The sequence below is a fragment of the Acidimicrobiales bacterium genome (assembly GCA_025455885.1).
GTDB lineage: Bacteria > Actinomycetota > Acidimicrobiia > Acidimicrobiales > Acidimicrobilacustridaceae > Rhabdothermincola_A.
Window position 1 is genome coordinate 115,344 of the sequence record JALOLR010000009.1, and the last position, 53,030, is coordinate 168,373.

Below are 53,030 nucleotides of genomic sequence, written 5' to 3' on the forward strand. Positions count from 1 at the left end.
GCGGTCGGGGCCGCCACGATCGTGGGCGAGCGCGAGCGCGGCACCGGCGAGTTCCTGGCCCACTCCCCCGCCGACGTGCGGGAGATCTACCTGGGCAAGCTCCTGGCCAGCATCATCCCCGGGTACATCACGACGATCGTCGGCTTCGGGATCTACTCGTTGCTCGTCAACGGCCTGGTGGGGCGCAAGGTCGGGGGCTGGTTCTTCCCGACCCCGGCGTGGTGGCTGCTGATCCTCTGGGTCCTGCCCCCGTTCCTCGCCATCGCCCTGTCGTTGGTGCTGCGGCTCTCGGCCCGGGTGAAGTCGACCGCCGCCGCCCAGCAGGCGGCGGGTCTGGTCACCTTCCCCCTGATCCTGATCGCCTACGGCCAGTCGACGGGCGCACTGGTCGGGTCGGGCACCCCGATGCTGGCCTTCGTGATCGGCACGGTGGCGTGGGTGGTCGCCGCCGTCTCGCTGGCCACGGGGTTCCGGTCGCTCACCCGCGCCCGGCTCCTGGGTGTCGCCAACGAGCAGTGATCCCCGGGCTCAGTCGAGGCCGGCGAGGACGTCGACGATCTCCTCGACCGGCCGGAACGTGAGCCCGGCGGTGGCGCGGTGCGCCCACCGGACGATCCCGTCGCCGTCGACGACGATCACCGATCGCCGGTAGAAGCCGACCGGCCCGAGGATGTCGTAGGCCCGCCCGACCTCCTTGTCGACGTCGGACAACAGGGGGAAGGCGAACGGCCCGTGCTCGGCGGCGAACGCCTCGTGCTCGTCGAGCCCCTGCGGGCTGATGGCCAGCACCTGGGCGCCGACGTCGGCGAAGCGACCGATGTCGGCGGAGTAGGTGCTGAGCTGGACGGTGCAGACCGGGGAGTTGTCGGCCGGGTAGAAGACGAGCACGACGGTCGAACCGGCGAAGTCGGACAGAGCGATCTCGCGCCGGCCCGGTCGGGCGTCGTCGGTGCCGGCGATGCCCCAGAGCCGGAAGGCTGGCGCGGGCCGGCCGCGCTCGATGGTCACGAACCGCTCCCTAGGCGTCGATGGTCTGCAGGATCTCGTCGGGGATGTCGAAGTTCGAGAACACGTCCTGCACGTCGTCGTTGTCCTCGAGGGCGTCGATCACCCGCAGGACGGACTTCGCGGCTTCGGCGGAGTCGAGGAGGACGGCGGTGCTCGACACCATCGTCACCTCCGCGCTGTCGAACCCGATGCCGACATCCTCGAGGGCCTGGCGCACGGCGGGCAGGTCGGTGGGGGCGCAGGTGACCCGCCAGGTGTCGCCCTCGTCGACGATGTCCTCGGCACCGGCGTCGAGGGCCGCCAGCATGATGTCGTCCTCGGTGACCGAGCTCGGGACGATCACCACGCCCTTGCGCTCGAACTGCCACGACACCGCGCCGGGCTCGGCGATGGAGCCGCCGGTCTTCTTGAGCAGCGACCGGATGTCCCCCCCGGTGCGGTTGCGGTTGTCGGTCAGCACCTCGATGAGCACGGCCACCCCGTTCGGGGCGTAGCCCTCGTAGGTGATCTGCTCGTACGTGACGCCCTCGAGCTCGCCGGTGCCGCGCTTGATGGCCCGCTCGATGGTGTCGAGGGGCACCGAGGCGTCCCGCGCCTTCTGGTACATGGTGCGCAGCGTCGGGTTCATGTCCGGGTCGCCGCCGCCCTCGCGGGCGGCGACCTCCACCTGACGGATGAGCTTGGCGAAGAGCTTGCCGCGGGCCTTGTCGGCGGCCCCCTTCTTGTGCTTGATCGTCGCCCATTTGGAGTGACCGGACATCACGCCCTCCTCGGCCGGCGGGTGGCGGGACGGGTGACGGCGGGCCGGCTCATGCCGCCATCACCTCCTTGACGAAGAGCTCGTGCAGACGCAGGTCCGGGGAGAGCTCGGGATGGAAGGCGGTGACCACGACGGATCCCTGCCGGCAGGCGACGGGGCCACCGGCCACGGCGGCGAGGACCTCGACATCGGGTCCGACCCGCTCGACCACGGGAGCCCGGATGAAGACGGCGTGCACCGGGGCCTCCTCGAGGCCCACCACGGTGAGGTCGGTCTCGAAGGAGTCGACCTGGCGGCCGAAGGCGTTGCGGCGCACGTCGATGTCGATGGCCCGGAACGACCGTTGGTCGTCACGACCGTCGATGATCGACTCGGCCATGAGGATCATCCCGGCGCACGTGCCGAGGGCGGGCATCCCCTCGCCGAGGCGCACCGCGATCGGGTCGAAGAGCTCGTTGGCGTCGAGCAGCTTCGACATGGTGGTCGACTCGCCGCCCGGCACGACGAGGGCGTCGACGCCGGCGAGCTCGTCAGCGGTGCGGACCTCGCAGGCCCGCACCCCGAGCCGCTCGAAGGCCCGGAGGTGCAACACGAACGCGCCCTGGAGCGCGAGGACGCCCACCTGAGCCGACACCTGGGGGCTCCGACGGAGCGGTGGAGGGCACGAGCGGTGACCCTAGCCCCTCGCCCGGCCGGGGCCGGGACGAGCGGGACTCACCAGCCGCGGTCGGCAAAGGTGGTCTCGAGCCCGCCGATCTCGAGTCCGGGCATCGCCCCACCCAGCCCCCGGCTGACCTTGGCGAGGATCTCGGGGTCACGGAAGTTGGTGGTGGCCTCCACGATGGCCTTGGCCCGGGTCGACGGGTCGTCGCTCTTGAAGATGCCCGACCCCACGAAGACGCTCTCGGCGCCGAGCTGCATGACCAGCGCGGCATCGGCGGGGGTGGCGATCCCCCCGGCACAGAACAGCGGCACCGGCAGCGCCCCGGTCTCGGCGATCTCCTGCACGAGGCCGAGCGGCGCCCGCAGCTCCTTGGCCCAGTCGAACAGCTCGGCGGAGTCGGCCTGGGTGATCCGTCGGACGTCGCCGAGGATGGTGCGCAGGTGCCGGACGGCCTCGACGATGTTGCCGGTGCCGGCCTCCCCCTTCGAGCGGATCAGGCAGGCGCCCTCGGAGATGCGACGAAGGGCCTCGCCGAGGTTGGTGGCCCCGCAGACGAACGGGGCGGTGAAGGCCCACTTGTCGATGTGGTGACGCTCGTCGGCCGGGGTGAGCACCTCGGACTCGTCGATGTAGTCGACGGCGAGCGCCTGGAGGATCTGGGCCTCGACGAAGTGGCCGATGCGGGCCTTGGCCATCACCGGGATGGTGGTGACGGCCTTGATGCCCTCGATCATCTCGGGGTCGCTCATGCGGGCCACGCCGCCGTCGCGACGGATGTCGGACGGCACGCGCTCGAGGGCCATGACGGCGACGGCGCCGGCGTCCTCGGCGATCCGGGCCTGCTCGGGGTCGACGACGTCCATGATGACGCCGCCCTTCAGCATCTCGGCGAGCCCCCGCTTCACGAGCTGGGTGCCGGTGGCCCGTTCGTCGAGTCCCTCGGAGAAGTGATCTGCCATGGGTCGGAGTGTACGGCCCACCCCCGCGAAGGCACGAAGCGGATCGGCACTCCGACCGGAACGTTCAGCGGGCCTCGGCGAGGAGCTCGTCGGCGGTGAGCTGGTCGAGCGGCACGACCCCGGCCCCGGTCTGGGGGAGCGCCACCCAGGTCCGGCCGGGCGTCAGCAGGATCGGGGCGCCGGTCTCGTCGAGCAGCTGGGCGGGCTGCTCGCGCACGGGACGGACCCAGCGACCGCGGACGAGCTGGCCGTCGGTGAGCACCAGCGCCTCGCCTTCACCGACCGTCTCGGCTCGGGGCGAACGGCTGTCGGCGGCACTCACCCCGTAGTCGACGAACATGACCACCACGTTGGCGGGAGCCACCTGCACCCCGTCGGCGTCGCGGGTCTCGGCGTCGGGACGGGGGTGCCGGGCGTCGACCTGGTAGCGCGCCCATCCCCCACGGTCTGCGTCCCAGACGTACTCGACCCGACCCAGGCCGTAGTCGATGCTCACGCCCGCGACGGGCAGCGACGGGTTGGTGACCGCCGCACCCTCGACTCGGTACGCGAACACGGGGGCGGGTGGGCCCTGCCCGGCGGGCGCCCGCTCGGCCACGAGCGGGAGGAGGTTCACGTAGAGGTTGTGCGGGGCCGGACGCTCACGGGAGCGGTAGTAGAACTGCTCGGCGACGTCGAAGGACGCGTTCGTCAGGACCCCTTCCCGGGCGGCGCCGAGGACCTCGGCGGTCACGCCCGGGTTCCCGCCCGACCAGACGAACAGCGGGGTGGACAGCCCGGCGACCAGGTCGATGTCGCTCGACCGCGCCGAACGAACGGGCCCGACGTCGTCGCGGAGCTGGGAGTGCAGCACGAGAGCGAAGCGGGTGATGCCCTCGACCCGCATCTCGTACACGACGTCGGCCTGGTTGATGCCGGCCTGGGGACGGGCCTCGGGGCTGTTGTCCATCTTCACCGACACGGCCGGGTGCTGCTCGCCGGCGGGGTCGGCCGCCGGCAGGCCCGTCAACGGTGAGCGGACCACCGGCGCCGTGGTGGTGGTCGTGGGTGCGACGGTCGTGGTGGTGGCGACCGGAGCCGCTTCGTCGGACGAGCACGCCGCGGCGACCAGCACGATGGCGAGCAGGCCGGCGGTGACCGCGGCGGGGCGACCCCGCCGGGGTGTCGTCACAGCATCTCCAGCGCGTCGATGCGGTCGGAGATGGCCGCCCGGTCGTCGCCCGGGCGGGGACGGGGGTCGACGAACCAGAGCCGGGCGGTGCCGGCCAGGGGCCGGTCGACCACGGTGTCGGACGCCGCCAGCCGCGACAGGGCGGCGATGAGCCCGGGCGGGTACCGGGTCAGGGCGACCGCGCCACGGTCGGCCAGCACATCGTCGTCGGGCCCGACGCCCTGCCCCAGGCGCGCTCGCAGCACACCGACGACCGGTCGGGCCAGCAGGGTGGCGCCGCCGCGGGCCCCGTGGAGCACCCGCACCGCCGTGGTGGTGGCGGGCAGCCCGCCCTGGCGGATCAACGTGACGGCCCGGGCCAGGACGGCCTCGAGCTCGACGCGCCCGAGGAGATCGAGGAGGCCCGAGGTGGCCACGATGTGCACGTTCTGGTCGTCGATCCCGATGACCAGGGCGTTGGCGGAGGGGACGTCGAGGACGTGGAGGGTCGGGGGGTTGACGCCCCCGGTGGCCACGAGGCCCTCCATGACGTTGACCAGCCGCGCCTCGCCGACCGGGTCGGCGGGACGCGCCCCGAGCGCGTCGAGGAGCACCGGGGTGGGATCGACCGCGGCCCACGAGAGCACCCAGCCCCCGACGACGAGCGTGACGGCGAGCCCGACCAGCAGCCCGACCGGACCGAAGGCGACGACCAGGATCGCGGTGAGGACCACGCCGAGGGCGACGGCCGGGACCACGGAGAGGGCGAGCACCCAGTTCCTCGACGGTGACACAGGTCGGGGGGTGTCGCTCACGGGGCCTCGGCGGATCGTTCGATGCGGCGATGGTACCGGTGGGGTGGGTCCTACCCGAGCACCCTCGCGTAGAGCTCGAGGTAGACCTCGGCGAGGTGGTCCATGGAGAACTCGGCGGCACGCTCCTCCCCCGAAGCCACCAGCCGACGGGCGACGTCCCGGTCGGTGAGGACGCGACGCAACGCGGCAGCGAGCGCCGCGGCGTCACCCGGCGGCACCAGGAGACCGTCCCGGTCGCTCCGGGCCACGTTGGCGTAGCCGGGGAGGTCGCTGGCCACGACCGGGGTGTGGGCGGCCATCGCCTCGAGCAGCACGACGCCGAAGGACTCGCCGTGCAACGACGGGGCGCAGAAGACGTCGGCGCCCAGCAGTCGGGCCGCCTTCTCCTCGTCGGACACCCGGCCGAGCCACTCGACCCGGACGTCGCCGGCGGATCGGCGCCGCAGCACCTCGGTCTCGGGCCCGTCGCCGGCCACCCAGAGCCGCACGTCGGTGGGGAGCTCGGCCATGGCCTCGAGCAGGACGGCCAGGCCCTTGCGGGGCTCGTGGCGGCCGAGGAAGAGGATGGTGGGGCCCTCGGTCGGCCACGGGGTCCCCTTCGCGTACGGACCGAGCTCGACGCCGTTGAAGGTCAGCTCGTACTGCCCGCCGAGGCCCTTCACGGCCATGGCGCGGGCCTCGGCGGACACCGCACAGCGCAGGTCGAGCTTGTCGGCCCCCCAGCGCACGAGCGGTCCGAGCCAGCGGTACGACGCGCTCTCGCCGGCGGCGTGGAACGTGCCGAGGAGCGGCTGGGACTTGAAGAGCAGGGCGGTGTGGGTGGGCCCGGGGGCGAGCGGCTCGTGGAGGTGCACGATGTCGAAGCGCTCGTCGCGCAACGCGCGGATGGTGCGGAGCTGTGCCGAGACGTCGGGGGCGACCGGGGCCATCGAGCCGTTCGCGGCGGTCGGGATGCTGTCGCCGAGCGGGGTGACCCCGGCGTCGGGCGGCGGGCCGTCGCAGGGACCGAGGACCCGCACGTCGTGGTCCATCGACCGCAGCGTCCTGGCCAGGCCGAGCACCTGGCCCTGCACGCCCCCCGGCACGGTGAGGCTGTACGGGCAGATCATCCCGATGCGCATCACCGTCCCCCGGGTGCGGACGGGGGGCCGGTGGCGGCGCGGGCGGCGGCCGCCGTCGGGGAGGACGGTCCGGTCGACGGACGCCGGTACGGCTTGCCCATCGCCTCGAGGGCGTCGTAGTCGCTCGGCCAGTTGGGTTGCTGGAGGTGCCACTGGAGCGGGGCGATGCGGATGAACCCCTCGAGCTGGCCGGCGAGTTCCTGGGTGACGCGGACCACGTCGGCGCGGAACCCGCCGTGGCGGTCGGTGTCGAGCGGCGGATGGACGATGGCGCGATGGCCCCGACCCTCGTGGAAGACGGCAGTGGGCAGGAGGGGCGCGCCGGTGCGCAGCGCCAGGGTGGCCGGTCCGGGGGGGATGGTCGTCGTCTCGCCGAAGAAGTCGACCTCGACCCCGTCGCCGACCAGGTCGCGGTCGCAGAGGAGGCACACGATGTGGTTGTCCTTCAACGCCCGCAGCACCGTGGGCGCGGCCTCGGGTCCGAGGGGGACGATCCGGATGCCGAGGTTCTCGCGGAGGTCGGCGAAGAACTCGAAGAGCGACGGGGGCTCGACCGGCTCGACGACGACCGTCACCGGGGTCGGGGCCACGTGGCGCAGCCACACCCCGCACCACTCCCAGCCCCCCAGATGGGGCAGCGCCAGGATCACGCCGCGCCCCTGGTCGAGCGCGCCGGTGATGTGCTCGAACCCGTCGACGGTGATCGCCGCGTCGAGCTCCTCGAACGACGTGCCCGGCAACCGGAAGGACTCGACCCAGTACCGCGCGTAGCTGTCGAACGTGGCGTCGACGGCCCGGTCGAGGTCACGGCCGTCGAGCTCGGGCCCGATGGCCCGGCGCAGGTGGCGGGCGACGAGCATCCGGCGTTCCCGGGAGATCGTGGCCGCGGCCCGCGACAGCACCCGGGCGGTGAGGGAGGCCACCGGCAGCGGGACGTGACGCACGTAGGCGGCGCTGCCCTTGTAGGCAGCGGTGACGGGATCGAGGCCCATCGGCCTCAGCGTCGGGATCGGGAACGCAGACCGCTGCGCCACTGCGGCGACGTGGAACGCGCCGCCCGCCGCCGCGACGCCCGGCGGGCGGTGACGACCGGCGGGCGTTCGCGTGACGCCTGGCGCCAGACCTTCACGAAGCGCTGGCCGGCGGTGACCAGGGTGAGCACGAGCATCACCCAGAGCACGGGGACGAGCAGCGTCTGGAACAGGAGGCCGAGGCCGAGCAGCACGAGACGCTCGGCGCGCTCCATGATGCCGCCCCTGGCGTCGAAGCCGAGCGACTCGGCCTTGGCCCGCTCGTAGCTGATGACGAGCGACGCGGCGAGCACGGCCATGGGCAGCAGCGGAGCCAGCCCGCCGTCGGTGGTGGCCAGGTACCAGGCCACGCCGCCGAGGACCAGCGAGTCGGACACGCGGTCGGCGGTGCTGTCGAAGAACGCACCACGTGGCCCGGCGGTGCCAGACGCCTTGGCGACGGCGCCGTCGAGGGCGTCGGGGATGCCGGTGAGGACCAGCAGCAACAGGCCGAGGTGCAGGTTGCCCGCGCCGATGGCCACGGCCGCGCCGGCCGCCATGACGACCCCGAGCGCGGTGAGGTGGTCGGCGGAGATCCCGGTGCGGCGGATGTTGCGGCCGACGGGGCGGAGCCCCTTCTCGATGTTCGAACGCCAGTGCCCGTCGAGCATGGCTGCTCCCGTCGGTGAGTCGTGGCCCCCGTTCGCGACGGGCGCCGAATGTGCCCGGCAGGCTACCAGCAGGTCCTCGGTGGTCGACGTACGCTCCAGCGAGGAGCCCGTGCGACATCGGTGGTCACCCCGCGGGGCCGCCCGGAAGGAGTCCAGGTGGAGGTCGTGGCGACGGATCGGATCCGCAACGTGGCCCTCGTCGGGCACGGCGGGTCCGGCAAGACCACCCTCGCCGAGGCGCTCCTCGTCGAGGCCGGGGTGCTCGGTCGGGCCGGCCGGGTGGAGGACGGCACGACGGTGTGCGACACCGAGCCCGAGGAGCACCGGCACCGCCTCTCGGTCTCCCTGGCGCTGGCCCCTTTCGAGTGGAAGGGCCACAAGGTCAACCTGATCGACACCCCCGGCTACCCGGACTTCGAGGACGCCGCCGTGACGGCACTCGGGGTCGTCGACCTGGCCGTGTTCGTGGTGAGCGCCGTCGACGGCGTGGAGGCCCAGACCCGCCGGCTCTGGCAGGTGGCCGAGTCCCTCGGACTGCCCCGCATGGTGTTCGTCAACAAGTTGGACCGCGACCGATCGTCGTTCGACGCCACGCTCACCGAGCTGCGCGAGGTCTTCGGCGCGGGCGTGGCCCCTCTCGAGCTGCCGATCGGGACCGAGGGGGCGTTCCACGGGGTCGCCGATCTGCTCACCGACACGGCGTACCTCTACGACGGGGGCACCCACACCGCCGGGCCGGTCCCCGACGAGATGGCGGACGTCGAGCACGAGGTGCACGACAACCTGGTCGAGGGGATCGTGGTCGCCGACGACGAGGTGCTCGAGCGGTATCTGACCGGGGAGACGCCCGCGTTCGAGGAGCTCGAGCGGCTGCTGGCCGTCGGCGTGGACGACGCCACCGTGTTCCCGGTGGTGTGCGGCTCGGCGACGGAGGTGATCGGTGTCGACCGGCTGGCCGACTTCATCTGCGAGATCGGTCCGTCACCGCTCGACCGGCCCCCGATCGAGGTCGAAGCGGGCGACACCCTCGTCGAGGTGGTCCCCGATGCCACCGGCCAGCCGTTGGCCCAGGTGTTCCGCACCATGTCGGACCCGTTCGTCGGGCGGGTGGCGCTGTTCAAGGTGCTGTCGGGCACGGTGGCCCAGGACGACCACCTGGTGAACGGGCGCACGGGGGCCGACGAGCGGCTGCACGGGATCTTCACGTTCCGGGGCCGGGACCGCGACGAGGTGGCGGCGGTGCCCGCCGGCGACATCGCCGCGGTCGCCAAGCTGAACGACGCCGCGGCCGGTGACACCCTCGCCCCGAAGGGCACCCCGGTCGTCGTGCCCGCGCCGTCGCCGTCGGAGCCGGTGGCGTCGGTCGCCGTGGCGGCCGCCTCACCCGCCGACGAGGACAAGCTGGCCACCGCGCTGCACCGGATCCTCGTGGACGATCCGGCGTTGCGCCTCGACCGTGACGACGAGATCGGCCAGACGGTGCTGTCGGGGCTCGGCGAGATGCACCTGGCGGTGACGATCGAGCGGCTGGCGCGGGCGTTCGGCGTGGAGGTGGTCACCGAGGACGTGCGCACCGCGTTCCGCGAGACGATCACCTCCACCGGCCGCGCCGAGGGCCGGCACAAGAAGCAGAGCGGCGGCCACGGCCAGTTCGGGGTGGCGGAGCTGGTCGTCGAGCCCCTCGACCGGGGTGAGGGGTTCGAGTTCGTCGACGAGATCGTCGGCGGGGCCATCCCGAAGGGGTTCGTGCACGCCGTGGAGAAGGGCGTCGTCGAGGCCATGGCCGAGGGCGGCGTCCACGGGTTCCCGGTGGTGGACGTCCGGGTGCGGTGCGTGGACGGCAAGCACCATCCGGTCGACTCGTCGGAGATGAGCTTCAAGATGGCGGGACGCCTGGCCCTGCGGGCGGCGCTCACCGACGCCGGTCCGGTCGTCCTCGAGCCGGTCTCCCGCGTCGAGGTCACGGTGCCCACCGAGATGCAGGGCGACGTGATGGGCGACCTGAACAGCCGGCGGGCGCGGGTGCTGGGCACGGAGCCGGGGGACGCCGGGGACACGACGATCCTGGCGGAGGTCCCCGCCTCGGAGCTGACGCACTACGGCACGGACCTCCGGTCGCGCACCGGTGGCCGCGGCCGGTTCCACGTGACGCCGTCGCGCTACGACGTCCTCCCCGACCACCTCGCCGCCGCGGTGATCGCCGGGCGGCCCGACGAGCGCCACGGGTAGGTGGACCGCTCATGAGCTCCTACGACCTGTCGTCGCTGCCCCCGGCCGACGCCGTCGTGGCACTGCGATCCTTCCCCCGCCGCTACCGCAGCGCGTTGCGCCCGCTCGACGACGACGAGAGCGTCGACGAGCTCGCCCAGCGCCTGGGCCCCGACGGCCAGAGCGCGGTCGAGCTGGTCGTCGACGCCGTCCGGACCTGGGCCCTGCAGCGCGAGGCCCTGCACCAGATCCGGCTGGCCGCCACCCCGCTGCTGCACGCCGCGGTCGTCGATCCCGCCCACCGCACCTGGGACGCGTCGGTGCACGAGAGCCTGGCCGACGCCCTCGACCAGGTCGACGACCACGCCAGCGAGCTCGCCGACGAGGCCGCCCGCTTCTCGGCCAACGACTGGACGCGCCGCGGCACGATCGCCGGCAGTGGGACGGCCGGCGCGCTCGACGTCGTCCGGGCCGCGGTGCGGGTGGGACGCGACAACCTCGTGGCCGCCGAACGCGCCCTCGACGCACAACGTCGTCACTGACGGTTCAGGTCGGACCGGCGGGCCCGGTCACCGGCGCCGGAGGAACTCCATCGGGGTCCGTTCGGTCGTGGCGGTGAGGATCAGATAGCCCATGTCAATGAGCAGCAGCGCCAGGATGACCAGTCGGAGCGTTCCGACGTCGACGCCGGTGTAGGGCAGTGCGCCGGTGGGCGTGACGGCTCCGGCCGGCGCGGGCGCCGACGTGGGCGCCGCCGCCGGGTCAGCCGGATCAGCCGGGGCGGGCGGGACGGTGGTGGGCCCGGGTGCCACGGGCGGCGGGGCGGTGGCGCTGAGCACGCAGGTCTGCACGGCGGTCGCGCCACCGGACAGCGACTCGCCGAGGGTGACGCCGGTGACGTACTTCAGGTCGAACGTGCCGGCCGTGGGCACCAGCGCCTCGACGGGCTGGTCACCGTCGAGCTCGACGGTGAGCGTGACGACGAACGGTGCGACGGGGGGGCGCTGCGGGCTCACCGTCGCCCCCGGGTTGTAGCTACCCACGGCGATCGGGGGCAGGACGAGGGACACCTTCCCGGCGGCGGCGGTCACGGTCGCCCCTGCGCCGATCCCGGTGCCGGTGGCGGTGGGCGTCCCGCTGACCGTGACGCCCTCGGGGAGCGGGAAGTCGATCGTGAAGTCGGTGAGGTCCTGTTCGAGGAACGCGGTGTCACCCAGCCCGGGGACCTGGGCACTCGCACCGGGGGCCACCTCGTTCACCAGGGTGGCGAGGTTGGCGGCCTGGAAGTCGAAGCTGAGCTCCGCCTCGTAGGTGGCGCCGGTGGCGGTGGGCGCCACCGAAGAGGTCCACGGCGACTCCCAGCGGTACTCGGCGGTCTTCACGCCCTCCACGACGGTCGGCGTCACCAGCGGGTTCCCGCCGGGCACCTCCGCGACGTCGCTGGCCGTGCAGGTGGCGAAGATCGTGGACGCCTCGGCCTCGGGGGCGGTGGTCGAGGTCGTGGACGTCGAGGTGGAGGAGGTGGAGGTGGACGAGGTCGAGGTGGACGACGTGCTGGTGCTCGTCGAACTGGTGCTGGACGAGCTCGAGCTGGAGGAGGACGAGCTGGAGCTGCTCGACGAGGAGCCGCTGCCGGCGACGACCTCGGTGGTGGCCAGGACGACGGACCCGTTGGTCGTGCACGTCTGGGTGGCGGTCACCCCGCCGCTCGACGCGAGGGCCACGAGTCCGACGCTGTAGGAGAGGTTGAAGCTCGCCGGACCGGGGTTCAACGGGACGACGGTGCCGCCGGCGACCCCGCCGTCCACCACCGTCGTGAAGTTCAGGGTGGTGGTCACGACCCCGCCCGACACGATCGTGCTGGGCGGAGTCCCGGTGCCGGCCTGGTAGGCGCCGGCGGAGATGGACGGGATGGTGACCCGCACGTCGTCCCCGGCCACCGACGCCGTGGCCCCTCCGCCGCTGGCGGTCGGGGTGCCGCTGATCGTGGTGCCCGCCGGGACGGGGAACGGGATGACGAGGTTCGAGATGGTCTCCTCGAGGTAGGTCGACGGCGCCAGTGCCCCCTGCCCCTGGGCGACGAGCCCGGGGATGACGTCGTTGAACAGCGAGTCGATGACCTTGGCCTGGAGGTCGACCTCGACGACCACCTGGTACGAAACGGTTCCACCCGGCGCGGCGGTGGCGGTGGCGGTGGCGTCGACCGGGACGGACAGGCCGTACGGGGTCGAGCCGAACGTGGGGGCGATGCCGCCGGCGATCGCCGCCCCGAGGGGTCCGCTGGAGATCTGCTGGATGTTGCTGGCCGTACAGGAGTGGGCGACCGTCACCTCGGCGGCGACGGCGCCGGGCGCGGCGACGAGGAACGTCAGGGCCTCGGCGGCCAGGAGCCCTGCGGCCCCCAGGGCCAGCCAGGCCCGCTTGCGGACGTTGCGTCGGCGGATGGTCCCCATGTGTGTCGTCCCCCCGGTTGGTTCAGCTGTCGTGCGGACCCGCAGCACCGACTGGGTCGGGGATGCGGTTGGATCTCGTCATTCCGGTGTGGTCGGCCGGGGGCTCGGTCCCCTCGGCCGGCGGCGTCTGGGCTGCGGCGACGGAGAGCTCGGCGGCCTCGGCGTCGCGGCGTTGGCGGGCGAGGCGCCGTCGGGCGATGTTGCGGACGGCCAGCAGCACGGCCTGCGCCAACGCGAGTGCGACGAGCACCAGGCCCCACGGCCAGGTGGCGGCGGTGGTCTGGAACTCCACGCGGTTCCCGACGACGCCGAGGTCGCCGGCCACCCGGTAGGTGCCGTAGGACAGCGCGTCGAGCTCGAAGGGCACCCGCACCACCGCGGTCTGACCGGCGGCGATCGGCGGCACGGCGGGGGCGTCGATGACCGTCCTCGGGTCATCGCCCTTGCCGTAGGCGATGCTCATGAACGGTTGGTTCACCGCGGTGGTGCCGGTGTTGGTGACGGTGAGGACGAGGGTCCGCGCCGCGGGGGCGCCGAACCAGGACGGCCACCCGCCGTCGTCCTCGACGACGGCGCGGTCGACGCGGAGGGTGGCGCCGATGTCGGGGTTGACGAGCGGGGAGTCGGAGCTCACGGGGGCCGAGGTGGTGCCGGCGATGGCGATCGGGGTGCTGGCCTCGGTGAGGGCCCCGACGGCGAGGATCACGCATGGGCACGGCCGCGGCGGGATGGTGACGACGACGGTCGCCCTGAACTCGGCCCGCTCCGTGTAGAACGACTCGGCGTTGGCCACGTCGCAGTCGGCCGACCCGTTGACACCGTCGTTGCCGCACACCTGCAGCGACACGAACTCACCGGGCGCCCAGCCCGCCCCGGTGACCGTGACGGTCTGGCCGGGCGACAGGAGCCCGGGAACCGGGGAGAGGGTGGGTGACGGGGCCTGGGCGGCGGCGAGCGACGTGCCCACGACGGACAGCACCAGCGCGACCGCAGCCGCGGCGGCGAGGCGGGCCGAGACCGACGCGGCCCGGGTCACGGCGTGCCGACCAGCGTGTCGGCCGGCGACCCCGGGCCGGTGCCGCTGCCGGTGGGGGCGGGTGACGCCGGGGGGCGGCGGGAGCGGCGTCGTCGGATGATCACGGCGGCGACGACGAGGGCGACGACGAGGAGGAGGAACCAGGGCATGGCCAGGGCGATGTCGTCCCCGCTGGCGGCAACGTCGCCGTCCCCCTGCGTCGTGCCGGTGACGTCGACGCTGGCGGTCAGCAACCCGAGGGGCGGGAGGCTGTCGACGGGTTCGGTGATCTCCACCGAGGCACCGGGAAGGAGCTCGGGGAGCGCCCGGGGCTCGAGGGTCTGCGCGCCGAGCCCGAACAGGCCCTCGACCCTGGCGGTGGCGGTGGGGCTCACGCGCACGTTGCCGGTGTTGACGATCCGGTAGCTGACCGAACCGGCGGCGGGGGCCCCGAAGCGGAAGCCGGTGCTCGAGCTCGTGGACAAGCTGACCGAGGAGACGGCCAGGCCCGCTTCGACGGGTCCCTTGACCCGCAGGTAGATGCGGGCCCCGACGCCGTCGCGGCCGGCGACGTTGACGTTGCTGTCGGGGTCGCCGCCCTCGTCGCCGGCCCGGACCGCCTCGTTGAGGGCGACGATGCCGCCGGCGTGGTCGCCGGGGGTGGCGTCGGTGGGGACGTTCAGCGAGAACGGGATGTTGGCCGCCGTCTGGGGCGGCACGGTGATCTTGTCGGTGGGCAGCTCGACCCAGGCGCCGACGTCGGAGGTGGGGTCGTCGGGGTTGCCGAGGGCGAAGGCGCCATCCGGGTTCTCCTGGACGTCGGAGGCGTAGAGGAAGAAGGTGATGGGGGCGTCGGTCGAGTTGGTGACCGTGACCGAGTCCTTGAGGCTGCCACCGGGATCGAGGTTGTAGACGAAGAAGGAGCGCTGGTTGGCACCCTCGCCGGCGGTGGGGAAGACGGAGAACTGCCCGTTGTCGGCGGCGCCGGCCGGGCCGGCGAGGAGTGCCGTGGCGGCCAGGAGCGCGGCGAGGGCGACGGCGATGCGGGGGGGGCGGGCACGGCGGTGAGCGGTCATGGCCTCGTTCGGGGTAGGGGGACGGGAAGCGGGGGCGGCGCCGAGACGCCGCCCCCGATCCGTGCTGCGATTCCGGCTCGGTCAGGCGAGCAGGAAGTTGATGGTGCCGGTGTAGGTGCCGACGTAGATGTCCGGGTTCACGTTGAGCGAGAGCCCGGCGTCGGCGGTGAAGGTACCGCCGGAGGCGCCGACGGCGGCCTGGCAGACCGTCACGACACCGTCGAGGGTGCCTGGGGTACCCGGGGTGGTGTCGCTGAAGTCACCACCGAAGAGGACGTTGCAGCTCTGGCCCTGCAGCGTCATCTGATCGGACTCGATCCGGTTGTTCCCAGTCAAGGCGTCCGTCCCGTTCGGGGGCGTCGAGTTCACCAGGTCATCGGCGAGCTGGGCGGTGAGCGTCCACGGCAGGGGGAGACCCCGGGAATCGACCAGGGTCAGCGTGTTCATCACGCCGGTGGACGGCTGGGGCCGACCGTTGAGGGTGATACCGCTCATCTCGATCGTGCAGTCGCTGGCCGGGTCGCCGGGGCCGCACTCCTCGATGTAGAGCCCAAGGCCGGCCTCGACCTCGAGGAGGACGATCTGGTCGGCGGCGTCGCCAGCCCTCACGTCGAGGGTCACGGTCCCGGTACCCGTCTGACCGAGGGCGTCGGTCACGGTGACCTCGAACGTCTCGACGTCCTCGAAGGTGTTGTTCGGCGGGGTGTAGGTGAGCACGCCGCTCGGGCTGATCGTCGCCGAACCGACTGCTGTGACGGGGGCGACGGCGTAGCCGGTGATCGCCGCAGGGGTCCCGCTGCTCACCCCACCGGCGGCCAGACTGATCTGCGGCACCGCCGGAGTACCCGGCACCGCGACCGTCGAGGTCGCCGCGGCCGAGCTGACCGTGGCCGAGACGGGGGCGACCGTCGGGCTGGTGGCGTTGAGACCGATCACGGCCGAGGGCTGGGCGACGATCCCGAAGGTCGGGCCCTCACCGGGATCGACGGTGCCGTCACCGTTGTTGGTGACCGCGCTCAGGCAGGTGAGCGAGGTGTTCGGCTGTAGATTGATGTCGAGGATGGTGTCCACTACCACCGCACCGGGGGTGAAGGCGATGCTTCCACCGTCGCCACCGTCCGAGGTAACCGTCCCCTGGATGAGGTCAGGCAACAGGAACGTGTTGCCGTTCACCAGGTCGGGAGCGGACTTCTGGATGGCCGGCGCGGGGACGGTATAGGTGAACCCGCCCTGCACGGTGTTCGAGGCGTCGATGTCGACCGACCTGACGCGAACCCCGACGTTGTTCAGGGTCAAGCCCGGAATCGGGAAGTTGGCGATGACGTTCTGACTGTACTCGGGCGGAATGAAGAGGCTGAGCTGACCGCCCCACGCCGCGCTGGCGCCGACCGGGTAGAGATCGGAGTCCGGTGACTGGCCGGCGATCGTCACGATCAGCGGGTTCACGACCGTCGAGCCCGGGGGCGCGGCAGGATCGGGGTTCGCTGCGGTGCAGTCGTTCTGGGCGGTCGAGGTCGAGCCCGCCGCAGGTGGGGTCGGCGTGGACGGTCCGGCGGCGCCGGCGGTCCCTCCGAGGAAGCCGAGGCTGGCGGTCACCAGCCCGGCGGTGGCGGCGAGGGCAACGGCCCGTCGCCCTCTGAATCTGATCTGCATCGTGTCTCCATGGTGTCGATGGATGTGGTCACTGCACGGAGACCCGGACCTCGGCCCGAGAGCGCGGCGGTCCTGACTCCCCCCTTCACCACGATCGGAGCGGCCCGCTCTCCTCCCCCCGGAGGTCCGGAGAGGTTTCCGCTCAAGGATCGAGCCCCCGATGCCGATACCTCTCCGGTCGAGCGTGTCAACCGTCACATGGCGAGGCGAACCTTGTCACGCTTCGCGCGCACACGCAAGCGTCCCTTGCCGTGCCGTCGGACCCTGACGACCGCCCGGGCGAGCGTTGAACCGCGGCGAGGGGAGGGGCCGGGGCCGGGCTCGCGTCACGCAGCGTGACGCTCGTCCGCGCCTCGCCTCGCGGCGACGCGCCCCCGGACCACGACCGGGCCCGACGGCACGGACCGGTTGCCAGCACCGGGCCGAGCGAACATACTCACCGCTTCAGGCCGCGTGCCGGGCGACGCCGAGGTGTCGCCCGGAGCCCGCGGACGACGGAGCCGGGGGGCCCACCATGACGCGATGGGGAGTTGCCGGGCGCCGCCGGCTCGAGGCGGTCGCCATCGTCGGCGTCGCTGTCCTGGGAGTGGGGCTCCTCGGTGCGCCACTGGCGTCGGCCGACGACGTCACCGGACCCGTCGAGGCCGCGCCGTCGGCCGCCGCCGAGCCACAACTGGCGGTCGAGACGACCGACGGAGGTTCGACGCCCGACCCCGCCCCGATCCCGAGCAGCGGATCCACCCAGCCCCTCGACCCCGTTCCGCCCATCGACGCGATCGAACCGCCGGACCCAGCCCCACCGGCCCCGGGCCCGCCCGGCGGGGCTCCCGACGACGGCGCTGCGCCGACGCCAGACCCACCGCCGGCCACCGCCCCCACCGAGGGGACGGCCGGCATCGTGACCTTCGGGCCGCTCGTGAACGGACGCCCGGTCCTCGGCGCGGCGACCGAGCGCGCCGACGGCGCCGACCAGGACGTCGGCATCGTCGTCACCGACGAGGACTCCCCACCGCCGCCTCCCCCGACGACCGTGCCCCCCGGGCCGGCGCCGCCCCCGGTGCCCCCGCCCGCCGGCGTCACCATCACGCCGATCGGCACGACCCCCGGCGCAGGAGCCGGGGGGGCGGTGGCGGGAGCGTTGCCGGTCACCGGCGTCGACGGCTCCACCTTGAAGCTCGCCGGCGTGGGACTCCTGCTCACCGACGTCGGGTATCTCCTCTGGTCGGCCACGCGGCCGAAGCGGACGAGGCGCGGATCCCTCATACCGAGCTGATCGCCCTCGCTGCGCCCCGGCCGTCACTGACGGTTCAGGTCGGACCAGTCCTCGGGGTTGTCCTCCACGAACCACTCCACGACCTCGCCGTCGACGCCGTCGACGAGCACCAGGCCCCGCTTCTCGGGCGGATCGTCGGCGGAGTAGAGCAGGATCCGCCAGGTGGGGCGGCTCATGATCCCCCGCCAGCCCATCTGGGCCGAGGCGTGGCCCACCGGGAAGCCGACCTGGCGGGTGGCCACCACCAGCGCGTCACGCTCGTCGACGTCGAGGTCCCAGCCCGCGAAGAAGCTGTAGAGCCCGATCAGGACGAGCGACACCCCGGCCACCAGGAACCCCCCGTTGACCAGCGGGTTGTCGCCGTCACGGTTGACGAACCACAGGACGAGGCAGACCGCGGCGATGCCCCAGTACAGGTAGGCGGGGATCCGGCGGCGGTTGTTGTTCGGGAACATGTACGGCCCGACGTACCCGGCGGCGTCGAGGTCGTCGGGCAGCGAGTCGCGGATCTCGTCGTCGGAGAGGGGCACCGTGGGACCGGCGCCGTCCCCGCCGCCGGCGTGGTCGGCCGGGTCGTCCGAACGGTCTGCCGAGCGGTCCGCCGCCGGGACCCCACCGGTCCCCGACGCCGGCCCTGCGGGGTCGTCGTCGCGGGGATCATCGGGGGTCGGGTCGTCGGCCATGGCGCGCCGACCGTAGCCCTGCGGTCGCCGGCCGCACCATCCGCGGCCGGCCGGGTCGACCGGGAGGGTCAGGCGTCGCGCACGGTGGCCACCACCATCACCTCGTCGCCGTCGGCGAACGAGAGCGTGATCGGGATGTCCTCGCCGGCCACGAGCGGCTCGGCCAGCTGCAGCAACATGATGTGGAAACCGCCCGGGGCCAGCTCCACCGAGCCGTCGGCGGGCACGGTGACCGACGGGACCTGCTGCATCGACATCATGCCGCCGTCGCCCATCGACGTCTCGTGCACCTCGGCGGCGGCCGCCACCGCGGCCGGCACCGACGCACCGACCAGCTCGGCGTCCTCGGAGGTGGTGTTGGTGAGGGTCATGTAGGCCGCGCCCGCCTCGGCCACCATGGGCGAGCTGCGCGCCCACGCCCCCGTGGCGACGACCCCGACCTCGACCGGGGTGGTCGTGCCGGGAACGGCGGTAGTGCCGCTCGACGAGCTCGAACCGTCGTCGCCGCAGGCGGTGAGGCCGCCGAGCGCCAGCGCAGCGGCGAGGACGACGGGAACGGCGTGACGCAGTGACGGGGGGTGCAGTCGCATCAGGGGAATCCTTCTCATGTGGGGGGTCTCGTGTCAGGGGTCAGGTCGAGGGGTAGGTCGTCGCGAGGAGCGAGCGGACGGCGGTGGCGAGCTCCTCACCGGCGGTGCCGAAGGGCCAGGCCCACACGACCCGCCCGGTGTCGTCCACCACGTAGGTGTCGCCCGTGTGGGCGACGGCGTAGAAGTCGCCGGGCTGGTGGGGCTCGGCCTCCCACTTGGCGCCGAAGCGGTAGGTGACCCCGTTGAGGGCCCCCTCGTCGGCCTCGCGCAGCGCGTGGGCGCCGCCCTCGGGGAAGAAGTGCTCCAGGTAGCCCACCATCCGGGCCGGGTCGTCGCGCGCCGGGTCGACGGTCACGAACGCCACCTCCACCCGGTCGGCGTCCTCGGGATCGAGCTCCTCGAGGCCGCTCACCGTGTCGGCCATCGTGAGCGGGCAGACGTCGGGGCACGACAGGTAGCCGAAGTAGACGAGCAGCAGCTCGCCCTCGGGGGCCCTCATCGGGAACGGCTCCCCCGCCGGATCCGTCGAGTGGTCGGTCAGCACGAGCTCGCCGACCTCCTTGGCCGGCTCCGGACGCCCGCCGGGGAACGTGGCGGCCTCCTCCCCCCCGGGAGCCCCGGCGCCGCCGGAGGACCCACCGCACGCCGACAGCCCGACCAGGGCACCGACGACCACGCCGACGAGGGCGCGAAGGACGGACGAACGGGGCACGGCGGCAGTCTCACCCACCCGCCACCGCCCCGGGCGCCGAAGAGGCCCAGTCGTGACCGGTGGCCCGCCAGGTCGGGACCTTGGTCCCACCGGGCCCGAACGCCGTCGCGGGCCCTCCGAGCGGGTCAGCCGGGCCAGGCCTCGGTGAGGCGGCGCCACGTCTCGTCGAGCGGCTCGGGCAGCACGCGGGCCAGCGCCACCGAGGTCATGAAGTTCGTGTCACCGGCCCACCGGGGCAGGACGTGGGCGTGGAGGTGGTCGGGCACCCCCGCTCCTCCCGCTCGGCCGAGGTTCATGCCCACGTTCACCCCGTCGCAGCGATAGGCCCGCTTCACGGCCACCACCGCGTCACGCGTCGACCGGGCGAGCTCCTCGAGCTCGTCGCCGGTGAGGCCCTCGAGCTCGGCCACCGCGCGGTTCGGCAGCACCAGCACGTGCCCCGAGGTGTACGGGTAGGCGTTGAGCAGCACCGAGCAGGTCGGACCACGGTGCACGACGAAGCCCTCGTCGTCGGGCAGGCGCAGGATCCGCTCGAACAGCGACCCCTCGGCGTCGGGGGCCAGCGACGTGTCGTCGGGCTCGCTCACCGCCATGATGTAGGTGCTGCGCCAGCCGGCCCACAGGTGGGCCAGCGCCGGCGGTGCGGCCGACGGGCCCTGCGACGCGCCGCCGTCGGGATCGCCGGTCACGACCGCATCAGACGTGGGCCAACACGTCGACGGCGAGGCGCTCCTCGAACTCGTCGCAGGTCACGCCCCGCTCCACCTCCCCGCCGCGGGGGTTGACGCCCACCGTGCCGTGCTCCACGTCGTCGTCGCCCACGACGAGCACGTAGGGCAGCTTCTCGAGCTTGGCGCGGCGGATGCGCGACCCGAGCGGCTCGGAGGCGTCGACGTAGTCGGCCCGGTAGCCCTCGGCCCGCAGACGGTCGACGACGCGATGGGCGTAGGTGTCGTGGTCGTCGCGCACCGGCAGCACCCGCACCTGCACCGGGGCCAGCCACACCGGGAAGGCGCCGGCGTAGTGCTCGAGGAGCACCCCGAAGAAGCGCTCGACGGACCCGAACAGCGCCCGGTGCAGCACCACCGGCTCGTGGCGGGCGTTGTCGGCGCCCACGTACTCGAGCCCGAAGCGCTCGGGGAGGTTGAAGTCGGCCTGGATGGTGGACAGCTGCCACTTCCGCCCGATGGCGTCGCGCACCTTCACGTCGATCTTCGGGCCGTAGAACGCCCCGCCCCCCTCGTCGACCTCGTAGGGCAGGCCCTCGCGTTCGAGCGCGGTGCGCAGCGCCTCGGTGGCCAGCTCCCACCGCTCGTCGGTGCCCACCCACTTGTCCTCCGGCCGGGTGGAGAGGTTGGCCTCGAACTCGCTGAACCCGAAGGCCCGCAGCACCGACAACACGAACTCGAGCAGCTCGCCCACCTCGTCCACGACCTGCTCGGGGGTGCAGAAGATGTGGGCGTCGTCCTGGGTGAACCCCCGGATGCGCATGAGGCCGTGCAGGGTGCCCGAGCGCTCGTAGCGGTACACGGTGCCGAGCTCGAACAGCCGCATCGGCAGGTCGCGGTAGCTGCGCTGGCTGCTCTTGAAGATCAGCATGTGGAACGGGCAGTTCATCGGCTTCGGGTAGTAGTCGCCGTTGTCGACCTCCATCGGCGGGTACATGCCGTCGGCGTAGAAGTCGAGGTGCCCGCTGGTCTCCCACAGCGTCGACCGCCCGATGTGGGGCGAGTAGACGGCGTCGTACCCGCCGCGCTCGTGGCGCTCGCGGCTGTAGTCCTCCATGAGCTTGCGGACCGCCGCCCCCTTCGGGTGCCACACCGCCAGCCCGCCGCCGATCTCCTCGGGGAAGCTCAACAGGTCGAGCTCGGCGGCCAGCTTGCGGTGGTCGCGCTTCTCGGCCTCGGCGAGGTTGTGGAGGTGCTGGTCCAGCTCCTTCTTCGAGGGCCACGCGGTGCCGTAGATGCGCTGGAGCATCGGGTTCTTCTCGTCGCCGCGCCAGTACGCGCCGGCCACCCGCATCAACTTGAAGTGACCGAGGCGCCCGGTGTCGGGCACGTGGGGGCCCCGGCACAGGTCGATGAACCGGGGCGGGTTCTCGTAGGTGCGCACCAGCCCGGTCTCCGTGGCCGACATCGGGTCCTCGGCGGCGCCGCGGATGATCTCGCACTTGTACCGATGGTCCTTGAAGAGCTCGAGAGCGGCGTCCTCGGTGATCTCGTCGCGGACGAAGGGCTGGCGCTCGGCGATGATCTCGCGCATCCGCGCCTCGATCCGCTCGAGGTCGTCGGGGTTGAAGGTGGCGCCGTCGGGGAGCTCGAAGTCGTAGTAGAAGCCGTTCTCGATGGGAGGCCCGATCCCGAAGGTCGCCCCCGGGAAGAGGTCGAGCACGGCCTGGGCGAGCACGTGGGCCGTGGAGTGCCGCAACGTGAACAGGCCCCGGTCGCTGGTCTCGGTCACGATGCTCACCGTGTCGCCGTCGGCCAGGGGCCACACGAGGTCGCGCTCGACGCCGTTCACCTCGGCGATGACCGCCGCCTTCGCCAGCCGGGAGCCGATGGCGGCGGCGAGGTCGCCGGCCGTCGAGCCCTCGGGCAGCTCCCGGGACGAGCCGTCGGGCAGGGAGATGGTGAGGACGTCGGGCATGCGGCGAGCGTAACGCCGCGGCCCGGACCCCCCGAGCGGTTTCAGCCCGGCGCACCCGCCAGCACCGGCCCCGCCACCCGGGCGGTCTCGGTGGGGATGTCCTCGCTCTTCTTGGTGGCGTAGGTGTCGACGTAGCGCTGGCCGGAGAGCTCGCTGACCTCGAACATCACCTCGTCGGTGATCTGGCGCAGGATCATGCGGTCGTCGGCCCTGTCGAGATAGCGGGTGACGTCGACCGGGCGGCCGAAGCGGACCCGCAGCGTCTTGAACGCCTTCGGCAGCGAGCAGTCCGGGGGCTGCACCTCGAGGGTGCCCTGGAGGCCGACCGGGAGGATGGGACACCCGGTGCGCAGCGCGAGGCGGGCGACCCCGGTGTGCCCCTTGTGGAGGTCGCCGTCGCGGCTGCGGGTGCCCTCGGGGTAGATGCCGAACAGCTCACCGGAGTCGAGGAGCTGCGCCGCCTTGTCGAGGGCCCGCTCGGCGGCGCTGCCGCCGCCGCGGTCGATCGGGATCATGCCGAGCGCCGGGAAGACGTAGCGGGTCTTCCAGCTGTCCATGTACTCGGCCTTGCCGACGTAGGTGATGCGCCGCGGGAGCGCGGCCGCGACCGCGAAGTGGTCGAACACCGAGAGGTGGTTGGGCGCCACGATGGCCCCGCCCTCGGAAGGGACGTGCTCGAGGCCCTCGATCTCCCACTTCCAGAAGAACGAGAAGAGCGGGTCGAGAAGGGCCCGCGCCGGCTTGTAGAGCTGCCCCACCTCTCGCGCCATCGCACCCGTTCCCTTCGCCGACCGTGTCCGATTCTGCCTCACCGGGACGGCCGGCACCACGGCAGGTGACCGACTTCACGAAACTGCTTATCCGGGTCAACGATCCGGCGTGTGTCAGACCTCGGCTTCGCCGACCAGGTACACCCCGAGCAGCGCGGCCGCCGACGCCACGCCCTCGCCCCGCTCGACGGCGGCGTCGATGGCCGCCACCGCCCCGGGCGTGCTCAGGTCGTCGTCGAGACAGGCCCGCACCCCCGCCAGCGCCGTCACGCTGTCCGTCGCACCCGGAGCGTCCGTGGCCGCCAGCCACCGTTCGAGGCGGGCGTCGGCGGCGGGCATCAGCGACTCGTGCCACTCCCACGAGTCGCGGTAGTGGTGGGCGACGACGGCCAGGCGGATCGCCCGGGGGTCGTGGGTCTTCAACAGGTCGCTCACGAAGACGAGGTTGCCGAGGGACTTCGACATCTTCTCGCCGTCCATCCGGACCATGGCCTGGTGCATCCAGTGGCGGACGAAGGGCTCCCCGGTGGCGGCCTCGCTCTGCGCGGCCTCGCACTCGTGGTGGGGGAAGATCAGGTCCGAGCCGCCGCCGTGCAGGTCGATGGTCGTGTCGAGCTCGCGCAGCGCCAGCGCCGAGCACTCGATGTGCCAGCCCGGGCGCCCCGGGCCCCACAGCGACTCCCAGGCCGGCTCGTCGTCGGCGGAGGGCTGCCAGAGGACGAAGTCGAGGGGGTCACGCTTGTTCGGATCGTCGGGGTTGCCGCCGTGCTGACGGGCCAGCTCGAGCATCTCGTCGCGGGAGAGGTGCGAGACCTGCCCGAACCGCTCGAAGCTCGAGACGGAGAAGTACACCGCACCGCCGCTCTCGTAGGCGTGGCCCCGGTCGAGCACCATCCCGATGAAGCCGCGGATGTCGGGGATGGCCGAGGTCGCCCGGGGTTCGCTCCACGACGTGATCACGTTGAGCGTGAGCATGTCGTTGTCGAATCGGGCCGTCTCGGCGGCGGCGAGGTCGAGGTAGTGCACGCCGAGCTCGCGGGCCTTGCGGAGGATGTCGTCGTCGACGTCGGTGATGTTGCGCACGCAGCGGGTCTCGTGCCCCCGATCGCGCAGGCGGCGCTGGAGAACGTCGTAGGTCACGTAGGTGGCGGCGTGGCCCAGGTGGGTGGCGTCGTACGGCGTGATGCCGCACGTGTACATCGTGACGAGGGGTCCCGGCTCGAAGGGCACCACGGCGCGACGGGCGGTGTCGTAGAGGCGCATCGGCTCGGCGGCGTCGGGGGGGAAGTCGGTCATGCGCGTCCTTTTCGCTCCGGCGAGCACGTTACCGGTCCACCCCGCTCCCCCGGTGCCCTGCGGGGCCCTCGCCGCAGGCGGTCAGGGCAGGTCGAGACCCGTGAACTTCACCGCCACCCGCGTGCGGTAGCGCACGTTGAGCTGCAGGAGCACGGCGGTGAACGCCTCGATCGGGGCGGCCTGGGTGAGATCGCCGGCGTCGAGCGGGCGCAGGTCCGGCAGCCCGGCGATGAGCTCCATGCACAGCTGCTTGGCGTCGGCATGATCGGAGCAGATGAGCACGTCGCTCTCGACGCCGTGATCGAGGTCGCCGAGCTCCTTGGCGGGCACGTGGTGCAGGGCCGCCACCACCTCCGAACCGGGCACCGCCGCCTGCACGCTGGCCGCCACCGACCCCCGGGGGGGCACGAGCGGCTGGAACTCGTGGCCGACCCGCACGAGGGCGTTGGCCATCGAGAGGACGACCTTGCCGTGGAGGCGGTCGCCGACGGACTTCGCGGTGGTCCAGGCCGCGTCCCACGGGGTGGCGACGACGATCAGCTCCGCGTCGGCGGCGCCGGCGTTGTCGGCCGCCGTGATCGCCAGCGAACGCCCGGCCCACCGCTCCCCGAGCCCGTCGGTCACCTCCCGGGCTCGTTCGACCGACCGCGAGCCGATGACGACCTCGTGACCCACCGACGCCAGTCGGGCGGCGAGACCGCTCCCGGCCGGACCCGTCCCACCGACGATCCCGATCTGCATCGCCCCGACGCTACCGGAGGGCCGGGCGGGCACCGAAACCGGCGGCGTCGGCGTCCGCGGCGTCGGTGTCGTCGGCTCCGCGGTCGATCAGGCGCCGGTGGAGTGGAAGCCGCCGTCGACGTGCACGATCTCGCCGGTCGTCTGCGGGAACCAGTCGGACAGCAACGCGACGCAGGCCTTGGCGACGGCCGAGGAGTCACGCACGTCCCACCCGAGGGGAGCCCGGTCGTCCCACACGTCCTCGAACTTCGAGAAGCCGGGGATCGAGCGCGCTGCGATCGTGCGGATCGGACCGGCGGCGACGAGGTTCACCCTCACCTGCTGGGGCCCCAGGTAGCGGGCCAGGTACCGGGACGTCGACTCGAGCGACGCCTTCGCCACGCCCATCCAGTCGTAGGCGGGGTAGGAGACCGTGGCGTCGAAGTCGAGCGCCACGATCGAGCCGCCGTCGGGCATCAGCGGGGCGACGACGTCGGCCAGGGCCTTCAACGAGTAGGCCGACACGTTGAGGGCGACGCTCACGTCGTCCCATCCGGCGTCCATGAACGTGCCCCCGAGGCACACCGGTGGCGCGAAGCCGATGGCGTGCAGCGCGCCGTCCACGCCACCCCACCGCTCCCGGAGGTCGTCTCGCACCGCCGCCAGGTGGTCGGGGTCGGACACGTCCATCTCCAGCACGGCGGGGGGCGACGGCAGCTTCCCGGCCGCCCGCTGGGTGTTCTTCATGGCGTTGCCCACGCCGGTCAGCACGATCTCGGCGCCCTCCTGCTGGGCCAGGGCCGCCACCCCGAACGCCAGCGACGAGTCGCTGAGCACCCCCGTGACGAGCAGTCGCTTTCCGTCGAGCAGTCCCATGAACGTCTCCGATCCTGATCCGACCGCCGACGTTACGAGACGGCCCGCCGCCCCGGGGTCACCGTCGCGGCGAGGTCACACCCACGGCGCGCCCTCGTCGGGGCCCACGGTCCCGCCGCGGTCGTCGTCGACGATCTCCTCGACGATGTCGCCGACGAGCTCCTCGAGCAGGTCGTCGAGGGTGACGATCCCCACCGTCTCGCCGTCCCGACCCTGCACGAGCGCGAAGTGGATCCGGGTGCGTCGCATCGTGACCATCAGGTCCTCCAGCGACTGCTCGGCGGGGACGAGGAGCATGCGCCGGACGAGCCGCAGCGGGATCGGACGGTCGGCCGCCGGGGCCGCCAGGGCCAGCAGGTCCTTGGCGTGGACGAAGCCCGCCACGTCGTCGAGCCCCCCCGGTCCGGTGACCGGGAGGCGGGTGTGGCCCCGGTCGACCACGAGGGCCTCGGCCTCGGCGACGGTGGTCGTCGCCGGGATCGAGCACACCTCGTCCCTGGGGACCATCACGGTGGCGACCGAGCGACCGGCGAACGTGAGCACGCCGGTGAGCAGCTCGGCGGCGAAGTCCTCGATGGCCCCCTCCTCGCGGGACGCCGCGACGACGACCGCCAGCTCCTCGGCGGTGTGCGCGCCGGCCAGCTCGTCCCGTGGCTCGACGCCGAGGAGGCGCACCCCCACGTTGGCCAGCGCGTTGAGGAGCAGCACGATCGGCCGGGCCACCGCGAGGTAGGCGCGGTCGACGCCGGACAGGGCTCGCAGCATCCGCTCGGGGTGGGCCAGGGCGAGGTTCTTCGGCACCATCTCCCCGACGAGCATGTGCAGGAACACGACCAGCGCCAGCGCCACCGCGAACGATGCCGGACGCACCAGCCCCTCCGGCAGCCCCACCCGCTCGAAGAGGTCCTCGAACACGACCGCCACGGCGGGCTCGCCCACGAGCCCGAGCAACAGGGACGCGACGGTGATGCCGAGCTGGGCCCCGGCCAAGCGGGTGCTGAGGTCGCCGATCGCGTCGAGCGACCGTTGGGCGCGTCGGTCACCGTCCTCGGCCATCGGCTCGAGGCGGCTCCGGCGCGACCCGACGACGGCGAACTCGAGGGCCACGAAGTAGCCGTTGACGAACAGGAGCACGACCACGGCCAGCAGCGCCCAGGGGTTCACGACGCCGCCCCCCCGTCGTGAACGCCGTTGCGGGGCGCCAGGCGCACCTCGGCGATGCGGCGGCGGTCCATCGTCACGACCTCGATGCGCCACTCCCCCTCGTCAACGCCCTCGCCCTCGGCCGGGATGCGTCCGAGGCGGTCGAGCACGAAGCCGGCCACGGTCTCGTACCCGCCCTCGGGGAGCTCCAGGCCGCACAGGTCGAGCACCTCGTCCAGGTGGTAGGTGCCGTCCACGACGAACTCGCCCCGTCGTCGCACGTGGGTGAGGGCGGCCGGGCGGTCGTGTTCGTCGTCGATCTCCCCGACGATCTCCTCGAGCACGTCCTCCAGGGTGAGGATGCCGGCGGTCCCCCCGTACTCGTCGACGACCACCGCCATGTGCGTGCGGGCCCGACGCAGGTCGACGAGCACGTCGTCGAGCTCCCGGCTCTCGGGCACGCCGAGCGCCGGGACCATCAGCTCGCCCACGGTGACGGACCGCCGACCGGCCCGCGGCACCGTGTGGGCCCGGCGCACGTGCACGATCCCCCTCACGTCGTCGAGGTCGGTGCCGTAGATGGGGAACCGGCTGTGGCCCGACTCCACCGACACCGCGACCAGCTCGTCCACCGTGGCGTCGACGGGCAGGGCGACGACGTCGACGCGCGGGATGAGGGCGTCGTCGGCGGTCTTGGACCCGAACCGGATCGACCGGGTGAGCAGGGCGCTGGCCCCGTCGGGAAGCGTCCCCTCCTCCGTGGAGGTCTCCACCATGACGAGCAGCTCGGTGAGCGACCGGACGTTGGACAGCTCCTCTCGGGGCTCGACACCGAGCGCCCGCACGATGGCGTTGGCCGTCCCGTTGAGCACCCGGAGCACGGGCCCGGCGACGATGCCGTAGATGCGCACCGACGGGGCCAAGAACAACGTCGTGGCCTCGGGCCGGGCGATGGCGAGGCTCTTCGGGACGAGCTCGCCCACCACCATCTGCACGGAGGTGGTGAGGACCAGCGCCACCACCAGGGCGACCCCGGCGACGGCCCGTTCGCCGATGAACGGCTCGAGCAGGGGCTCGATCAGCTGGGCGACCACCGGCTGGGCGAGGAAGCCGAGGATCACCGACGTGACGGTGATCCCGAACTGCGCCCCGCTCAGCTGGAACGACAGGGCCCGCAACAGGCCGTCGGCGATGCGCGCCCGACGGCTGCCCGCGACCATGGCCCGCTCGATCTTCGTGCGGTCCGCGGCGACGAGGGCGAACTCGGCCGCGACGAAGAACGCGTTGGCGGCGATCAGCAGGATGACGGCGAGGAGGCCGAACGCGAGGTCGATGGAGGGATCGTCGCTTCGTGCGCGGGCAGCCCGGCGGAGATCACCGGCGGCGCAACGCTAGCGCCCGCCGCCGAGGGCCGGCCCGGACCGACGGCTCCACGCCGGGCGGCACCTGACCCCGCAGTAGCGTCGCCGCCGCATGACCGGTCCTCCGCCCGACGCCCCCGAGGGTCCCGCCCTGGCGATGCGCGAGGTCGGGCTGGTGCGCGACGGACGTCATCTGCTCCGCGACGTGACGTGGACGGTGGGACCCGACGAGCGATGGGTCGTGATGGGCCGCAACGGTTCGGGCAAGTCGTCGTTGCTGCGGATCGCCTCGCTCTACCTCCACCCGAGCGAGGGAACGGTCGACGTGCTCGGCGAGCGCCTGGGGCGCACCGACGTCCGACGGCTCCGAACCCGCATCGGCCTGGCCAGCGCGGCGATGGCCGACATGTTGCGCCCCGACCTCACGCCCACCGACGTCGTGATGACGGCCAAGAACGCCGCGCTCGAGCCGTGGTGGCACCGCTACGACGAAGCGGACCGCCGCCGGGCGACCGCCTGCCTCGCCGACGTGGGGATCGAGGCGTTGGCCGACCGGTCGTTCGGCTCGCTGTCCTCCGGTGAGCGCCAACGCGTCCTGCTGGCCCGCACGCTGATGACGGATCCCGGGCTGCTGCTGCTCGACGAGCCCACCGCAGGGCTCGACCTCGAAGGTCGAGAGGTCCTCGTCGAAGGGCTCGCCACGCTGGCGTCACGGCCCGACTCGGCCCCCATCGTGCTCGTCACCCACCACGTGGAGGAGATCCCGGAGGGGTTCACCCACGTGCTGCTCCTCGACGCCGGGGAGGTGCAGGCCGCCGGCGAGATCGGCGACGTGCTCACCGCGGCGACGTTGTCCGCGTGCTTCGGCAAGGAGCTCGGCCTGGAGCGGCGCCACGGCCGCTGGTGGGCCTGGGGGCGCCGCTGATTCAGGCGTCGATGGCCAGGGCCAGGGCGATGGTGGTGAAGGAGAAGATCAGCGCGGCGACCACGGTGAGGCGGTCGAGGTTCTTCTCGACCACCGTGGAGCCCGCCGCCGAGGCGCCGAGGCCTCCGCCGAACATGTCGGAGAGCCCGCCGCCACGACCGCTGTGCATGAGCACGAGGACGATCAGCGCCAGCGAGACGACGACGTGGAAGGCGACGAGGACGGCGATCACGGTTCGTGAGGGTACCAGGCTGCGCCGGTGCTCAGGCCCCCGCCCTCGGGAACTGGACGATCCTGGCGAACTCGTCCGGATCGAGCGCCGCGCCGCCGACCAGGGCCCCGTCGACGTCGGGTTGGGCCATCAGCTCGACGATCGACGCCGCCTTGACCGAGCCGCCGTACTGGATACGCACCGCGGCGGCGGCATCGTCGCCCTTCATCTCGGCGACCTTCGCCCGCACCCAACCGCAGACCTCCTGGGCGTCCTCGGCGCTGGCGGTGCGACCGGTACCGATCGCCCAGATCGGCTCGTAGGCGATGACCATCGACCCGACCTGCTCGGCGGTGAGCCCCTCGATGCCGGCGTGCACCTGCCCCGTGACCTTGCCGTGGGTGGCGCCGCCCTCGCGCTCCTCGAGCGTCTCGCCGCAGCACAGGATCGGGGTCATGCCGTTGGCGACGATCGCCCTGGCCTTCAGGCCCACCTCCACGTCGGTCTCGCCGAAGTGCTGGCGGCGTTCGCTGTGGCCGACGATCACGTAGGTGACGCTGAGCTTGGCCAGCATGGCCGGGGCGACCTCGCCGGTGTAGGCCCCGCTCGCCTCCCAGTGGCAGTTCTGCGCGCCGAGGGCGATCGGCACCTTCTCGCTCTGCAGGAAGGTCTGCACCGTGCGGATGTCGGTGAAGGGCGGGTGGACCGAGACCTCGACGGCCTCGTAGTCGTCCTTGTCGAGCATGTACCGCAACCGGTCGAGCATGGCCGTGGCCTCGAAGTGGTTGAGGTTCATCTTCCAGTTGCCGGAGATGAGTGGCATGCGGTCAGCGGGCATTGGGGGCTCCTCGCAGGGCCTCCAGGCCGGGGAGGTCGCCGTTCTCGAGCAGCTCGAGGGAGGCACCTCCACCGGTGGAGACGTGGTCGATGTCGTCGGCCAGACCGAAGGCGTCGAGCGCGGCCGCGGAGTCGCCGCCACCCACGACGGTGAACCCCCGGGCGTCGGCCATGGCCTGGGCGACGGCCCGGGTGCCGGCCGCGAAGCGGGGGTCCTCGAACACGCCCATCGGGCCGTTCCAGAACACGGTCCGGGCGTCGGCGATCAGGTCGCCGAAGGCGGCGGCGCTGCCGGGGCCGATGTCGAGGCCCTTCCAGCCGGCGGGGACGTCGGCGCCGATCTGGCGCACCTCACCCCCGGCCTCGGGGCGACCGATCTCCCCGCCGGGGCCCAGCGCGGTGAGGTCGTCGGGCACGTGGATGGCCACGCCCGACTCGAGGAGGCGACGGCAGGTGTCGATCTGGTCGGGCTCGACGAGCGAGTCGCCGATGCCGTGGCCCTCGGCGGCCAGGAACGTGAAGCACATGCCGCCGCCGATCACCAGGGCGTCGGCGACGCGCCCGAGCGCCTCGATGACACCGAGCTTGTCGGAGACCTTCGAACCGCCGAGGATCACGACGAAGGGTCGGGCCGGGTCGTCGCGCAGCGGCAGGAGGACCTCGACCTCCCGTTCGAGGAGCCGCCCGGCGGCGGAGGGCAGGAAGCGGGGCGGCCCGACGATCGACGCGTGCGCGCGGTGCGAGGCCCCGAAGGCGTCGTTGACGTAGGCGTCCTGTCCCTCGATGAGCTTCTGGACGAAGGCGGGGTCGTCGCCGGTCTCACCGGGGTCGAAGCGCAGGTTGTCGAGCAGCTCGACGCCCGGCGCGAGCTCGGCCAGGCGGGCCCGGACCGGTTCGACGGAGTACCTGGGGTCGGGAGCGCCCTTGGGTCGCCCGAGGTGGGTGCAGGCGGTGACGTGGGCACCTTGTCCGAGCAACCACTCGATGGTGGGGAGGGCGGCGCGGATGCGGAAGTCGTCGACGATCTCGCCGTCGGCGATCGGCACGTTGAAGTCGGCCCGGAGGAGGACCCGCTTCCCGTCGAGGTCGCCGAGGTCCTCCAGCGTGGGAACGCTCATCGAGCGACTACTGGTTCGCAGCGCCGACGGTCTGCACGAGGTCGACGAGTCGGTTCGAGTAGCCCCACTCGTTGTCGTACCAGCCGAGGATCTTCACCAGGTTGCCCATGGCCATCGTGAGGCCGGAGTCGAAGGTGCACGACGCCGGGGAGCCGACGATGTCGGAGGAGACGATCGGCTCGTCGCTGTACACGAGCACCTTCGACATCGGGCCGGAGGAGGCCGCCGCGGCGAACGCCTCATTGACCTCTTCCTTGGTGACGTCGCGCCCGAGGACGCCCACGAAGTCGGTGATGGACCCGTCGGGGATCGGCACCCGGAGGGCAGTGCCGTCGAGCTTGCCCTTCATGGCCTGCAGGACGAGGCCGGTGGCTCGGGCGGCGCCGGTCGAGGACGGGACGATGTTGACCGCGGCAGCGCGGGCGCGGCGCATGTCGGAGTGGGGGCCGTCGACGAGGTTCTGGTCGCCGGTGTAGGCGTGCACCGTGGTCATGAGGCCCTTCTCGACGCCGAAGGCGTCGTCGAGGACCTTGATCATCGGGACGAAGCAGTTGGTGGTGCACGATGCGTTCGACATGACCTTGTGGGCGGCCGGGTCGAACGTGTCGTCGTTGACGCCGACCACGAAGGTGGCGTCGGCGTTGGTGGCCGGGGCCGACACGATCACGAACGGCGCGCCGGCGTCGAGGTGCGCGGCGGCCTTGTCGCGGTCGGTGAAGAAGCCGGTGGACTCGACCACGACGTCGACGCCGAGGTCACCCCACGGGAGCTCCTTCGGGTCGCGGATCGCGGTGATCTTGACGAGCTTGCCGTCGACGACGATGCCCTCGTCGGTGGCCTCGACCGTCGCGTCGAGGCGACCCATCACCGAGTCGTACTTGAGGAGGTGGGCCATCTCGGCCACCTTGCCGAGGTCGTTGGCAGCGACGATCTCGACGTCGGCCCCCGACTGCTTCACCGCCCGGAAGAAGTTGCGGCCGATTCGACCGAAGCCGTTGACACCGACGCGGATCGTCATTGCACGTGCCTCCAAGGAGCTCGCCAGAAGTGGACCCATCCGATCAGATCGGTCGGGGTGGTGCCAGTCTCGCCGATCGGACCCCCCATCTCGAACAGCCGCCCCCCCCAGATCTCGAACTGTGGAAGAAGCCTCGCCGGGAAGAAGGCTCGCCGGGAAGGAGTCGCCGGGTCAGCGGCCGAGGTCGCGGTGGGTGACCCGCAACGCCAACCCGTCGCCGCGCAGGCGACCGGCGATCTCCTCGGCGATGGCCACCGACCGGTGCCGTCCGCCGGTGCAACCGAACGCGATCGTGAGGTACGACTTGCCCTCCCGCACGTAGGCCGGCAGGAGCAGCTCGAGCAACGAGCTCAGCTCCCCGAGGAAGTCGGCGGTGATGTCCTGGCCGAGCACGTAGTCCTTGACCGGATGATCGAGGCCCGTCTGAGGACGCAGCTCCTCGACCCAGTGCGGGTTGGGCAGGAACCGGCAGTCGATCACGAGGTCGGTGTCGAGCGGCAGGCCGTGCTTGTAGCCGAACGAGACGATGGTGGTCTGCATCCCCGAGGCGGGGGTGTCGGCGGCGAAGAGGTCGAGCATGCGGGTGCGCAGCTCGTGGACGTTGAGCTCGGAGGTGTCGACGACGACGTCGGCCTCCTCCTTCACCGCCCCCAGCAGTTCCCGCTCGGCCTCGATGGTGTCGGCGAGGCTGAGGTCGGGGGCAGCCAGCGGGTGACGCCGGCGGCTGCTCTCGTACCGCCGGACGAGGACGTCGGTGCTGGCCTCGAGGTAGGCGATGCGCACCCTCCCGCCCTGGGTCCGCAACGCCTCGAGGGCCTCGAGCACCTCGTCGTGGTACGGGCCCGTGCCGACGACGAGGACGACCTTGGAGATGCCGGCCCCCGGAGCGTGGGCCAGCTCGGCGACCTTGGTGATGAGCGACGGCGGGAGGTTGTCGATGACGAACCACCCGAGGTCCTCGAGGATGTTGGCGGCCTCGGAGCGACCGGCGCCGGAGAGCCCGGTGATCACGACGAAGTCGCTCATGCGGGAACGCTACCGGCCGGCCCGCGACGGCGGGTCGTCGGCCGGCACGGCAGGAAGCCTTGACGTCCGACATACCGTTGTCCACGTGCCGTCCGACCTACGCGACCCGGCTGCCGGACAGGCCAGCGACTTGCCTCGCCAGGGATTGCCGGGAACGCCCTGGAACGTCGCTGCGGTCCTCGTCGGGGTGCTCACGGCCGCGACGTTCCTGACCGAAGCGATATTCCTTCTCCGAGCTCGGGCCCGGGTCTTGATGACGACGACACCCGACGATTCCTTCTATTACCTGGAGATCGCTCGACGTGCGGCAGCGGGAGAAGGATTCACGTTCGACGGCATCAATTCCACCAGTGGCTACCACCCGCTCTGGCAGTGGATGCTGATCCCCCTGGCATGGATGTTCCCCGGCGAGGAGACGTATGTGAGGGCGGTGCGGTTGATCGCCCTCGCCCTCGTCGCGATCGCCTTCGCGTTGGTGGCTCGCGTGATCTGGCGCTCTGGCGGCCCCCTCCCGGCCATGGTCGGCGTCCTCCTCGCCAGCCGCAACCTCGAGTTCCTCCGGTCCTTGGACAGCGGCATGGAGACACCCGTGGTCCTGCTTGCTCTGGCCCTCCTGCTGAGCGCGCTCGTCTGGTTCTTCGAAGCGCCCAATCCACGACGCGCCGCGGTCGTCGGGTTGACGTGCGCGCTCCTGGTGCTCACTCGACTCGACATGGCCGTCGTCGTACCCGTCGTCGGGCTCTCGATGCTGTGGCGAACCCGGCGATGGTCCTGGGCGGGCTGGTGGATCGCCGGCGCGGCAGCGCTGTCGCTGCCATTCGCAGTGCATCACATCACCACTCACGGCTTACGGCTGACCACGAGTGCAACGGTCAAGAGGTACTGGGTCGACGACCTCATGACCGATCTCGGGGGCCGATTCTCCGGCGGCCATCTCACCTACGTGGGCGACGTCGTGAACCGATACGTGCGAACGCTCGGGGATCAGGTCTCGACGAACCTCCTACCCACTCCCCTGAACGGCCTGGTCACGATCGCGGTGATCGGTCTCACGTGCCTCGGTGCCGCGGCCTCGATCCGGCACATCCGAAGGGAGCGGATCGGACTCAGCCCGACAGGGGCAGCTGCCACGACAGTCGGGGTGCTCATCGCCGGAAAGGCGCTCCTCGACATCTACACCGTTCCGCAATGGGCGCTGAGCTGGTACTCAGCCCCGGCCCGGGTCGCAGTGAGTTTCGCCGTCGGCGTGGCCGCGGTCCATGGAGCGAAGATCCTCGTCCGCAACGGAGCCACACGATGGATCCTCCTGCCGATGATCGCCGCGATGGTGCTCCTCCCGCTCGGCACACGCAATGCGATCTCGGGCCGGGCAACGACCCTGGCGTGGCAACTGCAGGTGGATCGCGCGGCGGAGTGGATCATCGACAAGGGACCGTCAGGCCGGTACGGGGCCTTCGATGCCGGCCTGCTCGGCTACCGCCTCGAGTCAACTGTGGACCTCGTCAATCTCGACGGACTCGTGAACGACAACGAGTTCGCCGACTATCTGGAGTCCCGGCCATCGAGGCCGGAAGTGATCCGGCGCGAAGGGATCGACGTCCTCGCGAACGTGCTGGAGGTAGATGTGCGCGAAACGGACTGGGCCTGCGCCGAAACCCTGTGGGTCGGGGATCGCAGCGTCCGTTCCACGGCGAATACGGACGGTCCGGATCGGATGTACGTGCTGGACGTCCGCGGCTGCTGAACGACTCAGCCCCGCGTCGCGACGAGGGTGAGCAGACGGGGGATCGTGTCGGCGGCGCCGTATTCGGGGGCGCGGTCGAGGAACCCTGGCGGGGGCGGCGGTTCGAGGAGGCGCTCGAGGCGGAGGCCGACGTCGGCCATGGTGTTCACGTAGCGGCCCAACGGTCGGTGGAGGAACCGGATGAACACCCCCTTCTCGACCTGCTCGACCTCCTCGGTCTCGGCCAGGTAGGGCCCGATCCGCCAGTACTGCTCGGGCGGGTCGAGCACGTGGTCGTCGATCCAGCCGCTCCCCGGCGTGGAGATCAGCGGGTGGTTCAGGCAGAAGACGAAGCGGCCACCGGGCCGCAGGACCCGGGCCACCTCGGCCAGGGCCTCGTCGAGATCGTCGATGTGCTCGAACACCAGGCAGCAGACCACGGCGTCGAACGACGCATCGGCGAACGGGAGGGCCTCGGCCCCCGAGCGCAGGTAGTCGACCCCTCCCCCCCGCCGCCGGGCCTCGACGATCTGGTTGACGGTCGGGTCGAGGCCGACGACGAACCGGGACCCGTCGCCGTCGGCGACGACGTGGCGCGCCACCTGGCCCTCGCCGGTGCCGACCTCGAGGACCCGCTCGTACCCGCGGGTCCACTCGGCGACGATCGGCAGGATCTGCTCGGTGTACTCCGGATCGGCACCCTCGGTGAACTGGCGCTGCCACCACTCCGAGTGCGCCTCCCAGAGCTCGGCGTTCCCCGACGGCGGGTTCGTGCCGGTCATGCCGGCGACGTCGGCGACGGGCCCGCCGGGCCGTGGATCCGGTCGTGGACCGCCTGCGCGACCGGGTCGGGCAGCCAGGAGAGGGCCTGCAGCGTGGCCAGCGACGCCGTCTTGACCGCCCCGACCCCTCCGAGCTCCCTGACCAGGCGAGCCTTGCGGGTGGGACCGAGACCGGGGATCCCGTCGAGCACGGAGGTGGTCATCCGCTTCCCCCGGAGCTGGCGGTGGTAGCCGATGGCGAAGCGGTGGGCCTCGTCCCGGATGCGCTGGAGCAGGTAAAGGGCATCGCTGCCGCGCGGCACCCGCACCGGATCGGGGCGGCCGGGTCGGTAGACCTCCTCGAACTGCTTGGCCAGCGCGGCCACCGGGATCTCCTCGTCGAGCCCGAGCTCCTCGAGGACCCGGACCGCCACCCCGAGCTGGCCCTTGCCGCCGTCGACGAGCAGCAGCTGGGGCGGATACGAGAACTTCCCGCCCCGTTCGGCGACCGGCTTCTCCCGGTCGTCGAGGTAAGCGGTGAGGCGTCGGGTGAGGACCTCCTCCATCGCCGCGAAGTCGTCGTTGCCCTGACCGCTGCGGATCCTGAAGCGCCGGTACTCGCTCTTCTTGGGCAGACCGTCCTCGAGCACCACCATCGAGCCCACGTAGTCGCTGCCCTGGATGTGGCTCATGTCGTAGCACTCGATGCGCAGCGGCGCCTCGGGGAGATCGAGGTGGGACTGGAGCTCGTTGAGCGCCCGGGCCCGGGTGTTGTGGTCGGAGGAGCGGCGCAGGCGGTGACGGGTCAGCTCCTCCTCGGCGTTGCGGGTCACCATGGCCAACAGCTCGCGCTTGTCACCCCGCTGGGGCACCCGGATCGTGACCTTCGAACCCCGCTGGAGGGCGAGCCACTCCTCGTAGAGGGCCGGGTCGGCGCTGTCGACCGGGACCAGCACCTGCTTGGGGACCCCGAGGGGGGGCGGGTCGGCGTAGAGGCCCTCGAGGATGCGGTCGACGAGCTCGTGGTCGGTCAGGTCCTCGGTCTTGTCGACCACGAAACCCTTGCGCCCCAGCACCCGGCCACGACGCACGAAGAACACCTGGACGGCGGCCTCGAGCTCGTCGCCGGCGAGGCCCACGACGTCGAGGTCCTCGTTCCTCTCGACGACCATCTGCTGCTTCTCGCTAGCCCGCTGCACGGCACCGAGGCGGTCGCGCAGCCGGGCCGCCCGCTCGAACTCGAGCTCACCGGCGGCGTCGCGCATCTCGGCCTCGAGCCGCGAGACGACGGCGTCGGTGTCACCGGCGAGGAAGGCGACGAGCTCGTCGACGAGCACGTCGTACGCCTCCTTCGTGATCTCGCCGACGCACGGACCGGAGCACTTCTCGATGTGGAACAGCAGGCACGGACGACCGAGCCGCTCGTGACGCCCGAACTTGTTGGCCGAGCAGGTGCGAACCGGGAAGGTGCGCAACAACAGGTCGAGCGTCTCGCGGATGGCCCAGGCGTGGGCGTAGGGCCCGAAGTACCGGGTGCCCTTGCGCTTCGCCCCGCGCATCACGGTGGCCCGGGGCCACTCGTCGTCGAGGGTCACAGCGAGGAACGGGTAGCTCTTGTCGTCGCGCAGCCGGATGTTGAAGCGCGGCTGGTGCTGCTTGATGAGGCTGTACTCGAGCATGAGCGCCTCGACGTCGTTGCGGACCTGGATCCACTCGACGGACTCGGCGGTGGCCACCATCTGGGCGGTGCGGGGCGCAAGGTTGCGGGGGTTCTGGAAGTAGTTCGAGAGGCGCTGGCGCAGGCTCTTGGCCTTGCCGACGTAGATCACCCGACCGTGGGCGTCCTTGAACTGGTAGGAGCCCGGCTCGTCCGGGATCGTGCCCGCAGGCGGTCGTTGGACCATCGACGTCATCGTACGGGGGGTCACCCCCGGCCCGGATGCCCGGCGCCCCGGGGAGCGCGCGACCCGGCTCGCAGCCCTACACTGAGCGTGCCGGCCTGGTCTCCGGCACCATTTCGGACACCGAGACCGACATCCCCGTGGCGTGGCGACCAGGCTGCCCCCACCGGTCACCATCGGTGCCCACTTCCCTGTGGGGGTACCTGACAACATGCTCCGGCTCCAGATCCCGCTCCCCGAGCGGTACGCCGACGCCACCCAGGCCGATCTCGCGGCCCGCATCGAGGCCGCCAAGGCCACGCTCGGCGACCGGGTCTTCGTCCTCGGCCACCACTACCAGCGCGACGAGGTCATGCGCTGGGCCGATGCCCGCGGCGACTCGTTCCGCCTGTCGGTGCTGGCCCAGGAGCACCCCGAGGCGGAGTACATCGTCTTCTGCGGCGTCCACTTCATGGCCGAGTCGGCGGACATCCTCACCGGCGACCACCAACAGGTCATCCTCCCGGACCTCAACGCCGGCTGCTCGATGGCCGACATGGCCGACCTGGAGGAGGTCGAGGAGGCGTGGGAGGCGCTGGCCCGGGTGACCGACATCTCCCAGGTGGTCCCCATCACCTACATGAACTCGTCGGCCGCGCTGAAGGCGTTCGTCGGTGAGCACGGCGGCGCGGTGTGCACCTCGACCAACGCCCGGGCGGTGCTCGAGTGGGCGCTGTCGCTCGGCGACCGGGCCGACGACGGGGCCGGGGGTCGACAGGTGCTGTTCTTCCCCGACCAGCACCTCGGGCGCAACACCGGGCACCAACTCGGCTTCACCGAGGACGACATGGCCGTGTGGAACCCCCGCCTGGAGATGGGCGGGCTCTCCGACACCGAGGCCAAGCAGTCCACCTTCCTGCTCTGGAAGGGGCACTGCTCGGTGCACCAGCGCTTCCGCCCCGAGCACATCGAGGCGTTCCGCGCCCAGCACCCCGACGGCATCGTCGTCGCCCACCCCGAGTGCGCCCGCGAGACCTGCGCTCTCGCCGATCAGGTCGGGTCGACCGACTTCATCATCAGGGCCGTCGAGGCGGCCCCGCCCGGCTCGGTCATCGGCGTCGGCACCGAGATCCACCTCGTGAACCGACTCAACGACGAGACACCCGACAAGACGGTCGTCTCGCTCGATCCGCTCGTGTGCCCGTGCTCGACGATGTTCCGCATCGACGCCGCCCACCTGTGCTGGGTGCTCGAGGGCCTCGTCGAGGGACGGGTGGTCAACCGCATCACCGTCGATGCCGATACGACCGAATGGGCCAAGGTCGCACTGGATCGCATGCTCTCCATCACGTGACGGGCCGGCGTTGACGAACCTCGATCGGGGCCACTACGAACAGGACGAGCTCTGGGGCGCCCAGAACGTCGCGCTCCCGGACCACCAACTCCAGCGGATGGCCGCGATCGACGAACTGCTGCCCGCCGACGCGACAGCGGTCCTCGACATCGGTGCCGGCGACGGACGGGTCCTGCAGCACCTCCTCCGGGAACGACCGGACCTCACCACCGCCGTAGCAGTGGAACGAAGCCGATCCGCCCTGGGCCACGCCGTCGGGACGACACGGGTCCAGGGCTCCATCGACGCCGTACCGGTCGCCGACCGATCGGTCGACACCGTGCTGTGCTGCGAGGTGCTCGAACACCTTCCCGATCCGGTCTACAGGGACGCACTCGTCGAGCTGGCGCGGATCGCCGATCGCTACGTCGTCGTCACCGTCCCGAACCGCGAAGTGCGCCGCCGCGCCGACGTGACGTGCACACAGTGCGGGTGTCGCTACAACCGGGAGCGCCACCTGCGCTCGTTCACACCCGAGCGGGTTGCCGACCTCCTTCCCGGGTTCGAGCTCGACGACGTACGCGAGTGCGGGCCCCGCCAACCCCTGTACCCACGCATGGTCCGCACGGGCCTCGAGCGGGTGGGACTCCTCCCCGTGCTCGGTTCACCCACGTGCCCTCAGTGCGGGGCCGAGTACCGACCACGTCCGTCGACCGCGGTGCGCCCCGAAGCGGCCGAGACCCGATCGGCGCCGACCGAGGCCACCGGAGGGTCGGCGACGAGCCGATACCGGACCCTGCGTCGGCTGGCTCCGAAGCAGCGACACCCGTACTGGCTGTGTGTCCGCTACTCCCGCACCTCCCTCAGCCGATAGCCGCACCGGCGGCGAGTGCCAGCAGCGCGACCGCGGCGCTCGCTCCCAGTGCGGCGAACCACTCGCGTCGCGGGCCGACCTCCCCGCCGAGACCGGCCGACCGCCGGTGTACGACGGTCAGCGAGACGATCGTCGTCACCGAGACCATCGCCGTGGCCGGCACGAGGCCGAAGGTCGCCCCGACGAGCGCCGCGGCACCGACGGCGACGAGCCGAGCCGACTCCCACCCGACCACCCGGCGCGCCGCGCCGGCGGTGATCGCCCCCGCCACCGCCGTCCCCAACAGGAGCCGGAACGGGACCGCCGGTGCGAGCACCGCGACCAACCACCCGGTGCCCTCCCACGACGGACCCAGCACCACGGGCAGGAGCGGGGCGGCGAGGAGCACGGCCAGCCCGCCGAGCAGGCCGGCCCGTCTCGCCCTCCTCAGCACACGGGTCCGGGCGAGGTCGCGCTCGGCCCCGGTGGCGTCGGCGAGCTCGACGAAGGCCATGTTGGTGATGGGGTTCGCGAGCAACGCCGGGAGGGCCGAGGCCATCCGGAATGCGATGACGTAGGTCGAGAGCTCGGCCGGGGTCAGGACGAGTCCGACGACCAGGTAGTCGACGTTGGCCACCGCATAGCTCGCGATCTGGCCCAGCCACTCGGCGCCGGATCGGGCTGCGCCGCCATCCGGGGCGAACGATCCCCTCCAGTCCCTCGCCAGAGCGACCTCGACGACGTGCTTCAGGACGAGGCCGAGCCCGAACCACACCACGCCGACATCCGTCGCCCAGACGGCGATCGCCGCCGCGAGGATCACGACAGCCCCGGCGACCTCGGCGGAGGCGACCTGGCGCGCCCGCCCGGCTCGAAGGCACGCAGACTTCCGGACGTACGCCTCCGACGAGAACGCCCAGACCCAGGCGCCGGCCCCCACCGTCGCGCCGACGACCCCGCCGAGGACCAGGCCCGCAAGGGATCCGACGAGAACGACGACGACGGAGAGGACCCGGAGGCGATGAAGGGAACCGACCGCCAGCGGCTCACCCGGTCGGGCCCTCAGCACGGCGAAGCCGAGACCGAAGTCGGACACCTGCACGGCGAGGGAGTTCACGACGAGGAGGACCGCCACCGGCGCGAACGCCTCGGGTCCGACGAGACGAGCGAGGAGAAGCGACGCCACCGCCAGCGCGCCCTGGTCCACGCCGCGGCTCACGACCAGATACGGCAACGACGTCCCGCGCCGAGCGGGCTGGTCCACCCGTCAGCCGTCCCCGAGCCGACCAGGACGTCGGAACCGCTCGGCGACGAGCCCCTCGACCGCACCCGACCACCAGCCGCCGCCCACCGCCACGATCGCGAGGACAGCCACCAGATGGGCCCCCGGACCGACCCGTCGCGGCGTGGTTCCGGCCGCCAGCTCGACGCCCGCCAGCGCCGCCAGCCCGAACGCCGCAGTCACCCCGGGACGCCGGCGGAGGCCCACGGCTGCGCCGATCGCTGCGCCCGCCGGGAGCGCGAGCAGCACGATCTGGCGGGGACGCGGCCGCTCGCCGGAGAGGGCCCAGTACGCGGCCTTCCACCGTCCGAACCGTCGGTACTGGGAGAACAGCCGAGCGATCGACTCACGCGGGAGGTAGCCGACGTCGATGCCCTCCTCGAACCACACCATCCCCGTCGCCGTCATCCGGCGGTTGAGGTCGAAGTCCTGGTTCGTCGCCAGCCGCAGGTCCCATCCGCCCACCGCCCGCAGCTCAGCGGTTCGGAAGGCACCCAGGTAGACGGTGTCGGAGGGCCCGCTGGCGGCTCCCCGCCGATAGCGGGCCAGCCCCATGGCGAGGCGGTTGTTGAGCGCTCGGGCGATTCCGAGGTCGTTCGCGCTGCTCGACCGCGCCACCGCCACCTGGGCGCCACCCACGACCGCCACCTCGGGTCGGCTCGACAGGATCTCGACACACCGGCGCACGTAGCCCGTCGGGATGAGGCTCCGGGCATCGACCCGGCACACCACCTCCGAAGTCACGTGCCGCAGGCCGGCATTGAGGTTCGAGGGAGTCGCTCCCCCAGGGTTGGTGACCACGGTCCACCCGCCCACCCCACTCCCCTCGAGCACCGACCGGGCCAGGTCGGCGGTGCCGTCGGTCGAGGACCCGTCGACCACGACGACCTCGAGCTCCTCGAGAGGGAGGTCCTGAGCCAGCACCTGTTCGAGGCAACGGACGATCGAGGCCGCCTCGTTGCGAGCGGGGATGAGCACGGTCGCCCGCGTCCCGACCGACTCGGCGTTCATCGACCCTCGCCGCCGAGCACGCTGCGCACTGTTCGCCCGATGATCCGCAGGTCGAGGGCCAGACCCTGGTGGCGCAGGTACCAGAACTCGTACTGCAGCTTCTCGCGGGCATCGGACTCGTCGGCCCCGTAGGGGTACTTCACCTGCGCCCATCCCGTGAGCCCCGGGCGCACGAGGTGGCGCAGCTCGTAGAAGGGCAGGACACTGGTGAGCTGATCGACGTAGTGGGGCTGCTCCGGTCTCGGCCCCACCACGGAGAGGTCGCCGCGCAGGATGTTGACCGCCTGGGGCAGCTCGTCGAGGTGGGTCGCCCGGAGCACGCGTCCGAACGACGTCACGCGGGGATCGCCCTGCTGGGTCCAGGTGCCGGCGCCACCCTCGCCGGAGCCCGGGTCGGGCCGCATCGTGCGGAACTTCAGGATCTGGAAGGGTCGGCCGTTCTTGCCCACCCGCTCCTGGCGGAACAGGAGCGGCCCCCGATTGGCCACCAGGTCGCCCAGTGCCACGAAGGGCACCACCACCGTGAACAGCAAGGTGGCCACCAAGCCGACCGCGACGTCGATGAGGCGCTTCACCCGGCCGTAGCGGGCCCGATGGACCTCTCCCACGTCGAACAGCAGCGACACCCGCTCCAGCTCGAAGAGCGGCACCTTGCCGAGCCACTCGTCGACGAACAGTGCGTAGCTGCGCACCCGCATCCCCCTGCCGTGCAACTCGGCGGCCTGGTCGACGATCGAGTCGTTCGACTCCGCCTCGCGGTCGAGCACCACCACCGTGGCGCCCGACCCGACCGCCGCCGCCACGAGGGGGCCGTCGGCGGCCGGCTTGCCCGGGGCCTGACCCGCCTCACCTGGCAGGACCACCTGCACGATCGACGCCGCGTGCTCGGCGGCCCGACGCAGGTCACGCCGGAGGGCCTCCACCTCCTCGAGCGTGGCGACCACCAGCACGCGATCGCGATCGGCGGCCCGCTGCCGCCCGCCCGTGGCCATCGCCGCGCACGCCAGGTACCACGGGACGAGGAGCACCGCCGAACCGAACACCACGAAGCGAGGGAGCAGGGCGTCGCCGGTGAGCAGCTGGAGCACGGAGATGACCACCGCCCCGCTCACCGCGGCGAGGATCGACGCCACCAGGGCCCGACCGGCGGAGCGGGGCAGCTCGGGGAGGCCGAGCCCGTAGGCGGTCACCAGCAGCACCCCGATGTAGAGCAGGGACCACCCGAACCGGAAGGTGCCCGTGTAGGAGTACGGCGGATCGGCGATGACGCGGGCGTGGTAGAGCGACAGACCCACCACGGCGACCACGATGCCGCCGTAGAGCGCCAGCCGAGCACCCCGTCTCATCGGTCCACCCTACGGACGCGGAGGGGTCAGGTCGGGGACAGCAGCGGGGCGAGGAACTGGCCGGTGTAGCTCTCGGCCGTCGCCGCCACCTGCTCCGGCGTTCCCTCCACCACCACGGTGCCTCCTCCGGTACCCCCCTCGGGGCCCATGTCGATCAGCCAGTCGGCGGTCTTGATGACGTCGAGGTTGTGCTCGATCACCAACACCGTGTTCCCTTGATCGACCAACCGGGACAGCACCGTGAGGAGTTTCCGGATGTCCTCGAAGTGCAGGCCCGTGGTGGGCTCGTCGAGGATGTACATCGTGTGACCGGTGGAGCGCTTGGCCAACTCGGCGGCCAGCTTGACCCGCTGGGCCTCGCCACCGGAGAGGGTGGTGGCCGGCTGCCCGAGCCGCACGTAGCCGAGGCCCACGTCGACGATCGTCTGGAGGTGGCGGGCGATGGCCGGCTGGTTGGCGAAGAACTCGACGCCCTCCTCGCAGCTCATGTTCAAGACGTCGGAGATGTTCCTGTCCTTGAAGGTGATGTCGAGGGTGTCGCGGTTGTACCGGGCCCCCTTGCACACCTCGCAGGGGACGTACACGTCCGGGAGGAAGTGCATCTCGATCTTGATGGTGCCGTCCCCGGCGCACGCCTCGCAGCGCCCCCCGGCCACGTTGAACGAGAACCGGCCGGGCAGGTAGCCCCGCACCTTCGCCTCGTGGGTCTGGGCGAACAGCTTGCGGATGTGGTCGAACACGCCCGTGTAGGTGGCCGGGTTCGAACGGGGGGTACGCCCGATCGGGGACTGGTCGATGTTGATGACCTTGTCGATCTGGTCGAGGCCCTCGACGGTGCGGTGCCGGCCGGGTGGGACCCGTGACCCGTAGACCTGCTGCATGAGCGCCCGGAACAGGATGTCGTTGACGAGGGTGGACTTGCCCGAGCCGGACACCCCGGTGACCGCCGTGAAGCACCCGAGCGGGAACTCGACGTCGACGTTCTTCAGGTTGTGCTCGCGGGCGCCCCGCACGACGATCCTGGGCCCCGCCGGCGTCCGTCGCTTCTCGGGAACGGGGATCGTGCGACGACCGGAGACGTACTGCCCGGTGAGCGACTTGCGCGACTTGAGCAGGCCCTTCACCGCCCCGGCGTAGACCACGTCGCCGCCGTGCTCCCCCGCCCCGGGCCCGATGTCGACGACGTAGTCGGCCACCCGGATGGTCTCCTCGTCGTGCTCGACCACGAGCACCGTGTTGCCGAGGTCGCGCAGGCGCACGAGGGTGTCGATGAGGCGACGGTTGTCGCGCTGGTGCAGGCCGATGGACGGCTCGTCGAGCACGTAGAGAACGCCGACGAGCCCGGACCCGATCTGGGACGCGAGCCGGATGCGCTGGGCCTCCCCACCGGCGAGGGTGCCCGCCGAACGCCCGAGGCTCAGGTAGTCGAGGCCGACGTCGAGGAGGAAGCCCATGCGGGCGTTGACCTCCTTCACCACCCGTTCGGCGATCATGCGGTCCCGCTCGGAGAGCTCGAGCCCGACGAGGGCCTTGGCGGCATCGGCGATCGACATGGTGGCCAGGTCGTCGATCGTGTGACCGCCGATGGTGACCCCCAGCGAGAAGGGCTTGAGCCGAGCGCCCCCGCACTCCGGGCAGGGCACCTCGCGCATGTAGCCCTCGACCTGCTCACGCTGGCTGTCGCTCTCGGCGTCGGCGTGGCGACGCTGCAACCAGGGCACCACGCCCTCGTACTTCGCCTCGTAGGACCGGTTGCGCCCGTAGCGGTTGCGGTACTGGACCTTGATCCGCCCACCGGACGCACCCGTGCCGAACAGCAGCAGCTTCTGGTGCTTCTTGGCCAGGTCGCCGAAGGGCACGTCGACGGCGATGTCGTAGGCGGCGCACACCGACTCGAGCAGCCGGCCGAAGTACTGGGTGCGGGCGGTGGCCCACGGGGCGAGCGCCCCCTGGGCCAACGTGAGGTCGGGGTTGGGCACCACCAGCTCGGGATCGACCTCGAAGCGGGTGCCGAGGCCGTCGCAGTGCTCGCACGCCCCGTACGGGGAGTTGAACGAGAAGTTCCGGGGGGCCAGCTCCTCGAACGACAGGCCGCACACCGGGCAGCCGAGGTGCTGGCTGAAGGTGAGGATCTCGTCGTCCAGCCCGGTGTCGTCGTGACGCCCGACGATCTGCACCTCGGCCACGCCCTCGGCGATGCGCAGCGCCGTCTCGAGCGAGTCGGTGAGGCGCCGTTCGATGCCGTCGCGGCGGACCAGGCGGTCGACCACGACCTGGATGGTGTGCTGCTCGTAGCGCTCGAGCTCGACCTGGTCGGTGAGCTCGTGCAACTCGCCGTCGACGATGGCCCGGGCGAAGCCCTGCGTGGCGAGGTCGGCGAGAAGGGTGTCGTAGGTGCCCTTGCGACCCCGGACCACCGGCGCCAGCACCTGGAACCGGGTGCCCTCGGGGAGCTCGAGGATGCGGTCGACGATCTGCTGGGGGGTCTGGCGGGTGATGACGGCGCCGTCGTCCGGGCAGTGCGGGATCCCGATGCGGGCGTAGAGCAGCCGGAGGTAGTCGTAGACCTCGGTGATCGTGCCCACGGTGGAACGAGGGTTGCGCGAGGCGCTCTTCTGGTCGATGGAGATGGCCGGCGAGAGGCCCTCGATGAAGTCCACGTCGGGCTTGTCCATCTGGCCGAGGAACTGCCGTGCGTAGGCCGAGAGCGACTCGACGTAGCGCCGCTGGCCCTCGGCGTAGATGGTGTCGAACGCCAGCGACGACTTCCCCGACCCGGACAGCCCGGTGAAGACGATCAGGCGGTCCCGGGGGAGGTCGAGGGAGATGTTGCGCAGGTTGTGCTCACGGGCACCACGGATGACCAGACGATCCACCCGGAGAGCATACCGGCCCCACCAACGCCACGAACGCCTGTTCGTTCACGAGGGCGGTGCGAGCACCAACAGCTGGTAGCTCCCCCCGACGTCGCGTCGAGTGGTGACCGTCCAGCCGACCCGGTCGGCGACCACTTCGAGGCCGACGGGGTCCGGGGTCAGCGCCAGGGCCGCCGAGACCCCGGACTCCGCCACCCCGTCCAGACCGCCTGCGAGCGCATCCGGCCTGCCGACGACCCACGCGTACCGGTCGAAGTCGGTGTAGGCGATCTGAGGGAGGAGCCGGTTCTCCGACACCAGCACGACGCGACCGTCGACGCGCGCCGTGTCGGGTAGCCCGTCGGCGACCTCCCGCACCTCCTCGAGCAGCGCCGAGGTGGTCCCGTGGACGTGGCGCTGGACCGACACCATGTTCAACGCCCCGACGACCGAGACGACGCCGGCGAGGGCGTAGAGCAGACGGCGCCACGGTGTCGACACGGACTGCAGGCGCCCCATCGCCCCGGGCACGGCCACGGCGATCCACAGCGGCAGCAGCAGGGCGAAGTAGCGACCGCCCCACTCCACTCCCCCGCCGATGCCGTACTGGGTGGCGAGGACACCGGCCGCGGCGAGCCCCACCGTGAGCCAGACGAGCCGATCGACCCGGGCATGTCGCGGCGGGGGGAGGGCGAGGAGCGTGGCGGCGACACCGACGGGAAAGGCCACGAGGAGGCCGGGCACCAGCGCGGGCGGGTCCATCCGGAGGCGGACGAGCCATACCAGCGCCGTCACCCCGGCCGCACCGACCAGGAGGTCGACCCGGCCCCGCCGTCGCAACGCCACCACCGCCACGACCGTCAGGGCCAGGGCCACCCAGAGGAGCACGTCCACGTCCCCGAGTGACGAGCTCGTCGAGCGCAGGAGCGTCGTCCCGGCGCCCGTGACGCGATCGACCAGCCAGCCCGACGACTCGACCGTGACCAACGCAGGAGCGGATGGGCCGGCGACAGCCTCCGACCACGCACGATCCAGCCCCCAGGCCAGGACCGACGAGCCAACGGCACACCCGGCGAGCACGACGGCACGACCCGGCCGGCGACGGTCCACCACCACCAACGCGACCGCCAGCGCCGGCCCGACGAGAAGGCTCTCGGTGCGCACCATCCCGGCGAGCACGAGGAACAGGGTCGACAGGACAGCCCACCCGACCGCGCCCCTCGGCGTGGCATCGCGGGCTGCGACCACGGCCAGGACCGCGACGACGACGAGGCCGGCCGCCACCGTGTGGGCCACCACCAGGGCGCTGTCGAAGAGCAGGGGCGACCCGGCGCCCACGACCCACAGCACGGCGAGCTGCGCGGCGCGTCCCGCCCCCGCCGTCCGCCCGGCCAGGAGCGCTGCGCCGATCGCCGCCACCACCGTCCCGGCGACCGAGAGCGCCAGCAGTGCCGAGGGTCGCTCGGGCCCGAGCACGGAGAGCACCAGCGGATAGAGCGGGTGCTTCGCGTACGGGGCGACGCCGTCGGGGCCCCTGTCCCCGCGGACGAAGGGGCTCAGGTCGGGATCGCTCCCGGCTGATCCCGGCGGTGGCACGTACTGCCACTCCCCGGTGTCGGCGAGGATCTGCGCTTGCAGAACTGCGGCTCCCTCGTCGCTGAAGAAGGCGGTCCCAGGACGCCCGAGGGCGACGAAGGCCGACACGACGAGGGTCAGCGCCATCGCGTGCAACCAGAGGCTGGTGGCCGGGCGGCGCCATGTCCGCGCCGCTGACGATGCCGGCCGCGATGCCGGCGGCGCCTCAACCGGCCCGGGCATAGCTCACGGCCACGAACGGGACACCCAACCAGGTGTAGTCCCGTTGCCCCACCACCGAGAAGCCCTCGACCGTCGGCGGCGCGTCCTCACCGTCGTCGACCCCGAGGAGCGCGAACGAGCCGGCGTCGGCCCCACCGACGATCACGAAGGCGTCGTCCAGCGCCTCCGAGTCGCGAGCGCTCAGCCACCGGGTGTCGGCACCCGCGTAGACCGCACCGAGCTCGCGCAGCCAGAAGGCCTCGGTGGAGATCACCACGTCCTCGGGGAACGCCGCGACGTCGCGAGCGGCCTCGCCGACACCGTGCGACCGCTCTGCCAGCCAGACGAGACCCATGACGGTCACCACCACCGAGGCCGTGACGAAGAAGCGACGACCCCACAGGGGGAGCTCGGGCAGCGCGACGACACCCAGGACGGCGAGCACCGCTCCGCTGGTGAGCACGTAGCGTCCCGCCCACTGGGGTCCCGCCCCGCCGGTGAACTGGAAGAGCCACACCAGCGGGAGGGCGCCGACGGCGATGACCCCGAGCAACCGGGCGTTGCGGTCACCGGGCAGCCGGGCCAGGCCCACCGCAGCGAGTGGGGTGGCGGCCAGGAGGCCGGGGACGAACCCCACTCCCCGCCCGATCCGGATGACGAAGAGCGCGACGGCGACGGCGGCGGCGACCGCGGCGATCCGCCCACCCCCGGGTCGGCCCGCGAAGAACGCAGTGGCCAGGAGGGCGACGGCCACGATGCCGGCGACGACCAGCGAACGGGTCTCGAGGTCGGCGAAGAGACCGGCCCCGGTGACGACCGCTTCCTTCAGGCGCAGCTCCAGCCCCGAGCCGCCCGAGCCGACCGTGCCCGACGCCCGCCCGGACCGGAAGCTCTCACCGAGCACGAGGATCTCCAGCCCCGTCGTGGCGGCGACGCTGACCGCCAGTCCGAGCACCACGCCGACACCGTCGACCACCGTCTGGACCCATCGCCGACACCAGAGGAGGTACACGGCGACCACCAGGGTGGCGACGAAGCCGTAGACGAGCGCCTCGGTCCGCATCGAGTAGGCGGCCCCGAACGCGAGGCCGGCGAGCACGCCGGCCCCGAGACCACGGCGTGTCGAGGCGGCGTCGACGGCCCCGAGGAGGGCCACGAAGCCCCAGAGCAGGAAGGCGACACCGGGTGCGTGCTCCCAGAAGTCGAGGGCGTACACGGCCATCGGCGACGCCAGCCCGATCACCCAGAAGGCCGTCCAGCCCCGGGAGTCGTCACCGCCGGCCCGTCGGGCGAGACGACGAGCTGCGAAGGCCGCCGCGAGGGCACCGAGCATCGGGAGGACGAGCGCCAGCCGGTAGCCGCCGATCCGATACAGGGGCGCACCCAACTCGAGCATCGGCAGGGTCGTGACGTTGACGAAGCGATCCCCGATCCGTGCGGTGTAGAAGAGCCCGTGATCGTCGGCCTCGGGATCGGCGTCGGCCGCCCAGTACCCGACGTCGGGGTCGAGGGAGAGCGGCCGCCCCGCCATCACCTCCATCGTCGCCACCTTGCCGCCCGTGTCGGTCCCGAGGCTTCCCATCGGATCCATGAAGAGCGAGGCCGTCGCGTAGCAGAGGAGCAGGACCACCGCGGCGCCCAGCGGTCGCGTGAGCAGCCGACGTGACGCGGCGATCGCCGACGGGCGTCCACCGCCGGGCCGCTCCGCCTCCGGGACGAGGGTGTTCACGAGGCATCCCCGGACCCGACGGTGCCGATCTCGACGCACTGCACGGTGAAGCCGACGCCGATCTCCCGAACCGGTCCGCACGGCTCCAGCTCGGGCGCGTCGACCCCCTCCTCGCCGAACAGCCAGAACCGATCAGGGGGAGCGCTGCGGGCATCCCACAGGACGGTCCCGCCGGGCACGGCCCCGTCATCGACCCCGACCGGCACCCCGCTCGAAGCGAACCCGTACCACTCCACGAGGCTCCGGTGCTGCCAACGGTCGGATGCGACGACCACGCCGTCGCGTCCGACGACCTCCTGGGCACGGGCCATCACGTCGCCGCTCCCCTCGTCCCGGAACAGGGCCGCCGACACCGAGCCGAGGCTCAGCACGGCCAGGAGCGCCACCACCACTCCACCCCAGACCCGGGACCGAGCGAAGGCGTAGCCGGCCACGGCGCCGAGGGCGAGCGGCGCACCCCACGCGAAGGGCATCAACGAACGGGGGACGAGCACACCCCGCTCGAGGCTGGCCGCGGTGAGGGCGACGATCGGCAGCACGAAGAGCGCGAGCCACACCGTCCGTTCCTCCGTCCCGCCCTGCACGAGGAGGACCCCTCCGGCCACGACGAGCGCCCCGATCAGCCACCGGTTGTCGGGGACGGCGGCGATGGTCTCGTTGACGACGACCGCCACCCAGTCCGGCGACGCCGTCGGGTACCCCACCCCGCGGCCGCTCCACGTGAGGGTGTGCGCGCCCCACGACACTGCGAAGATCGCGAGGGCGGACACGACCACGACCCGGAACTCCCACGCCGCCCGCGTCCTGCGCAGCACCGGCACGGCCAGGAGGGCGGCGAGCAACAGGACCCCGACGGCGTGCGAGTACGCCACGACGAGCGCCGCGGCCGTCGCACCGAGCGCCCACCCGCGACGAGGATCCTGGAGCCAGCGGGTGGCGCAGTAGGCGGCCGCCACCCCACCGAGGCTGAGCAGCCCGTACATCCGGATCTGGCGGCCGTAGGCGAGCTGGTAGGGAGCGACGGCGAACAGCGCCACCGCCACCAACCCGGCGACCCCGCGGTGGCGCTGCCAGAGCGCGAAGAGGGCCACCGCAGCCGCCGACGCCAACGCGGACAGCGCCCGCAGCACCCCGACCTCGCTGGTCTGTCCGGCGAGGGGTTGGAGCACCAGATAGGGCAGCGGGCCGTGCGGGTCGGTGGCGTCGATGTGCCCGATCACCTCGGCCAACGGGAGCTGTGCGGCCAGCGCCGTGTAGGTCTCGTCGATGCTCGGGGCGGCATGGCCGAGATCCCAGAACCGCAACACCGCACCGATCACGACCGCGGCGACGAACGCCCAGTCGGCGGTGGCTCGCGACGCCCCCTGGGCCCGGGGCGGAGCCACGATCGACATGGAGCCATCTTGACCGACCCGACGCCCGGGGACGGCGACGGTGTCAGCCGACCTCGCGGAGCTCCCGCTTCAGGTCCTTGATCTCGTCGCGCAGCCGGGCGGCGTACTCGAAGCGGAGATCGGCCGAGGCTTCGTGCATCTCCTCCTCGAGGGTGCGCACCAGCCGCTCGAGCTCGTCGGCCGGGAGCTCGGCGAAGTCGGTGCGGGGCCGGTCACGGCGGGTGGAGCGCTGGTCCTTGCCGGGCACGGGAGCCTTCTCGCTGGGGCGGAGGTAGGCGAGGATGTCGGTGACGGCCTTGCGGATGGTCTGCGGGTCGATGCCGTGCTCGGCGTTGTAGGCCTTCTGCACGCCCCGCCGGCGGTTCGTCTCCGACAGGGCCCGCTGCATCGAATCGGTGACCTTGTCGGCGTACATGATCACCGAGCCGTCGACGTTGCGGGCCGCCCGCCCGATGGTCTGGATCAGCGACGTCTCCGAGCGCAGGAACCCCTCCTTGTCGGCGTCGAGGATGGCCACGAGCGAGACCTCGGGCAGGTCGAGGCCCTCACGGAGCAGGTTGATGCCGACCAGGACGTCGAACTCCCCCAGCCGCAGGTCGCGCAGGATCTCGATGCGCTCGATGGTGTCGACCTCGCTGTGGAGGTACCGGACCCTCACGCCGAGCTCGAGCAGGTAGTCGGTGAGATCCTCGGCCATCTTCTTGGTGAGGGTGGTCACCAGCACCCGGTCGCCCTTGGTGACCGTGGTGTTGATGTTCTCGATCAGGTCGTCGATCTGGCCCTTGGTGGGCCGGACCACGACCTCGGGGTCGATGAGGCCGGTGGGGCGGACGATCTGCTCGACCACCTCGGCGGAGTGCTGGAGCTCGTAGGGGCCGGGGGTGGCCGACAGGAACACCACCTGGCCGACGCGCTCGGTGAACTCCTCGAACCGCAGCGGCCGGTTGTCGGCCGAGCACGACCAGGAAGTCGTCGGGGAAGTAGTCGAGCAGGGTGTAGGGGGCCTCACCGGGTCCGCGCCCGTCGATCGGGGCCGAGTAGTTCTCGATGCCGTTGCAGTAGCCGACCTCGGCCATCATCTCGAGGTCGTACTGGGTGCGCATGCGCAGACGCTGGGCCTCGAGCAGCTTGCCTTCCTTCTCGAAGGTCGCCAGCTGCTGTTGCAGCTCGGCCTCGATGCGCTCGACGGCCTTGGCCAGCCGCTCCTCGCCGGTGACGTAGTGGGTGGCCGGGAAGACGACCAGCTCCTCGAGCTCGGTGACCTTCTCCCCGGTGAGCGGATCGACGACGACGATGCG

General features: G+C 72.0%; 45 protein-coding genes and 2 pseudogenes (1 of these 47 only partly in view). 8 read left to right on the forward strand and 39 right to left on the reverse strand.

Going from position 1 to position 53,030, the window contains the following annotated elements:
* Positions 1 to 519, forward strand: partial view of an ABC transporter permease gene (locus MUE36_09715; GenBank protein ID MCU0311208.1) — the 3' portion only. 360 nt of this gene lie to the left of the window's left edge; the window shows 519 of its 879 coding nt (coding positions 361-879); its start codon lies beyond the left edge, outside the window; its stop codon occupies positions 517 to 519.
* Positions 520 to 528: 9 nt separating this feature from the next.
* Here the strand turns inward: MUE36_09715 and MUE36_09720 are convergent, their stop codons facing one another.
* The 9 genes from MUE36_09720 to MUE36_09760 form a co-directional block, all read right to left on the reverse strand.
* Positions 529 to 1,008 carry a redoxin domain-containing protein gene (locus MUE36_09720; protein ID MCU0311209.1) on the reverse strand — a complete coding sequence of 160 codons (480 nt, stop codon included), beginning with the start codon at positions 1,006 to 1,008 and terminating at the stop codon, positions 529 to 531.
* Positions 1,009 to 1,018: 10 nt separating this feature from the next.
* Entirely contained in the window at positions 1,019 to 1,768 is a 750-nt protein-coding gene (locus MUE36_09725) for a YebC/PmpR family DNA-binding transcriptional regulator (protein ID MCU0311210.1), read from the reverse strand.
* A 49-nt stretch (positions 1,769 to 1,817) separates the two neighbouring features.
* Complete coding sequence (gene pdxT / locus MUE36_09730) at positions 1,818 to 2,402, reverse strand: pyridoxal 5'-phosphate synthase glutaminase subunit PdxT (protein ID MCU0311211.1); 585 nt, start codon at positions 2,400 to 2,402, stop codon at positions 1,818 to 1,820.
* Positions 2,403 to 2,482: 80 nt separating this feature from the next.
* Positions 2,483 to 3,391: a pyridoxal 5'-phosphate synthase lyase subunit PdxS gene (gene pdxS, locus MUE36_09735; GenBank protein MCU0311212.1), complete on the reverse strand. Its 909-nt coding sequence runs from the start codon at positions 3,389 to 3,391 to the stop codon at positions 2,483 to 2,485.
* A gap of 64 nt (positions 3,392 to 3,455) precedes the next feature.
* Positions 3,456 to 4,562 carry a DUF3048 domain-containing protein gene (locus tag MUE36_09740; protein ID MCU0311213.1) on the reverse strand — a complete coding sequence of 369 codons (1,107 nt, stop codon included), beginning with the start codon at positions 4,560 to 4,562 and terminating at the stop codon, positions 3,456 to 3,458.
* Entirely contained in the window at positions 4,559 to 5,314 is a 756-nt protein-coding gene (locus tag MUE36_09745) for a hypothetical protein (protein ID MCU0311214.1), read from the reverse strand. Before MUE36_09745 ends, MUE36_09740 begins: the two co-directional genes overlap by 4 nt.
* A gap of 92 nt (positions 5,315 to 5,406) precedes the next feature.
* Positions 5,407 to 6,477 carry a glycosyltransferase family 4 protein gene (locus MUE36_09750; GenBank protein ID MCU0311215.1) on the reverse strand — a complete coding sequence of 357 codons (1,071 nt, stop codon included), beginning with the start codon at positions 6,475 to 6,477 and terminating at the stop codon, positions 5,407 to 5,409.
* Complete coding sequence (locus MUE36_09755) at positions 6,477 to 7,469, reverse strand: phosphatidylinositol mannoside acyltransferase (GenBank protein ID MCU0311216.1); 993 nt, start codon at positions 7,467 to 7,469, stop codon at positions 6,477 to 6,479. The genes MUE36_09750 and MUE36_09755 overlap by 1 nt, the downstream gene beginning before the upstream one ends.
* A gap of 5 nt (positions 7,470 to 7,474) precedes the next feature.
* Positions 7,475 to 8,158, reverse strand: a complete 684-nt coding sequence (locus MUE36_09760) for a CDP-alcohol phosphatidyltransferase family protein (protein MCU0311217.1) — start codon at positions 8,156 to 8,158, stop codon at positions 7,475 to 7,477.
* 156 nt (positions 8,159 to 8,314) lie between these two features.
* Here MUE36_09760 and fusA point away from each other — a divergent pair, with 156 nt between their 5' ends.
* Entirely contained in the window at positions 8,315 to 10,387 is a 2,073-nt protein-coding gene (gene fusA / locus MUE36_09765; protein ID MCU0311218.1) for an elongation factor G, read from the forward strand.
* Positions 10,388 to 10,398: 11 nt separating this feature from the next.
* Positions 10,399 to 10,908, forward strand: coding sequence for a hypothetical protein (locus tag MUE36_09770; GenBank protein ID MCU0311219.1), 510 nt, complete (start codon positions 10,399 to 10,401; stop codon positions 10,906 to 10,908).
* A gap of 27 nt (positions 10,909 to 10,935) precedes the next feature.
* On the opposite strand, the gene MUE36_09775 is transcribed toward MUE36_09770, so the two are convergent.
* From MUE36_09775 to MUE36_09790, 4 genes are all read right to left on the reverse strand, one after another.
* Positions 10,936 to 12,819, reverse strand: a complete 1,884-nt coding sequence (locus MUE36_09775) for a hypothetical protein (GenBank protein ID MCU0311220.1) — start codon at positions 12,817 to 12,819, stop codon at positions 10,936 to 10,938.
* A 22-nt stretch (positions 12,820 to 12,841) separates the two neighbouring features.
* Entirely contained in the window at positions 12,842 to 13,855 is a 1,014-nt protein-coding gene (locus MUE36_09780; GenBank protein ID MCU0311221.1) for a hypothetical protein, read from the reverse strand.
* Positions 13,852 to 14,910: a DUF916 domain-containing protein gene (locus tag MUE36_09785; protein ID MCU0311222.1), complete on the reverse strand. Its 1,059-nt coding sequence runs from the start codon at positions 14,908 to 14,910 to the stop codon at positions 13,852 to 13,854. Before MUE36_09785 ends, MUE36_09780 begins: the two co-directional genes overlap by 4 nt.
* A gap of 81 nt (positions 14,911 to 14,991) precedes the next feature.
* The gene (locus MUE36_09790; protein MCU0311223.1) at positions 14,992 to 16,563 is read right to left on the reverse strand and encodes a hypothetical protein; all 1,572 of its coding nucleotides are present in this window, start codon (positions 16,561 to 16,563) and stop codon (positions 14,992 to 14,994) included.
* A gap of 514 nt (positions 16,564 to 17,077) precedes the next feature.
* Between MUE36_09790 and MUE36_09795 the strand changes: the two genes are divergently transcribed.
* Positions 17,078 to 17,836, forward strand: coding sequence for a hypothetical protein (locus MUE36_09795; protein MCU0311224.1), 759 nt, complete (start codon positions 17,078 to 17,080; stop codon positions 17,834 to 17,836).
* Positions 17,837 to 17,859: 23 nt separating this feature from the next.
* Here MUE36_09795 and MUE36_09800 read toward each other — a convergent pair whose 3' ends face one another.
* The 11 genes from MUE36_09800 to MUE36_09850 all read right to left on the reverse strand — a co-directional run bounded on the left by MUE36_09800 (position 17,860) and on the right by MUE36_09850 (position 28,567).
* Positions 17,860 to 18,519 carry a hypothetical protein gene (locus MUE36_09800; protein MCU0311225.1) on the reverse strand — a complete coding sequence of 220 codons (660 nt, stop codon included), beginning with the start codon at positions 18,517 to 18,519 and terminating at the stop codon, positions 17,860 to 17,862.
* A 68-nt stretch (positions 18,520 to 18,587) separates the two neighbouring features.
* A complete protein-coding gene (locus MUE36_09805) occupies positions 18,588 to 19,109 on the reverse strand; it encodes a copper chaperone PCu(A)C (GenBank protein ID MCU0311226.1) in 522 nt (173 codons plus the stop codon).
* Between the two features lie 40 nt (positions 19,110 to 19,149).
* Positions 19,150 to 19,821, reverse strand: coding sequence for an SCO family protein (locus tag MUE36_09810; protein ID MCU0311227.1), 672 nt, complete (start codon positions 19,819 to 19,821; stop codon positions 19,150 to 19,152).
* A gap of 125 nt (positions 19,822 to 19,946) precedes the next feature.
* Positions 19,947 to 20,510, reverse strand: a complete 564-nt coding sequence (locus tag MUE36_09815; GenBank protein ID MCU0311228.1) for an HIT domain-containing protein — start codon at positions 20,508 to 20,510, stop codon at positions 19,947 to 19,949.
* 7 nt (positions 20,511 to 20,517) lie between these two features.
* On the reverse strand, positions 20,518 to 22,467 hold the full coding sequence (gene thrS, locus MUE36_09820) for a threonine--tRNA ligase (GenBank protein ID MCU0311229.1): 1,950 nt from the start codon (positions 22,465 to 22,467) through the stop codon (positions 20,518 to 20,520).
* Positions 22,468 to 22,508: 41 nt separating this feature from the next.
* Entirely contained in the window at positions 22,509 to 23,237 is a 729-nt protein-coding gene (locus MUE36_09825; protein ID MCU0311230.1) for a 1-acyl-sn-glycerol-3-phosphate acyltransferase, read from the reverse strand.
* Between the two features lie 114 nt (positions 23,238 to 23,351).
* Positions 23,352 to 24,533: a cysteine--tRNA ligase gene (cysS, locus tag MUE36_09830; GenBank protein MCU0311231.1), complete on the reverse strand. Its 1,182-nt coding sequence runs from the start codon at positions 24,531 to 24,533 to the stop codon at positions 23,352 to 23,354.
* Positions 24,534 to 24,614: 81 nt separating this feature from the next.
* The gene (npdG, locus tag MUE36_09835) at positions 24,615 to 25,274 is read right to left on the reverse strand and encodes an NADPH-dependent F420 reductase (GenBank protein ID MCU0311232.1); all 660 of its coding nucleotides are present in this window, start codon (positions 25,272 to 25,274) and stop codon (positions 24,615 to 24,617) included.
* An 87-nt stretch (positions 25,275 to 25,361) separates the two neighbouring features.
* The gene (gene fabI, locus MUE36_09840; protein MCU0311233.1) at positions 25,362 to 26,129 is read right to left on the reverse strand and encodes an enoyl-ACP reductase FabI; all 768 of its coding nucleotides are present in this window, start codon (positions 26,127 to 26,129) and stop codon (positions 25,362 to 25,364) included.
* 75 nt (positions 26,130 to 26,204) lie between these two features.
* Positions 26,205 to 27,293 (reverse strand): hemolysin family protein, encoded by a 1,089-nt coding sequence (locus MUE36_09845; protein MCU0311234.1) that lies wholly within the window; start codon positions 27,291 to 27,293, stop codon positions 26,205 to 26,207.
* Positions 27,290 to 28,567, reverse strand: coding sequence for a hemolysin family protein (locus MUE36_09850; protein MCU0311235.1), 1,278 nt, complete (start codon positions 28,565 to 28,567; stop codon positions 27,290 to 27,292). The genes MUE36_09845 and MUE36_09850 overlap by 4 nt, the downstream gene beginning before the upstream one ends.
* A gap of 178 nt (positions 28,568 to 28,745) precedes the next feature.
* Here MUE36_09850 and MUE36_09855 point away from each other — a divergent pair, with 178 nt between their 5' ends.
* Positions 28,746 to 29,558: an ATP-binding cassette domain-containing protein gene (locus MUE36_09855; protein MCU0311236.1), complete on the forward strand. Its 813-nt coding sequence runs from the start codon at positions 28,746 to 28,748 to the stop codon at positions 29,556 to 29,558.
* A 1-nt stretch (position 29,559) separates the two neighbouring features.
* On the opposite strand, the gene secG is transcribed toward MUE36_09855, so the two are convergent.
* From secG to rapZ, 5 genes are all read right to left on the reverse strand, one after another.
* The gene (gene secG, locus MUE36_09860) at positions 29,560 to 29,790 is read right to left on the reverse strand and encodes a preprotein translocase subunit SecG (protein MCU0311237.1); all 231 of its coding nucleotides are present in this window, start codon (positions 29,788 to 29,790) and stop codon (positions 29,560 to 29,562) included.
* Positions 29,791 to 29,821: 31 nt separating this feature from the next.
* Positions 29,822 to 30,607: a triose-phosphate isomerase gene (gene tpiA, locus MUE36_09865; protein ID MCU0311238.1), complete on the reverse strand. Its 786-nt coding sequence runs from the start codon at positions 30,605 to 30,607 to the stop codon at positions 29,822 to 29,824.
* On the reverse strand, positions 30,597 to 31,724 hold the full coding sequence (locus MUE36_09870; GenBank protein MCU0311239.1) for a phosphoglycerate kinase: 1,128 nt from the start codon (positions 31,722 to 31,724) through the stop codon (positions 30,597 to 30,599). Before MUE36_09870 ends, tpiA begins: the two co-directional genes overlap by 11 nt.
* Positions 31,725 to 31,731: 7 nt before the next feature.
* Positions 31,732 to 32,742 carry a type I glyceraldehyde-3-phosphate dehydrogenase gene (gap, locus tag MUE36_09875; protein ID MCU0311240.1) on the reverse strand — a complete coding sequence of 337 codons (1,011 nt, stop codon included), beginning with the start codon at positions 32,740 to 32,742 and terminating at the stop codon, positions 31,732 to 31,734.
* 171 nt (positions 32,743 to 32,913) lie between these two features.
* The gene (gene rapZ / locus MUE36_09880) at positions 32,914 to 33,768 is read right to left on the reverse strand and encodes an RNase adapter RapZ (GenBank protein ID MCU0311241.1); all 855 of its coding nucleotides are present in this window, start codon (positions 33,766 to 33,768) and stop codon (positions 32,914 to 32,916) included.
* Here rapZ and MUE36_09885 point away from each other — a divergent pair.
* Positions 33,746 to 35,512 (forward strand): hypothetical protein, encoded by a 1,767-nt coding sequence (locus MUE36_09885; protein ID MCU0311242.1) that lies wholly within the window; start codon positions 33,746 to 33,748, stop codon positions 35,510 to 35,512. The genes rapZ and MUE36_09885 overlap by 23 nt on opposite strands.
* Positions 35,513 to 35,517: 5 nt before the next feature.
* Here the strand turns inward: MUE36_09885 and MUE36_09890 are convergent, their stop codons facing one another.
* Entirely contained in the window at positions 35,518 to 36,273 is a 756-nt protein-coding gene (locus MUE36_09890) for a class I SAM-dependent methyltransferase (GenBank protein ID MCU0311243.1), read from the reverse strand.
* Positions 36,270 to 38,156, reverse strand: a complete 1,887-nt coding sequence (uvrC, locus tag MUE36_09895) for an excinuclease ABC subunit UvrC (protein ID MCU0311244.1) — start codon at positions 38,154 to 38,156, stop codon at positions 36,270 to 36,272. The genes MUE36_09890 and uvrC overlap by 4 nt, the downstream gene beginning before the upstream one ends.
* A 142-nt stretch (positions 38,157 to 38,298) precedes the next feature.
* Here uvrC and nadA point away from each other — a divergent pair, with 142 nt between their 5' ends.
* Positions 38,299 to 39,486, forward strand: a complete 1,188-nt coding sequence (gene nadA, locus MUE36_09900) for a quinolinate synthase NadA (protein ID MCU0311245.1) — start codon at positions 38,299 to 38,301, stop codon at positions 39,484 to 39,486.
* Between the two features lie 10 nt (positions 39,487 to 39,496).
* A complete protein-coding gene (locus tag MUE36_09905; GenBank protein MCU0311246.1) occupies positions 39,497 to 40,339 on the forward strand; it encodes a methyltransferase domain-containing protein in 843 nt (280 codons plus the stop codon).
* Here the strand turns inward: MUE36_09905 and MUE36_09910 are convergent.
* From MUE36_09910 to MUE36_09945, 8 genes and pseudogenes are all read right to left on the reverse strand, one after another.
* A complete protein-coding gene (locus MUE36_09910; GenBank protein ID MCU0311247.1) occupies positions 40,329 to 41,537 on the reverse strand; it encodes an oligosaccharide flippase family protein in 1,209 nt (402 codons plus the stop codon). The genes MUE36_09905 and MUE36_09910 overlap by 11 nt on opposite strands.
* A 48-nt stretch (positions 41,538 to 41,585) precedes the next feature.
* The gene (locus tag MUE36_09915; GenBank protein MCU0311248.1) at positions 41,586 to 42,611 is read right to left on the reverse strand and encodes a glycosyltransferase; all 1,026 of its coding nucleotides are present in this window, start codon (positions 42,609 to 42,611) and stop codon (positions 41,586 to 41,588) included.
* On the reverse strand, positions 42,608 to 43,957 hold the full coding sequence (locus tag MUE36_09920) for a sugar transferase (protein ID MCU0311249.1): 1,350 nt from the start codon (positions 43,955 to 43,957) through the stop codon (positions 42,608 to 42,610). The genes MUE36_09915 and MUE36_09920 overlap by 4 nt, the downstream gene beginning before the upstream one ends.
* Positions 43,958 to 43,983: 26 nt before the next feature.
* Positions 43,984 to 46,833, reverse strand: a complete 2,850-nt coding sequence (gene uvrA, locus MUE36_09925) for an excinuclease ABC subunit UvrA (protein MCU0311250.1) — start codon at positions 46,831 to 46,833, stop codon at positions 43,984 to 43,986.
* 45 nt (positions 46,834 to 46,878) lie between these two features.
* On the reverse strand, positions 46,879 to 48,534 hold the full coding sequence (locus MUE36_09930) for a DUF2079 domain-containing protein (protein ID MCU0311251.1): 1,656 nt from the start codon (positions 48,532 to 48,534) through the stop codon (positions 46,879 to 46,881).
* 79 nt (positions 48,535 to 48,613) lie between these two features.
* Positions 48,614 to 50,338 (reverse strand): hypothetical protein, encoded by a 1,725-nt coding sequence (locus MUE36_09935; protein ID MCU0311252.1) that lies wholly within the window; start codon positions 50,336 to 50,338, stop codon positions 48,614 to 48,616.
* An 800-nt stretch (positions 50,339 to 51,138) separates the two neighbouring features.
* Positions 51,139 to 51,732, reverse strand: a pseudogene (locus MUE36_09940) (glycosyltransferase family 39 protein).
* 43 nt (positions 51,733 to 51,775) lie between these two features.
* Positions 51,776 to 53,030 (reverse strand): annotated as a pseudogene (locus MUE36_09945) (UvrB/UvrC motif-containing protein).

Bases quoted from the DNA above. Each gene is read 5' to 3' on its own strand.
- uvrC (MCU0311244.1), bottom strand. From the start codon at position 38,156: ATGGTCCAACGACCGCCTGCGGGCACGATCCCGGACGAGCCGGGCTCC.
- MUE36_09930 (MCU0311251.1), bottom strand. From the start codon at position 48,534: ATGGCGCTGACCCTCGTCGTGTCGGCCTTCGTCGCCCTCGGGCGTCCT.
- rapZ (MCU0311241.1), bottom strand. From the start codon at position 33,768: ATGAGCGACTTCGTCGTGATCACCGGGCTCTCCGGCGCCGGTCGCTCC.
- tpiA (MCU0311238.1), bottom strand. From the start codon at position 30,607: ATGCCCGCTGACCGCATGCCACTCATCTCCGGCAACTGGAAGATGAAC.
- MUE36_09920 (MCU0311249.1), bottom strand. From the start codon at position 43,957: ATGAGACGGGGTGCTCGGCTGGCGCTCTACGGCGGCATCGTGGTCGCC.
- MUE36_09755 (MCU0311216.1), bottom strand. From the start codon at position 7,469: ATGGGCCTCGATCCCGTCACCGCTGCCTACAAGGGCAGCGCCGCCTAC.
- MUE36_09725 (MCU0311210.1), bottom strand. From the start codon at position 1,768: ATGTCCGGTCACTCCAAATGGGCGACGATCAAGCACAAGAAGGGGGCC.
- pdxS (MCU0311212.1), bottom strand. From the start codon at position 3,391: ATGGCAGATCACTTCTCCGAGGGACTCGACGAACGGGCCACCGGCACC.
- MUE36_09785 (MCU0311222.1), bottom strand. From the start codon at position 14,910: ATGACCGCTCACCGCCGTGCCCGCCCCCCCCGCATCGCCGTCGCCCTC.
- MUE36_09760 (MCU0311217.1), bottom strand. From the start codon at position 8,158: ATGCTCGACGGGCACTGGCGTTCGAACATCGAGAAGGGGCTCCGCCCC.
- thrS (MCU0311229.1), bottom strand. From the start codon at position 22,467: ATGCCCGACGTCCTCACCATCTCCCTGCCCGACGGCTCGTCCCGGGAG.
- MUE36_09795 (MCU0311224.1), top strand. From the start codon at position 17,078: ATGACGCGATGGGGAGTTGCCGGGCGCCGCCGGCTCGAGGCGGTCGCC.
- cysS (MCU0311231.1), bottom strand. From the start codon at position 24,533: ATGACCGACTTCCCCCCCGACGCCGCCGAGCCGATGCGCCTCTACGAC.
- MUE36_09805 (MCU0311226.1), bottom strand. From the start codon at position 19,109: ATGCGACTGCACCCCCCGTCACTGCGTCACGCCGTTCCCGTCGTCCTC.
- MUE36_09775 (MCU0311220.1), bottom strand. From the start codon at position 12,819: ATGGGGACCATCCGCCGACGCAACGTCCGCAAGCGGGCCTGGCTGGCC.
- fabI (MCU0311233.1), bottom strand. From the start codon at position 26,129: ATGGGACTGCTCGACGGAAAGCGACTGCTCGTCACGGGGGTGCTCAGC.
- MUE36_09825 (MCU0311230.1), bottom strand. From the start codon at position 23,237: ATGGCGCGAGAGGTGGGGCAGCTCTACAAGCCGGCGCGGGCCCTTCTC.
- MUE36_09800 (MCU0311225.1), bottom strand. From the start codon at position 18,519: ATGGCCGACGACCCGACCCCCGATGATCCCCGCGACGACGACCCCGCA.
- MUE36_09750 (MCU0311215.1), bottom strand. From the start codon at position 6,477: ATGCGCATCGGGATGATCTGCCCGTACAGCCTCACCGTGCCGGGGGGC.
- MUE36_09790 (MCU0311223.1), bottom strand. From the start codon at position 16,563: ATGCAGATCAGATTCAGAGGGCGACGGGCCGTTGCCCTCGCCGCCACC.
- MUE36_09770 (MCU0311219.1), top strand. From the start codon at position 10,399: ATGAGCTCCTACGACCTGTCGTCGCTGCCCCCGGCCGACGCCGTCGTG.
- MUE36_09870 (MCU0311239.1), bottom strand. From the start codon at position 31,724: ATGAGCGTTCCCACGCTGGAGGACCTCGGCGACCTCGACGGGAAGCGG.
- gap (MCU0311240.1), bottom strand. From the start codon at position 32,742: ATGACGATCCGCGTCGGTGTCAACGGCTTCGGTCGAATCGGCCGCAAC.
- MUE36_09915 (MCU0311248.1), bottom strand. From the start codon at position 42,611: ATGAACGCCGAGTCGGTCGGGACGCGGGCGACCGTGCTCATCCCCGCT.
- MUE36_09890 (MCU0311243.1), bottom strand. From the start codon at position 36,273: ATGACCGGCACGAACCCGCCGTCGGGGAACGCCGAGCTCTGGGAGGCG.
- npdG (MCU0311232.1), bottom strand. From the start codon at position 25,274: ATGCAGATCGGGATCGTCGGTGGGACGGGTCCGGCCGGGAGCGGTCTC.
- MUE36_09855 (MCU0311236.1), top strand. From the start codon at position 28,746: ATGACCGGTCCTCCGCCCGACGCCCCCGAGGGTCCCGCCCTGGCGATG.